Source organism: Novipirellula caenicola (assembly GCF_039545035.1).
Taxonomy (GTDB): domain Bacteria; phylum Planctomycetota; class Planctomycetia; order Pirellulales; family Pirellulaceae; genus Novipirellula; species Novipirellula caenicola.
Window position 1 is genome coordinate 1 of record NZ_BAABRO010000030.1, and the last position, 57,671, is coordinate 57,671.

Annotated in this window: 44 protein-coding genes, 2 tRNA genes and 1 pseudogene; 22 read left to right on the forward strand and 25 right to left on the reverse strand. The window is 55.3% G+C overall.

Features of this window, described 5'->3' with window-relative positions; genetic code table 11:
• Nucleotides 1-456: 456 nt before the first annotated feature.
• From ABEA92_RS29540 to ABEA92_RS29560, 5 genes are all read right to left on the reverse strand, one after another.
• Nucleotides 457-541 (reverse strand) — tRNA-Leu (locus ABEA92_RS29540).
• A 341-nt stretch (nucleotides 542-882) separates the two neighbouring features.
• Entirely contained in the window at nucleotides 883-1,356 is a 474-nt protein-coding gene (locus tag ABEA92_RS29545; protein WP_345689166.1) for a hemerythrin domain-containing protein, read from the reverse strand.
• Between the two features lie 422 nt (nucleotides 1,357-1,778).
• The gene (locus tag ABEA92_RS29550; protein ID WP_345689168.1) at nucleotides 1,779-2,231 is read right to left on the reverse strand and encodes a hypothetical protein; all 453 of its coding nucleotides are present in this window, start codon (nucleotides 2,229-2,231) and stop codon (nucleotides 1,779-1,781) included.
• A 152-nt stretch (nucleotides 2,232-2,383) separates the two neighbouring features.
• Entirely contained in the window at nucleotides 2,384-2,968 is a 585-nt protein-coding gene (cyaB, locus tag ABEA92_RS29555) for a class IV adenylate cyclase (RefSeq protein ID WP_345689170.1), read from the reverse strand.
• Between the two features lie 73 nt (nucleotides 2,969-3,041).
• Nucleotides 3,042-3,884, reverse strand: a complete 843-nt coding sequence (locus ABEA92_RS29560) for a hypothetical protein (protein ID WP_345689172.1) — start codon at nucleotides 3,882-3,884, stop codon at nucleotides 3,042-3,044.
• Nucleotides 3,885-4,128: 244 nt separating this feature from the next.
• Between ABEA92_RS29560 and ABEA92_RS29565 the strand changes: the two genes are divergently transcribed.
• Nucleotides 4,129-4,728 carry a TlpA family protein disulfide reductase gene (locus tag ABEA92_RS29565; protein WP_345689174.1) on the forward strand — a complete coding sequence of 200 codons (600 nt, stop codon included), beginning with the start codon at nucleotides 4,129-4,131 and terminating at the stop codon, nucleotides 4,726-4,728.
• 11 nt (nucleotides 4,729-4,739) lie between these two features.
• On the opposite strand, the gene ABEA92_RS29570 is transcribed toward ABEA92_RS29565, so the two are convergent.
• Nucleotides 4,740-5,822 (reverse strand): thiamine phosphate synthase, encoded by a 1,083-nt coding sequence (locus ABEA92_RS29570; protein WP_345689175.1) that lies wholly within the window; start codon nucleotides 5,820-5,822, stop codon nucleotides 4,740-4,742.
• Nucleotides 5,823-5,863: 41 nt separating this feature from the next.
• On the opposite strand from ABEA92_RS29570, the gene ABEA92_RS29575 reads away from it, so the two are divergent.
• From ABEA92_RS29575 to ABEA92_RS29585, 3 genes are all read left to right on the forward strand, one after another.
• Nucleotides 5,864-6,646 carry an SGNH/GDSL hydrolase family protein gene (locus ABEA92_RS29575; RefSeq protein ID WP_345689176.1) on the forward strand — a complete coding sequence of 261 codons (783 nt, stop codon included), beginning with the start codon at nucleotides 5,864-5,866 and terminating at the stop codon, nucleotides 6,644-6,646.
• A gap of 101 nt (nucleotides 6,647-6,747) precedes the next feature.
• A tRNA-Arg gene (locus ABEA92_RS29580) sits at nucleotides 6,748-6,821 on the forward strand.
• A 180-nt stretch (nucleotides 6,822-7,001) separates the two neighbouring features.
• On the forward strand, nucleotides 7,002-7,439 hold the full coding sequence (locus ABEA92_RS29585; RefSeq protein ID WP_345689177.1) for a Dps family protein: 438 nt from the start codon (nucleotides 7,002-7,004) through the stop codon (nucleotides 7,437-7,439).
• A 30-nt stretch (nucleotides 7,440-7,469) separates the two neighbouring features.
• Here ABEA92_RS29585 and ABEA92_RS29590 read toward each other — a convergent pair whose 3' ends face one another.
• The 7 genes from ABEA92_RS29590 to ABEA92_RS29620 all read right to left on the reverse strand — a co-directional run bounded on the left by ABEA92_RS29590 (nucleotide 7,470) and on the right by ABEA92_RS29620 (nucleotide 18,688).
• A complete protein-coding gene (locus tag ABEA92_RS29590; protein ID WP_345689178.1) occupies nucleotides 7,470-7,640 on the reverse strand; it encodes a hypothetical protein in 171 nt (56 codons plus the stop codon).
• On the reverse strand, nucleotides 7,637-8,155 hold the full coding sequence (locus ABEA92_RS29595) for a TspO/MBR family protein (protein ID WP_345689179.1): 519 nt from the start codon (nucleotides 8,153-8,155) through the stop codon (nucleotides 7,637-7,639). Before ABEA92_RS29595 ends, ABEA92_RS29590 begins: the two co-directional genes overlap by 4 nt.
• Before the next feature lie 712 nt (nucleotides 8,156-8,867).
• Nucleotides 8,868-9,614 (reverse strand): DUF72 domain-containing protein, encoded by a 747-nt coding sequence (locus ABEA92_RS29600; protein WP_345689181.1) that lies wholly within the window; start codon nucleotides 9,612-9,614, stop codon nucleotides 8,868-8,870.
• Nucleotides 9,615-10,588: 974 nt separating this feature from the next.
• The gene (locus ABEA92_RS29605; RefSeq protein WP_345689183.1) at nucleotides 10,589-12,814 is read right to left on the reverse strand and encodes a S1C family serine protease; all 2,226 of its coding nucleotides are present in this window, start codon (nucleotides 12,812-12,814) and stop codon (nucleotides 10,589-10,591) included.
• Between the two features lie 208 nt (nucleotides 12,815-13,022).
• Entirely contained in the window at nucleotides 13,023-14,528 is a 1,506-nt protein-coding gene (locus tag ABEA92_RS29610) for a sulfatase family protein (RefSeq protein ID WP_345689185.1), read from the reverse strand.
• A 368-nt stretch (nucleotides 14,529-14,896) separates the two neighbouring features.
• Complete coding sequence (locus ABEA92_RS29615; RefSeq protein ID WP_345689187.1) at nucleotides 14,897-16,321, reverse strand: DUF1501 domain-containing protein; 1,425 nt, start codon at nucleotides 16,319-16,321, stop codon at nucleotides 14,897-14,899.
• Between the two features lie 6 nt (nucleotides 16,322-16,327).
• A complete protein-coding gene (locus ABEA92_RS29620; protein ID WP_345689189.1) occupies nucleotides 16,328-18,688 on the reverse strand; it encodes a PSD1 and planctomycete cytochrome C domain-containing protein in 2,361 nt (786 codons plus the stop codon).
• A gap of 276 nt (nucleotides 18,689-18,964) precedes the next feature.
• On the opposite strand from ABEA92_RS29620, the gene ABEA92_RS29625 reads away from it, so the two are divergent.
• The 11 genes from ABEA92_RS29625 (at nucleotide 18,965) to ABEA92_RS29675 (ending at nucleotide 31,845) form a co-directional block, all read left to right on the forward strand.
• On the forward strand, nucleotides 18,965-20,269 hold the full coding sequence (locus tag ABEA92_RS29625) for an aldose 1-epimerase family protein (protein ID WP_345689191.1): 1,305 nt from the start codon (nucleotides 18,965-18,967) through the stop codon (nucleotides 20,267-20,269).
• Nucleotides 20,270-20,382: 113 nt separating this feature from the next.
• A complete protein-coding gene (locus ABEA92_RS29630) occupies nucleotides 20,383-21,072 on the forward strand; it encodes a (2Fe-2S)-binding protein (protein ID WP_345689192.1) in 690 nt (229 codons plus the stop codon).
• Nucleotides 21,069-22,118 carry an FAD binding domain-containing protein gene (locus tag ABEA92_RS29635; protein WP_345689194.1) on the forward strand — a complete coding sequence of 350 codons (1,050 nt, stop codon included), beginning with the start codon at nucleotides 21,069-21,071 and terminating at the stop codon, nucleotides 22,116-22,118. The genes ABEA92_RS29630 and ABEA92_RS29635 overlap by 4 nt, the downstream gene beginning before the upstream one ends.
• Nucleotides 22,115-24,352: a xanthine dehydrogenase family protein molybdopterin-binding subunit gene (locus ABEA92_RS29640; RefSeq protein WP_345689196.1), complete on the forward strand. Its 2,238-nt coding sequence runs from the start codon at nucleotides 22,115-22,117 to the stop codon at nucleotides 24,350-24,352. Before ABEA92_RS29635 ends, ABEA92_RS29640 begins: the two co-directional genes overlap by 4 nt.
• Nucleotides 24,349-25,503 carry an XdhC family protein gene (locus tag ABEA92_RS29645; protein WP_345689198.1) on the forward strand — a complete coding sequence of 385 codons (1,155 nt, stop codon included), beginning with the start codon at nucleotides 24,349-24,351 and terminating at the stop codon, nucleotides 25,501-25,503. The genes ABEA92_RS29640 and ABEA92_RS29645 overlap by 4 nt, the downstream gene beginning before the upstream one ends.
• On the forward strand, nucleotides 25,500-26,114 hold the full coding sequence (locus tag ABEA92_RS29650) for a nucleotidyltransferase family protein (protein ID WP_345689200.1): 615 nt from the start codon (nucleotides 25,500-25,502) through the stop codon (nucleotides 26,112-26,114). Before ABEA92_RS29645 ends, ABEA92_RS29650 begins: the two co-directional genes overlap by 4 nt.
• Before the next feature lie 427 nt (nucleotides 26,115-26,541).
• A complete protein-coding gene (locus tag ABEA92_RS29655) occupies nucleotides 26,542-28,176 on the forward strand; it encodes a peptide chain release factor 3 (protein WP_345689202.1) in 1,635 nt (544 codons plus the stop codon).
• Nucleotides 28,177-28,357: 181 nt separating this feature from the next.
• Nucleotides 28,358-29,005 carry a hypothetical protein gene (locus tag ABEA92_RS29660; RefSeq protein ID WP_345689204.1) on the forward strand — a complete coding sequence of 216 codons (648 nt, stop codon included), beginning with the start codon at nucleotides 28,358-28,360 and terminating at the stop codon, nucleotides 29,003-29,005.
• A gap of 349 nt (nucleotides 29,006-29,354) precedes the next feature.
• Nucleotides 29,355-30,449 (forward strand): DUF1559 family PulG-like putative transporter, encoded by a 1,095-nt coding sequence (locus tag ABEA92_RS29665; RefSeq protein ID WP_345689206.1) that lies wholly within the window; start codon nucleotides 29,355-29,357, stop codon nucleotides 30,447-30,449.
• 200 nt (nucleotides 30,450-30,649) lie between these two features.
• Complete coding sequence (locus tag ABEA92_RS29670) at nucleotides 30,650-31,459, forward strand: DUF4198 domain-containing protein (protein WP_345689208.1); 810 nt, start codon at nucleotides 30,650-30,652, stop codon at nucleotides 31,457-31,459.
• A gap of 50 nt (nucleotides 31,460-31,509) precedes the next feature.
• Nucleotides 31,510-31,845: a hypothetical protein gene (locus tag ABEA92_RS29675; protein ID WP_345689210.1), complete on the forward strand. Its 336-nt coding sequence runs from the start codon at nucleotides 31,510-31,512 to the stop codon at nucleotides 31,843-31,845.
• Between the two features lie 139 nt (nucleotides 31,846-31,984).
• Here ABEA92_RS29675 and ABEA92_RS29680 read toward each other — a convergent pair whose 3' ends face one another.
• Both ABEA92_RS29680 and ABEA92_RS29685 read right to left on the reverse strand, forming a co-directional pair.
• Nucleotides 31,985-33,991 carry a WD40 repeat domain-containing serine/threonine protein kinase gene (locus tag ABEA92_RS29680; protein WP_345689212.1) on the reverse strand — a complete coding sequence of 669 codons (2,007 nt, stop codon included), beginning with the start codon at nucleotides 33,989-33,991 and terminating at the stop codon, nucleotides 31,985-31,987.
• Nucleotides 33,992-34,263: 272 nt separating this feature from the next.
• Nucleotides 34,264-35,553: a GTPase gene (locus ABEA92_RS29685; protein ID WP_345689214.1), complete on the reverse strand. Its 1,290-nt coding sequence runs from the start codon at nucleotides 35,551-35,553 to the stop codon at nucleotides 34,264-34,266.
• A 124-nt stretch (nucleotides 35,554-35,677) separates the two neighbouring features.
• Between ABEA92_RS29685 and ABEA92_RS29690 the strand changes: the two genes are divergently transcribed.
• The gene (locus ABEA92_RS29690; RefSeq protein WP_345689216.1) at nucleotides 35,678-36,688 is read left to right on the forward strand and encodes a putative zinc-binding metallopeptidase; all 1,011 of its coding nucleotides are present in this window, start codon (nucleotides 35,678-35,680) and stop codon (nucleotides 36,686-36,688) included.
• Between the two features lie 63 nt (nucleotides 36,689-36,751).
• Nucleotides 36,752-37,780, forward strand: a complete 1,029-nt coding sequence (locus ABEA92_RS29695; protein WP_345689218.1) for a D-alanine--D-alanine ligase family protein — start codon at nucleotides 36,752-36,754, stop codon at nucleotides 37,778-37,780.
• A 49-nt stretch (nucleotides 37,781-37,829) separates the two neighbouring features.
• On the opposite strand, the gene ABEA92_RS29700 is transcribed toward ABEA92_RS29695, so the two are convergent.
• Complete coding sequence (locus tag ABEA92_RS29700) at nucleotides 37,830-39,911, reverse strand: prolyl oligopeptidase family serine peptidase (RefSeq protein WP_345689220.1); 2,082 nt, start codon at nucleotides 39,909-39,911, stop codon at nucleotides 37,830-37,832.
• Nucleotides 39,912-40,173: 262 nt separating this feature from the next.
• Between ABEA92_RS29700 and ABEA92_RS29705 the strand changes: the two genes are divergently transcribed.
• Nucleotides 40,174-42,660: a ComEC/Rec2 family competence protein gene (locus tag ABEA92_RS29705; RefSeq protein WP_345689222.1), complete on the forward strand. Its 2,487-nt coding sequence runs from the start codon at nucleotides 40,174-40,176 to the stop codon at nucleotides 42,658-42,660.
• Nucleotides 42,661-42,803: 143 nt separating this feature from the next.
• On the opposite strand, the gene ABEA92_RS29710 is transcribed toward ABEA92_RS29705, so the two are convergent.
• Nucleotides 42,804-44,009, reverse strand: a complete 1,206-nt coding sequence (locus tag ABEA92_RS29710) for a hypothetical protein (protein WP_345689224.1) — start codon at nucleotides 44,007-44,009, stop codon at nucleotides 42,804-42,806.
• Nucleotides 44,010-44,338: 329 nt separating this feature from the next.
• Between ABEA92_RS29710 and ABEA92_RS29715 the strand changes: the two genes are divergently transcribed.
• The gene (locus tag ABEA92_RS29715) at nucleotides 44,339-44,617 is read left to right on the forward strand and encodes a hypothetical protein (protein WP_345689226.1); all 279 of its coding nucleotides are present in this window, start codon (nucleotides 44,339-44,341) and stop codon (nucleotides 44,615-44,617) included.
• A gap of 246 nt (nucleotides 44,618-44,863) precedes the next feature.
• Here the strand turns inward: ABEA92_RS29715 and ABEA92_RS29720 are convergent, their stop codons facing one another.
• Nucleotides 44,864-45,112, reverse strand: coding sequence for a hypothetical protein (locus ABEA92_RS29720; protein WP_345689228.1), 249 nt, complete (start codon nucleotides 45,110-45,112; stop codon nucleotides 44,864-44,866).
• A 631-nt stretch (nucleotides 45,113-45,743) separates the two neighbouring features.
• Here ABEA92_RS29720 and ABEA92_RS29725 point away from each other — a divergent pair.
• Together ABEA92_RS29725 and ABEA92_RS29730 are read left to right on the forward strand one after the other, a co-directional pair.
• Nucleotides 45,744-46,094, forward strand: a complete 351-nt coding sequence (locus tag ABEA92_RS29725; RefSeq protein ID WP_345689230.1) for a hypothetical protein — start codon at nucleotides 45,744-45,746, stop codon at nucleotides 46,092-46,094.
• Between the two features lie 430 nt (nucleotides 46,095-46,524).
• Nucleotides 46,525-47,733: a DUF1559 family PulG-like putative transporter gene (locus ABEA92_RS29730; protein WP_345689232.1), complete on the forward strand. Its 1,209-nt coding sequence runs from the start codon at nucleotides 46,525-46,527 to the stop codon at nucleotides 47,731-47,733.
• 268 nt (nucleotides 47,734-48,001) lie between these two features.
• Here the strand turns inward: ABEA92_RS29730 and ABEA92_RS29735 are convergent, their stop codons facing one another.
• From ABEA92_RS29735 to ABEA92_RS29750, 4 genes are all read right to left on the reverse strand, one after another.
• Nucleotides 48,002-48,337 carry a hypothetical protein gene (locus ABEA92_RS29735; RefSeq protein ID WP_345689234.1) on the reverse strand — a complete coding sequence of 112 codons (336 nt, stop codon included), beginning with the start codon at nucleotides 48,335-48,337 and terminating at the stop codon, nucleotides 48,002-48,004.
• 371 nt (nucleotides 48,338-48,708) lie between these two features.
• On the reverse strand, nucleotides 48,709-49,731 hold the full coding sequence (locus ABEA92_RS29740; protein WP_345689236.1) for a hypothetical protein: 1,023 nt from the start codon (nucleotides 49,729-49,731) through the stop codon (nucleotides 48,709-48,711).
• A 328-nt stretch (nucleotides 49,732-50,059) separates the two neighbouring features.
• Nucleotides 50,060-50,206 (reverse strand): hypothetical protein, encoded by a 147-nt coding sequence (locus ABEA92_RS29745; protein ID WP_345689237.1) that lies wholly within the window; start codon nucleotides 50,204-50,206, stop codon nucleotides 50,060-50,062.
• A 998-nt stretch (nucleotides 50,207-51,204) separates the two neighbouring features.
• Nucleotides 51,205-51,699: a hypothetical protein gene (locus ABEA92_RS29750; protein ID WP_345689238.1), complete on the reverse strand. Its 495-nt coding sequence runs from the start codon at nucleotides 51,697-51,699 to the stop codon at nucleotides 51,205-51,207.
• A gap of 264 nt (nucleotides 51,700-51,963) precedes the next feature.
• Between ABEA92_RS29750 and ABEA92_RS29755 the strand changes: the two are divergent.
• Nucleotides 51,964-52,113 (forward strand): annotated as a pseudogene (locus ABEA92_RS29755) (IS91 family transposase); the annotation flags it as partial.
• Nucleotides 52,114-52,524: 411 nt separating this feature from the next.
• On the opposite strand, the gene ABEA92_RS29760 reads toward ABEA92_RS29755, so the two are convergent.
• The 3 genes from ABEA92_RS29760 to ABEA92_RS29770 all read right to left on the reverse strand — a co-directional run bounded on the left by ABEA92_RS29760 (nucleotide 52,525) and on the right by ABEA92_RS29770 (nucleotide 57,663).
• Nucleotides 52,525-53,283, reverse strand: coding sequence for a hypothetical protein (locus ABEA92_RS29760; RefSeq protein WP_345689241.1), 759 nt, complete (start codon nucleotides 53,281-53,283; stop codon nucleotides 52,525-52,527).
• A 3,233-nt stretch (nucleotides 53,284-56,516) separates the two neighbouring features.
• A complete protein-coding gene (locus tag ABEA92_RS29765) occupies nucleotides 56,517-57,080 on the reverse strand; it encodes a hypothetical protein (protein ID WP_345689243.1) in 564 nt (187 codons plus the stop codon).
• 109 nt (nucleotides 57,081-57,189) lie between these two features.
• Nucleotides 57,190-57,663 (reverse strand): hypothetical protein, encoded by a 474-nt coding sequence (locus tag ABEA92_RS29770; RefSeq protein ID WP_345689245.1) that lies wholly within the window; start codon nucleotides 57,661-57,663, stop codon nucleotides 57,190-57,192.
• Nucleotides 57,664-57,671: the final 8 nt, after the last annotated feature.

Here is a 57,671-nt window from a genome sequence, read left to right on the forward strand (position 1 = left end):
GCGAAGCCTCCGCACCCACCGCCGCTATCATTTGCGGCGACGAGCGAGAGAGTTGCTTGCTCGCGTGGATTAGCTTGAGAGCGTCCCTTCTTTTTGACTGCGGAGCTTGGCGACGAGTCGCCGATAACAGAACTGCGCAGTAGCGGCCGAGAATCATACGAATTTCGACTGAATCCCTTGCGTGTTGCCGCCGTTTCTGCCTTGCCATGGTCGAAACCGAGCCACATTTCCAGTGTTAACTCGCCCGCGTGAACTCAATCCTCCCCGACAACATGCTCTGTCCCTGTGCGACAACATGCTCTGTCCCTGTGTGAGAGGGGGGCGAAGCGGCCAACAAGATGCTCTGTCCCCGAGCTGGGAAGATGTGGGAAAGACGGGAGAGAGATCCCCGGTGTGTTCGTCGGAGGCGTTTTTGGCAGATATTGCGGAAAATCAAAAATGCTGTGTTTTCCGCAGTGCCCAGGGCGGGACTCGAACCCGCACAGCCATAACGGCCGAGGGATTTTAAGTCCCTTGTGTCTGCCAATTCCACCACCTGGGCGTGCCGACAAAATACGGCATTTCGCTCCTCCAGTCCACTCCAGATGCCGCTACTTTGGTCAAGACACGCCACATTTCGCCGCGGCAGTGACTCGCCGTCTCCTTCACTCGCACCGCGTTTCTTCATCGTCCGCCCCTCGTTCAGCCCCGCCCCCGATTTCGGCCCCGGTCTTCACCGGCCAGCGTGACCAAGTCATAGCCAAGCCCTTGACTCGGAACCGCGACGACTCAGCAGCCGGACAAGGTGAGATCGTCGATGCCAGGGAAAACCAAGCAATACTTGAAAGCACCAACGACTTAAGAGCAACAACGCACTTTTGATTGTGAGCGAAGTCGAATCCGCTACCGACTTGCTGTGGTGTCTTCGCGTGGGGCAAGCCACAGGATGTGCTCTGCCTCGCACTCTTCGTGCTCTTCAAAGCGGTCGATGAACAACGTCACTTCGTGAACCGCGTCAGGCCATGATTCGAAGGGCGGCTCGACTTGATCCAACCGGTCAGCTAGATCGTCAAGCTCCGAAAGCAGTTCTTCGTGATCCTGGCACGCTTGCCGATAACTCGCCTCGACCTCGATAGATCCCTTCGGGTAATGCGAACGCAACTCTCTGCCAATCTGATCCTCCCGAACGAAATGATCCACAAGTCGGTCGCGAATTTCACGCAGTCGGTTTGCAGACTCAATAAACTCCGGCGTCTGCTGCTCCGCCACATGGCTGGTCCAGTCGCGGAAGGCATCTAACTCCTGCTGCAAACTGGAATGCTCTTGTTTCCAATGTCCAAAAAGCACGGAAACACTGTGCTTCGATTCGGGTTTCATGGATCTGGCTCATTTTAGTTGTGTTCGGTGTTGAGTATCCCTCTTTCCTGAAAATCCGTGTTGATAAGACAATGCAGCAACGATAGTGCCGCTGATCGCCCAAAGCCTCTAGCGGCGGAGGAAGTGACGGCTATATACGAAGCCGAATTATCCGCAATTCTATCGCAAGTCGATGAAAAAGTTGTGCCTCAAAAAAACTGCCTGCAGTGTACGCCAGTGCACGTCCTAGGCGAATTGATGGTTGATGCTCTCTCAATGCTCGCATCGAAGATGGACGATTTTCGCTCAAAATCCCCGTCGAGCCGACTCAGCAGCCTTCGAAATCCCGCGAATAAAAAAAGCCGAACGGATCACCCGCTCGGCTTTTTTTGATGGTGTAGCAGTGAAAAGATGGCAACCTTTTTCGCTTGCCAATCGGACACTTACTCGGTTTCGTCGGCCGCTTTGGCGAATGCTTTGGCAAACGACTTCTCGCCAAAGACCATTTTCACTTTGGCATCGTCCTCAGCCTTTTCCACTTTGCCTTTGCATCCATTACAGCAGAACGTCACTTTGACGCCGGAAACTTCGGTTGCAGTGTCCGGGTTCAAATCTTTGCCACTAAAAGGGCAAGCTTTTTGCTCGTACTGCTTGGTCGCCACCAGTTGACGATTAGCACTGCTGGCAAACTTCTCTTTATCCTTTGCGAACTTTCCAGCACATCCATTGCAGCAGAAATAGACTTTGCCGTCCTTGTAGTCCGCTGACTTGCTCGCATCAGCAGGCTTCGATGCGACAACGCATTTCACACCTTCTAAATCGATATCGCCAGCGAATACGGTCGCGGTAGCGACCAAGGCGATGGCCAAACCACTTGCAACTTTCTTCAGCAACATTCTTTTCTTCTCCAAAATTTGGTTTCAATAAACACGCTCGTCAGCCTACAAGCATAGGCGTTCTGGCGAGGGGAAGCAAATTGGCGAGATTAGATCAACTCGCCAGTGCCCCCTTCTCAAAAGATCGCACTCTAGCAACGCATCGACAGCCACTACGAGTCGACACGATTGACTGCCGAGACTTCCAACAGCATTCTCAAGTAGCTGCGTGGCTCGCTTCGCTGCAAGCCCAAACGGTCCGTCAGCAGCCCAATTCGGGCTCTCGCTTGCTCAACTGCAGACTCGCTTTCCGCAATCAGCTCGATTTCGGCAAATTGCCCAACGTGATCCACATCATCGATCACGACTGTGAAACCGTCCAAATCGTCCGCCGCAGTCGGCGCCGGCTCAAAAACCGCACGTGTCTTGCAAACCTCGGCAACCCGTCGAAACCCAAGCAACTGCAGTAGTTCTTCGGTCTTTTCGCCGTCGGCGTCCCCAGGCCCCAATTCCCACTCCAATTCACGCCGAGCCTTGATCTCGCCCGGCAACTTCGTTCCTTTGTAGGTGATCCTTGGGCTCCCATCGATCCGCCGCACTCGCAACGCCTCTTTCGACTCGGCAAAATCGCGGCACGGATGATTGTAATAGGTGTCGCGATGAGTTTGAGTTTCGACAGCCTGAAACCCCGCGTCGATCAAACTCGCCTCGATCGCATTGACGTCGTCCAAATGAAACTTTTGTTCGATTTCAAACATGTTAGCCTTCACAGCAAAAGAGGACCGGCGGAGCGAGCAGGAGACCTGACAACCACCGTGCTCAATCGTTGACTCACTGGGAATCGACGTCACTTTGGTCGACATCGCGTTGGCCTGCCTTATGTTGGCCTGCCTCACCTTGGGCAGACCGTACCGGTGTCGCCACCCGGCTCAGTGGTGCGGGAGTTCCTTCGCTGGTCACCCAAACGTCACCGCTATCATCGATACAGAGGGCTTCGATTTGTCGCAAACGAGGCAGATCACTGGCTTCGGCAAGCTGTTTTATTTGTTCGGCAACCGGCATGTCCCGCGGTGAGCAGCGAAAGCAGAAAACTTGAAAGTAATTCGCAATCCATAAGTCGCCTGTGCGGGCATCAAGATCGGCAGCCGAAACCATCGGCAACGCCAACACGCCTTCGACTTTCGCCGCCACTCGGACCGCAGCGGGGGTCGAAGTCGGCGGGTTCGTGCGGAGGCCGTTGAGTCGCTTCAACAATCCAGCCAAGTCTACAGAGTACATGTTCACATAGGGGATCGCCGACTTGGCAATCATCAGGATTTTGCCGCGTACCGGATCCACAGCGACCGCCTCACAATCGTGGGGGCCATCGGGATAGGTAAGCTGAATCGCCAGGTAATTTCTTAATTTTGTGGCACGCGTCGGGTCGGGTTCTTCGAACAAATACAAAAAACAGGCATCCCGTTTGCTGTCGTTATCTCCGCAATCGGCGACCACTAGGTACTTTCGATCACCCAGTTCAAACGAGGCCATGTCTTCCCAATCCAACGACGACGCCGCAACCAAGTCGCAGCTGCCAGTGGCTTTGCCTTTGGCATTAAAGGCGAACAACCGTGCGGTATCGCCCGAATCGTTGTGAGACCAAAAGTGCCCAGGCTGCCGATTTGAAGCAGCCAAACCACTGCTCTCGCGTAATTGGGGTACACCCAGATAGACTGGAGAGAAGTTGGCGGTTGAGTCCGCATTTTGCCCATTTAAATCCTGGGCGGATGTCCACGGAACCGTCGCTACACCCGATAATAGAGTGAGCAAAACGAGAGCGAACGAGATCGCAACATGAAAAGCTCGCAGGTGACCCATTTGATTTATTGCTTTTTGATAAACGACCCAAAGATTGTCATACCATCCTGAAACAACTGATATGAATGAAGTTCCCGTACAGCCTCGAGCGAGCCGGTCGTGGTGGCCGATGCTGGTGTTAATCTTAGCGTTTGGGCTGTTCGCTGTCAGTCGAAACCAACCCTCCGGCGATTCGCAAGACAGCGTTGCGATCGGCAAGTCCGCTCCGCAATTGGAATTGGTTCGGCTTTCTCAAGACCCGTCCGAGATGTCCATCGAAGGATTGCCCACCGGCAAGGTGACCCTGATCCATCTGTGGGGCACTTGGTGTGGCCCCTGTACGATGGAGTACCCTCACCTGTCTGAAATGGTGCAAGAGTTTGATGGCAACGAAAACTTTGCTTTCATCTCGATTTCATGTGAGTCTGGTTCCTCGGAAACGATCGAAAATCTGGCACAGCGGACCCGCAACTTTCTCGCTTCGATTGACGCCGATACCGATGTGTTCGCCGATCCGCGTGGCATGTCGCGTGAGAACGTCGCCAAGTCGCTCGGTAAGCCTCACATGTATTTCCCAACTTCCGTGTTGGTGGACCAACAGGGGACGATCCGAGGCGTTTGGGAAGGTTTTTCGCCCAATGGCGTCGATCAGATGAAAGCCAAAATCGAGGAACTGCTGTAGTAGCGAGTCGTTCACGTCGACTCGCGAGCTTCGCTTTGGCAGAGCAGATGCTGCTTCAATGATTCAGCGGCTTGCACCGGGTGCTCCGCATCGCGAATTGCACCGGTGACCGCGATCCGGTCACAACCCGCTGCCATCACCTCGCTGAGATTGGATTGATCGATGCCTCCGATCGCAAACGCCGGAATCGAAATCGATTGGGCAACTTGCTGCAAGAACGCCGGTCCTACGTATGCATCAAACTGTTTGGTGCGACCTGCGAAAACGGGACCGCAGCCGATGTAGTCGGCACCATCGTCGATTGCCTCTTTCGCTTGCTCGATCGAGTGCGTGGAAATGCCTAACAAGCGGCGGTCTCCGATGATCGCACGAACGGCGGCCGCGGGCAGCTCGTCTTGTCCGACATGAACGCCGTCGGCATCCGCCGCCACCGCGATATCGGCACGATCGTTGACGATAAACAACCGACCGAGACGTCGCGCCACCGCGGCTCCGACACGGGCCCGAAGATAAAGCGTGCGGTCGTCGAGCGAGTGATCACGAAGCTGAAAGATATCCACACCTGCCTTGGCAAGCCGCTCGATCGAAGCGGTATATTCTTGCTCGGATTCCCCTCCATCGATTAACAGATACAGTTTTGCCTCCGCAAGTTGCGTGGTGCGTTCGCTGGTAAACGCTGCGAGCTCGAGCGACGCACACGCTTGATAGGCTCGGTAGCGAATCTGTTCCACCTCGGCCGCAAAACGACCATCAATCGTCTTGCCATACTCTTCGATCACACGCAGCGATTGAGCGATACGTGCGGAAGCAGCCGCGATCACTTTTTGCGATGACGACCGCACGTATTCGGTCGGTTCACGAATTTCGGTTCCCACATCGCCAGGCGTATCACGCGATTCGATCAATCGCTGGCGATCGATCCCTCGGCCTACGGCGGTAGTCAAATCGTGACGAAGTGATTTGAAGCAAGCATTAGCGGCAGCATCATCCTGGACGAACCGAGCATACTCTTCCAAAGTACGAAGTCCCTCGGTTGCTCGATTTATCGAGGCATCCAGAATACGATAGGTTGCTTGGCGTGGTAGGATTGGCATCGGTTTGAATCGCTACAAGAAACGTGTTGAGGAACGAAAACATGAAGACAACCGCAGCTTTGGCAAGCATCGTTGCTTCGGTATTGATGATTACGATCGCATTTTCGCCGCTGGCGACCGCAGCGGACGAGGCCGAGAACCGTGCTAAGAAAACGCAAACCAAACCAGCTCCGAATCGTAATGCAAAGCCCAAAAAGGTGAACCCGGCATTCCAGCCGCCGGTGGCCGTCACAGGACTTCCCAACGTGCTGCTCATCGGCGATTCAATCTCGATCGGCTACACAGTCGATGTCCGTAAGCAGCTTGACGGGGTCGCTAATGTCTATCGCCCGGCGGCCAATTGCGGGCCGACGACTCGCGGGCTACAGTCGCTTGAGGAATGGATTGGCGATCGCAAATGGGATGTCATTCACTTCAATTTTGGTTTGCATGATTTAAAGTTCATGGGCCCCAAGGGTCAAAATTTAGCGGATCCCCACGCCGCGACGAGTCATCGCCAAGTCCCAATGGATCAATACGAAGCGAATTTGCGAAAGATTGCCGAGCGGCTCAAGGCGACCGGAGCGACGGTGATTTGGCGAGAAACCACGCCGGTTCCCGAGGGAGCGGCCGGACGCCTCGCGGGTGACGCCAAGCGTTACAATGACACCGCTGCCAAGGTGATGGCCGAGGTGGGTGGGATTCAAATCGACCCCATGTACGACTTTGCCCAACAGCACGCCGATTTACAATTGAAGGCAAACGTGCACTACACTGCCGCCGGATCAAAAAAGTTGGCCGAGCAAGTGGCGAAGTCAGTACGAACGGCGTTGGAAAAAAAGTAGTTCGATCCCCCTTCCCACTCGGCCATCGGGGCTACAAAATTTCACTTCAGCCCGCTCGCCGCCCTGAAGTGTTTGTCTTTTGCAAACGCCCCCTTCAACACGCCCTCGTAGCTCAGCTGGATAGAGCAGCTCATTCCTAACGAGCAGGTCGCAGGTTCGAATCCTGCCGAGGGTGCTTTTTGCAGCGTCGATTCTTGGTTGACGCCGATCACGGTTGCTCCGGATCGCTGATGACTCGAGTCGCTAAATTTTTTCGTTGCAAGACGACGAACGAAGCAGTCCGGTCCGGCGACCCCCTTCCCACTGCTTTATAATCGGGCATCCTTTCTCTCCTAGACTCCCGAGGACTACTGCAGTGAGCGATCCTGTTACCGAAGCGTTGAGACAAGTGGTTGCGGACACCTATGCGTTGATTGGCCAGACGCATGTCTGCCACTGGAACGTGCGTGGACCGTCGTTCTTCTCGTTGCACACGGCGTTTGAAGAGCAGTACAACGAACTGTTCCTCGCCGTCGACGAGATCGCCGAGCGAATCCGAGCCAAAGGCGCCCTCGCGCCGGGAGGTTTGTCGAATCTGGCGAAAATGGCAGGGATCGACGAGATCGCCGAAGATGCCTCGGCCAAGGAAATGGTCGCACACTTGGTCAAGTCCAATGAGAAACTGCTGGACGATCTAAAAATCGGGCGTGACAAGGCGGGTGAAGCTGGCGACTCGGAGTCCGAAGACATCATGATCGCGCGGATCCAAGTGCACGAGAAAACCGTCTGGATGCTGAAGAGCTACTTAGAGTAGCCCTCGCCTAAATTGAAAAATGCAGGAAGCCTAGTCGACGAGCGGTGTGACACCACACCTCTCGTCGCTACGAACTCGCCATCCGATGATTCCTCCATAGGCCCCGATCGCAAGACGAGCTCTCGCAATCTTCTCGGCTTGTTTGGTGTCTTTGATTTCACCAATTAGCTCGTAGGCCACATCGTATAGGTTTTCGGTCAATTTAACCGCCAGATCGCGAAGTTCAGCACACTGGCGAAACTGACCCACAACAAGTACGGGACCATCAACCAGCCAGCGAGCTTCGAGTGGCTGAAGAATGCGATGGTGGTCGCTGCGATAGCCAGCCATAGAATCACGATCTCCACGAACGCCCAGCCCGGTTGATGAAAACGAAAGAAGATCCACGACCAAGCCACGTTCAGCGCAAGCTGTAATGCGAACCACGCCAGTGGAATCTTGGCCGCCTTCACTCCAGCAGGCTTCCACACCAACCACGCTGCAACCGCCATCATCACGTACAGTGTCGTCCAGACGGGACCAAAGACGTTTGCCGGAGGATTCCACGACGGCTTTTCAATGGTCTTGTACCATCCATCGATTTCAGAGGTTGTCGCCATCGCTCCAACCCCAGCCGCCCCCAGGCAAACACCGATAAAGGCAATCAGCATGATCCACACTGCCCATCGACTTGGGAAGAAGTCTCGTTGTTGAGGAATCGACGCATCATCCGTCATCACCATATCTCCGTCTGCATGTCTCAGTGAAAATCGTGTACTGAAGCCCTTAAAGCAAAATCGTCCGCCAATTCGCCTCGCCTGAAACGGCCAACTTCAACATCAACGAGCAAGTCGATTGTATCGCTGCGTCCAGTATCGTTACGAACGGCTACCCCTCGCTGAATGGCAAACCTCGAGATTTGCAACACTGTGATGGTTCTAAGCTCCAGCAAATCGCCGAGTGTTCATCGGATGCGAACCGATTACGACAAAGCGGATGTCCCGCAAAATGAATCGCCCGCGAATAACGCGAATCGACGCGAATGTTTGTATCTAGCTGTTCTATTTGCGTTCATTCGCGTGATTCGCGGGCCAATTGGCTTTAAATTCGATGAAGCCCGAATCGTGCGAGTTACTGCATTGGCAGTCAGTTTGTCGGTCTCCTGTCGTCGCTTCGCGACTTGATGGGCAGGGGCGGCGATTGTCCCCGGACTAACGTCCGGGGCTATCGTTTGTCGTCGCGTTGCGACTGGTAGATTGGAAAATCGCAAAGCGATGGCAGGCATTAGCCACGGACGCGAGTCCGTGATTTGCGGTCGCCCCCCGCGTTGGAAAAGTCGCGAAGCGACGACAGGTGCCATTTGCCGAATCCCACCGCATCAATGAACGCAATACGCTGAGCAGGAGAGTCACGTCGGCGCGTGAAAACAGTTCCTCTGTCACGGTTCAATCAAACGTCGCCGCCGAGTTCCGAGATGAGCCGCTTCAGCTGCAACGCGTTGAAGGTGGCGTGGCCCTCCGCCGTGTTGTCGAAGATGCACCAAACTTCGTCCGCCGGACAATCGTGAATTCGGTTTTGCAGGTCTTCGAGGTATGCATCCGAATAATTCGAATAGTAAATCTTGGGGTGGCCGTGAAGCCGGAAGTAGGCAAAGCGAGTGTCGCCCGCTGGTTCAAGCGTCGGCAACCCACAGGGGTGCGGATCGACCGCCACGCGACTGATGCGATACTCACGAAGCAACTCGTTTGGTTTCGGCGTGAACCAACTGGGATGTCGCGGTTCCAGTGCAACGGGTCCGTCGTAAGACTCACGGACGCTTGAAAGGAATTGCTTTGCAACTTGTTGATCAAAGGCCAGCGACGGAGGCAGTTGAAACAAAACGACTCGCAATTTTTCACCCAACTGACTGACTTCGCTCCAAAACGGCTCCCACAAATCGCGGACGTCTTTCAATCGCCGATGATGCGTGATTTGGCGGGGCGCTTTGACGCTAAAACGAAACGTCTCATCCGTACTTTCACTCCATTTCGCCCAGGTCTGTGCACGATGCGAGCGATAGAAAGACGAGTTCACTTCGACTGCATTCAGGACGTTGCTGTAACGCTGCAAGTGCGTCCCAGTTCCGGGAAAGTGGGTTTTGTGCTCGGCTCGCAAGCTCCATCCTGCGGTTCCTAAACGTACTATCGAAGCGGCCATTTCGTCTAACACCCGAACGTCCACGGAAGATTGTGTGCATCGAAGAAACGCGTGCACATTCCGGGCCGCTTGGGCACTGTTCGGAGATAACTTCGTCAATCGAGTTTTGTTACATATCACGTCGTTGTGTATTCTCTGTAGTGGACGAGGCTACGAGTCCCGTCGTGTCACTAAGACGCTGGGACTCGTAGCCTCGTCCACTACCTCCACGCGCGGACTCGTCGCCTCGTCTACTACCTTCAAAGCTGGCAGTTGACCTACGCCAATTCAATTAAAACTCAAGCGGAGGGTTCATATCATTCGGGAAACATTTTGAATTGACGAAGTTATTTCTGAACGTTTGCTTAGCGAATCGACTCCTCGGGTAAGCCGGACTTGATGCCTTCGTCGATCGGCATGATGTCGGGTTTTCCTCTCCGATGAACCGCGTTAGCATCGTGTCGTCGATGGCCGGGCAACTGCGTTTCGATTTGTTTCGCATCCGCTACAAGGCCGCAACCCAATAGATCGAAGCAGTGAGGCAGGAATCATTGGGTGAAATCCCGGTAGTCGCTTAAGCGAGCGCTGTGAAGCCACTACTCGTAGCTGCCTTCGCCAGAAGGTGGTGATTCGTATTTCCGCGACAACCATCCACGCTCTGGCGAGCGTAGCTACGGAACGCAAATGCCGTAATTTGCCGTCTCTAAATTTGTTACAGCGATGCGTTTTAACACGGAGACACGGAGTATTGTTAGACCGGAATGCTCTTGGTCTACCTCTGTTTTCTCATTTTTTACCTGCCATCTTTTGATCCCGCAGGACGCTGCAGCGAAAGCGGCTGACTGCTGGATGCGACTGGGGATCCTGCCGCTGCGACGCAGCTAATTTTTCATCATGCCTGTCCGGCGGCCGATTCCGCTGACGATGACCTACGTGTGCTAACCGATCGCTTTGTTTTGTTCAGCAAAGGATGCTGTACCGAAAACTTGACGCGATCAATATCGTGGAAGCTGCACGACGAAGAGGTGCGGAGCGGCAAAGACAATCACGTTGTAACCGCTGGGATGAACCAGAAAATCAGTCGTTCCACTGCTGCGAGGTGCGAGATCGTAGTTTTTCAACAACTGGCCACCACTGGTCATCGTTTTCAACTCAGTCGCATGATCCTGTGCGTAGATCATGCGGGCTTGTTTATCGAGCGACAGTGCGCGTGGATACGCCCCGCTGTCGACCTCGAGAATCGGATTGGTGATGTCCGAAACGCGGTACAAATAGGTTGAGTACCCCTTTCCATTGCCGCCGCCCGAGGGCATGGCCACGTACTTTGAATCGTCACTAATTTCGATACGTTGTGCATTTGAACCGATTCGCGGTCCACCTTGCAGGTACGTCAGCGTCTTGCCACGAATTCGCAGCTTGTGCAGACACTCCGACGATTCGCAAAAAAGATACTCGCCATCTGGGGAAACGGTCGGCATATTGACATCTCCAATGCGTCGAATCGGCCGATTGAACGCGGCCAGCGGATATTGATTGACGACTTTACCGTCACTCAAATCGGCCACACTTAGGACGTAGTCCTTTCCGTAGAAATAGGCATAAGACAACTGCGGCGACGCACCAAATGTCTCCGCGTCGCCGACTGCAAGCTTTTTCTTTCGCTTGAGCGTTTTTTCGTCCAGCACGATCAAATCCTGTGTCGCTTTGACTAAAACACAAAGTCCCTCTTTGGACATCTCGATCCAACTGCAGGGCGATGCCAAATCGAGTCTTAAAACCTCTACCAGTCCCGGAAACGAAATTTTGCTCAAGACACCGGACTGCTTTAACACAAAGAAGTGTTGATGGTCGGTTGACCAAACCATATTGTTGACCATCTCGCTGGCGTCAAACTTCAGCAGACGACAGGTCGCATCGACGCAAGTAAACGGCTCGTCGGCAAGAGGCGTGTTGGTCGCTTGGGCTTGATTGTTAGGTCCTGCGGCGATGTTGCCGATGTCGGCGGAAATCCAATCATCCGCGTCGTCTTGCTGCATTTCCGCCGCTCCGAGTTTGTCTTGCGGAGCGTCATCGTTCTTTTCGGCACCCCCGATCCAATCGTCCGCATCCCTGTCGCCTTGGACGATTTTTCGGTCGGATTTCTTATCGGCCTTCTCAGCGAACGTGATCTGGAACTTGCCGGGCGAAGTATAAAACGTTTTGCCTTTGCCGTTTGTGAATCGGATTTGCTGATAGTACTCGACGGTCGCCCCATCGTCGCCTCGCACGACGTGCGATCCCGTGGCAGACTGGTCGCTGATCTTCAGTTTTACTTCCACCATGTTCGAAGCGATGCTGGACCATGTCCCGTCTTCGTTGGATTCCAACCGTTTGACCTTCTCAGCTTCGATGTAGAACACCGAAACTCGTTTAAGTTTTCCTAGCGGATCAATCAGGTTGGCTTTGAAGTTGAGTTCGACTCGATCATCTTCTTTGGCTTTCCGCTCGATGGACATCGCCCCAACACGACCGTCTAACATGGCGAGGACACTTTCGCACGGGATGCCAATACCGATTTGAGTTCCTAAAACCGTGGCCACAGAAACTCCCATCAACGATCCATCGGCAAAGACGATGGGACCACCGGAGTTTCCCGGATTGATGTCACCATCGACTTGGACCTGTCCGATCACGCCAAAGTCGTCGGTATGGATACTCGATATCGAACCTTTGCCGATGGTCACACTGGGTCCGCGTTGGTTCGTTGATAACGCATTGCCAAAGGGATAACCAAGGATGAAGACCGGAACGGTTTCGCGGATTTGGTTCGTAGAGATCAGCTTGATCGGATCGGGAAGATTGTCGTTCTTGATCCGCAATACGGCCAAATCACGCGAACGATCTTCGCTGAGAACTTCGGCGGGCATGGTGATCCGATTAGCCGAACCACTGTTGAAATCGACTTCGACCGTTCGAGGACTGGTTCCATGCTGCTGGACAACGTGCTGATTGGTCACGATGTAACCCCACTGCCCGACCTTTCCCATCAGAAACCCAGAACCCGTTCTGCCAAAACGCCCTGTTTCAACTCGAACGTAAACGGTTGCTTTTTTGAGTGCATCAAGTCGATCGGCGGGAATGGCTTCTTGCGCGATTCCGCTGCTGCCTGCAAGAACACAGCAAAGACAAATGATTAAAAGAGCCGCTTTCGCAATCCAATCCTTCCAAACCACGCGTGTCATACCAAATCGATCTTCAAAAGAGGCAACGGACTGGAAAAACAGTGGCAAACCTAAAGGCTAAGTGCCCGCTCTGGGACTGTCAATCGAAAGCCCCTTGACCGCGATGAAGCCACCAAGCCCTGAATCCTGCGTCGCAGTGTTGATAGGCCTGAAAAGATACGATCGAGGCATCATCCGACACGATGGTGCGCCGACGATGCTCGAACGCTTAGCGAATCGACTCTTCGGGCAACCCCGACTGGATGCCTTCGTCAATCGGCATGCTGTCAGGCTCGCCATCGCCGCTGGCGGCGATCAAACGATCCAGCTCTGCACGAAGCCTTTTGACTGTACCCGCATATTCCGCGACGTTGATCAGATTCGTGTCTTCTTCGGGGTCGACCGATAAATCGTACAGTTCCGCCATGTGACGATCAGGCGATCCGTCACCGTGCGGGTAGCGAATGTATTTCCAGCGGTCGGTTCGCAGCGCCCGAACATTCGGTGTGTAAGGAAACTGGCTTTCATAGTTGTATTCATAATACAAACTGGTTCGCCAATCCGACGTGTCGCCTTGTGCCAAACGCTTCCAGCTTGCCCCGTGCACCTTTTCCAGCGGCTCAGCGTGGCAGATATCCAAAATCGTGGGCGCAAAATCAATCGTCGCGGTTAACTGCGGAATCACGCGAGGCTGTTTGGTTAGCCCTGGGTAACGGACCACCAACGGAATCCGGATCGAAGGTTCATGTCCGGTCCGTTTGTCGACCATCCCATGTTCGCCCTCCAATAGCCCATTGTCCGAGGTAAAGATCACCAGCGTGTTGTCGAGTTCGCCACGCTCTTCGAGAAACTGATACAAACGTCCGACGCTGTCGTCGACCGACAATAGCGTTCCCCAATAAGCACGGACCATGCGAGCAAAATCCTTCACTGCCTCGGGACTTTTGTCGGGAAACTGTTTTCGCCAATCGAACAGCGGTCCATAGATTCCATGCCAAGTATCGAGTCGCTTTTGAAACCACGCCGGCTTGTCACTCAAATTGAATGCACTTTTGGGATACTGCACATCCACATCGTCGAACGTTTTTTGATACTTCTCTTCGGGAAAGTAGAAGCTGTGCGGTGCCTTGTGCCCGACCATCATCAACCACGGCTTGTCCGAGTCGCGGTCTCCGATCCAGTCCAGTGCCATGTCGGTCACGACGGTGGTGTAGTAACCTTTGACGACGCGGCGGTCGTTGCCATTGAAATTGAACTCGGTGTCAAAGTAACTGCCTTGACCTTTATGCGTTACGAAATGGTCAAACCCGGGCCGCGGCATGTCATTGCCTTCGCCCATATGCCATTTGCCGACGTAGGCGGTCTCGTAGCCCGTGTCCTGCAAACGCAGCGGAAAGCTGGTCATGTCCGACGGGTATTCGGTGAAGTTATTCGTAACTCCATGGGTGTGAGCGTAAAGCCCACTCAGGATCGAAGCACGACTGGGCGAACAGAGGCTGGTGGTGCAAAAATGGTTTTTGAACAGCAATCCCTCGTCGGCCAAGCGGTCGATATTTGGCGTTTTCAGATGAGGGTGCCCCATACAACTGAGTGCGTCATAGCGTTGATCGTCGGTCAAGATGAAAAGCACGTTGGGTCGTTTGGGTTCCGCCGCGTCTTTCGCATCGCTGCGGACGGCGGTCAGTAGGGTCAGTGCAATAACGGGAACGGCGACGAGAATACGAAGCAAGGTCACGATAAGCTTTCGCTGAAAAGGGGAATCGGGGGAGTGTGTTGGGGAGGCGTCTATTGTAGTCGCACGGGATGGATGCATCATCCGGGCGAATTACACGGGCCAAAACTTGAGTTCGCGAGCTAGGGGAACCGTCGCTCGAGCGTCTTGCTGTCTTCGAGGTGCCGGGGTTTTTCGTGGTGGGATCTTTAGCAAGATCCACTACCGGGGAACAACGTAGATGCTGCTTTTGCACAAGGATCTTTAGCAAGATCCACTACGGGAGGACAACGCAGGCAACACACTCGCACAGGGATCTTTAGCAAGATCCACTACGAGAGAGTGAGTTTGACGCGGATATGGCGGCGGAGCGGAAACCGATTTTCAGCGATTTAGGCGATAATGTCCTTCACCACTTTTCCGTGCACGTCGGTCAAACGGTAGTCACGCCCGCTGTAGCGGTACGTCAACCGCTCATGGTCTAGTCCCATCAAGTGCAAGACCGTCGCGTGCAAGTCGTGGACGTGCACACGATCTTCGATGGCGGTCAGCCCAAATTCGTCGGTCGATCCGTAGCTGATTCCGCCTTTCACACCGCCGCCTGCCATCCAGGTGGTAAAGCCATAGTGATCGTGGTCGCGTCCCTTTTGGCCTTCGGAGGTCGGGGCACGGCCAAATTCGCCTCCCCAAATCAGCAAGGTCTCTTCAAAGAGCCCGCGTTGCTTCAAATCCTTGATCAGCGCCGCGATCCCTTGATCACATGCCACCGCCAACTTTCGATGGCCGTCGACGATATTGCCGTGCCCGGTGTCCCATGCGATATCGTAGCCGTCGATCGAATGAGAGAGCTGGACGGTGCGAACGCCACGTTCGATCAACCGCCGCGCCAACAGGCAACCTTTCGCATATTCGCTGTCGCCGTACATCTCGAGCGTTTGCTTCGACTCCTGGCTTGTATCAAACGCATCCGGAACGGCGAACTGCATGCGAAACGCCATCTCCATCGTCTGGATGCTCGCTTCGAGCTGCTGGTCTTGTCGCTGACGCTCCAAATCGATTTGGTTCAGCCGTGTCAGCAAATCGGCCTGCTGACGCTGGCCCGCCTTGGGCAACCAACCGTTTTTCAGATCGTCCAAAATTCGATCGGGCTGCATTTCGTGAATGTTGACGTAGGTGCCGGTGTAGGCGCCTGGCAAAAACGCATTGCCCCAATTCGCTAGTTTGTTGCGTGGTTGAGCTCGAGGACTCATCGCCACAAATCCCGGCAAGTCTTGATTCTCAGTCCCCAAGCCATAGACCAACCATGATCCCATGCTGGGACGACTCGGCTGCAGATGACCGGCGTTCATCATCATCATCGCACCGGCATGCTCGGGAATGTCGGTATGCATCGAATGGATGAAACAAATATCGTCAACACACTCGGCGACGTGCGGAAAAATCTCGCTAACATGTTTGCCGCATTGACCGTACTGTTTGAACGAGTACGGCGACGGCATCAGCCCCATCTTGGTATTCCGCAGTGATTTTCGATCGACCATGGCCGGCCGCTGCCCCGCGAACTTCGCGAGCTGCGGCTTGTAATCAAACGTGTCCACCTGAGACGGGCCACCCGGCATGAACAACTGAATCACATGCTTGGCCTTAGGGGCAAAGTGCGGCAATTTCGGTGATAGCGGCGAAGCGGATACGGCCGATCCCGATGCCGCTTCCGCCTGGGCGACCACACTTGCCAACGCCATCGAGCCAAACCCCGCGCCCATTTTGCGAAGCGCATCGCGGCGGCTCAGCACCGGCATCGGATCATAGTGAAACATCTTCAATTACCTCACAAACATGAATTCATTGGAACTCAGCAGGACCTGAGCGTAGCGATCCCAACGCGACAGCGGATTCGCATCCTCGGGACTGGAAAGAAACTGAAGCCCGAGCCGTAATTCCATCGGCTCGGGACTGCGACAGTACAACAAATCGTAAGCATGCTCGATCCGCGCCGCGTCGGATTCACTTGCAGTCGCCAGCAACGCCACCAGCGATTTCGCTCGCTCGACCATAAAGCGGCTATTCATCAAAAACAGATACTGCTGTGGCACAATGCTGCTGGGTCGCTGCGCCACGGTCGCTCGCATCAGCGGAAAATCAAATCGACGCAAGAAACGATCCGACTCAAAGACGTCGCCGTTGCGGCTGACTTTCGCGTACAGCGTCCGGCGTTTGTTCTGGGTGACATCCGCAATCGAGGGCCCCCCCAGCGACGTATCGAGTTCACCGGTCACCGCCAATAGCGAATCACGCCACGCTTCGACGTCCATTCGCCGAGGACTCATTCGCCACAGCAATCGATTGTCGCCGTCGGCTACAAATGACTGTTCATCAAACCTGCTGCTGAGCTGGTAGGTGGCCGAAGTCATGATTTGGCGATGCAGCGATTTCAGTGACCAACCGCCCGAGATAAACTCACTAGCCATCCAATCCAATAACTCAGGATGCGTCGGAGATTCACCGAGCGTGCCAAAGTTACTGGGTGTGCGGACCAACCCCGCACCAAAATGATGCATCCACACGCGATTGACAAACACGCGAACCGTTAAAGGGTTTTCGGGATCAACGATCGCATCGGCAAGGCCCGCGCGTCCGCTGCCGCTGGTAAATCGATCCTGTTCTTTGCCCGACAACAGCCGCAAAAAACGACGCGGTGCGACGTCACCGGTTCGGCGAAGATTGCCTCGCAATGCGACTTTCATATCGCCGTCACCCGTGTCATGTAACGTATGCGCGATTTCGTAGCCGGGGGGAGCGTTCTGTTTTAAATCCGTTAATTCCGCCTGCCACTCGTCCAACTGCGATTGCTCTTCGGAGGTCGCATCACGTTTATCATCTTCGATTTTTTTATTGAGCTGGTTGAGCTGTTTTTGCAGCTCGTTGACTTTGCGTTGGTGAGCGTCAAAACGCTTGACCACGTCGCCGGATGCGAGCGGCATGTCCCGCACCGCCGTGTTATTAAAAACCCCGGCGAGCGAATAGTAATCCTGTTGCGGGATCGGATCGAATTTGTGGTCATGACAACGGGCACAGGCTCCGGTGATTCCCAGTAAGCCTCGCGTGAGCGTATCGATGCGGTCGTCCAGCGTTTCGCCTTTGGCCTGAGCGACGCTGTCGGGATCGCCACCGTCGGATCGATAGGTTGGGCCAAGTGCGAAGAAACCCGTCGCGATTGCTTCGGAATAGTCGCCGTTTTGATCGCCCGCAATTTGCAAACGAATGAATTCGTTGATTGGCATATCTTGATTCAGCGCATCAACAACCCAGTCGCGATAACGCCATGCGGCGTCAAGCGGTTTGTTGTCCAGAAAACCACCCTGCCCATCGCTGTATCGAGCGACGTCCAACCAATGGCGACTCCAACGTTGGCCATACATCGGCGAAGCGAGCAGTTCGTCGACCAGCGACTCGACCGCGTCTTGCCGATCCATCGCCGATGACGCAACAAACGACTGCACTTGTTCTGGCGTAGGCGGAACGCCAATCAGATCGATGTAAATGCGGCGGACTAGAATCTCGGGTTCTGCGATCGCCACCGCATCGAGCCCCGCCGCGGCCCGACGTGCGACAACAAAGTTGTCAATCGGATTGACCACGAGGCTCGGGTCCACCGCAGGAATTTCCGGCCGCTGCACAGGCTGCCACGCCCAATGGCTCTGCCGAGCGGAATCCCAATCGAACGAGGACCAATCGGTCCCGGTCGCGATCGGGACTCCCGGCGACGAGGTGACTTGAGGCCAAGGAGCTCCCATTTCGACCCATCGCGTCAACGCATCAATCTGACGCTGGTCCAATTTGCGGTCCGGCGGCATCTCGCTCGCTTCGTAGTTCACCGATTGGATCAGCAAACTTTCGGAGGGCTTGCCCGGCACCACTGCGGCTCCCGATTCGCCGCCTCGCAAAATTGCTTCACGGCTATCGACGTACAGACCGGCCTCCACCTCGAGTGCATCGGTGCTGTGACAATCGAAACAGTGCTGGACCAATAGCGGTCGGATCTGCGTTTCGAAAAATTCGATCTGTTCGGGTGCAAACGATGGAGGACCGTCGACAATCTCGGCCGCATCGAGCGGGACAACCAGCGACAGCCCGCTGAATAGCAAGCCATGCAATAGCGCAAGAATTGACGGTAAAAAACGCATCAGACAGGTTCAAAGGTGGGAAGGGAGGGCGAGCGAGGGTGGGCGTGAGGCGGCGATGCGACCAAGCGTGCATATTTGCTTGCAGAGGGTCGTTGTCCGCCAAAGGCCTGTCCCTCATCATAACCGAGCGACACGGGATCGGCGTGGATTTTCGCAGCATCAACAGTATTGTCGCAAACTTGCCAATGTCCCGCAACGTTTTGCCGACCGTGGAGGCGAATTCGATTACGCTGGACCCCAAAATACTCCATAGACTGCACAAAGGCGAGCTGACCCATGTTCTATCGTTTCCATTTCCTCCTAGCCGTGATCGCATGCAGTGGTGTGGCCACGGTGGGATTGGCCCAAGACAACAGCGGCGGTGATCACGTGATCGTTCTAACTGACACTGAAACGAACACGCGAACCGAGAGTTTGCGAATCACATCCAAAGACTTCGCTGACGTGTTGCCGCAGAATTCACCTGCATGGTCCGTTGAAAAAACGACACTGCACGGAGGCAAACAGGAGGGCTGCGAACTGGTCACGATCGATAACGGTGTCCTGGAAATCGTCGTGGTTCCGACGCGAGGCATGAGTGTGTTGCGAGTCACCAAAAAAGCGAACTCGAATGAACCTGATTCCACAGCCGCACGGTTCGGTTGGGACTCGCCCGTCAAAGAGGTGATTCATCCGCAATACATCAATCTCGAAAGCCGAGGCGGCCTTGGATGGTTGGAAGGATTCAACGAGTGGATGGTTCGCTGCGGATTGGAGTACGCCGGACATCCCGGCAAGGACGTGTTCACCAACAACGTGGGCGACAAGGTCGAGATGGATCTGACGCTGCACGGCAAGATCGGAAACATTCCCGCGTCAAAGGTCACCGTCACGGTCGATCGCGAAGCTCCTCATCGCATCCGGCTGCAAGGCATCGTCAACGAACGAATGTTCTACGGTCCGAAACTCGAGTTGATCACCGAGATTTCGGTAGTTCCGGGCGAGCCGTCCTTGCGGATCACCGACACGTTGGTCAATCACGGTGCTGACGAGCAAGAATTCCAGCTGATCTATCACACCAATTTTGGCACGCCGCTGTTAGAGAAAAACGCTCGCACCGTGGTCGCAGCCGAGAAGGTCGAACCGATGAACGAGAACGCCGCGAAATCGATCGATCAATATGCAAGCTACCAAGCTCCGACCAAAGGGTTCATCGAAGAGGTCTATTTGGTGTATCCGATCGCGGACGCGAGCGGACGCACCCAAACAATGCTGGTCAACGCCGCCGGCGACCAAGCAGCCTCGGTCGCATGGAATACGTCACAGTTGCCTTACTTGACGATTTGGAAGAACACCGCCGCCGAAGCGGATGGTTACGTGACCGGAATCGAACCGGGCACCGGATTCCCATTTAATCGCAACATCGAACGCCATTTTGGCCGCGTGCCCAAACTTGCCCCCGGCCAATCACGCCGTTTTGAATTGGAGTACGGTTTCCACAGCGGGGCCGAAGCGGTGAACAAAATGGAAGCCGAAATCCGAACATTGCAAACGGCCTCGGTGGTGCTGGAAGAGAAATCGCCCACGCTGCCGTCGCCGTAGCCAGCAATCCGCGGGAACGCCGAGAGAGACCGCCAATTAAGACATTGGCGCGTAACTTGCTTCGCTGGGGACGCCACTTGAAGCTCTTATCTCAATCGGCACCGGATCCTGCTATGCCCGATCGCACTGAAGTCAAACGCCGCGAATTTCTCAAGAATGTTGGAGTGGCGTCGGCTACTTCGGTGGTCCTCAGCGAAGCGAACGCGGCGGTGGCCGCTGAGACGACAACCGATGTCGATGTGACCGCCAATCGACCAACTGTCACCATTCAGTTCAAGCTGAACGGTAAATCCAAAAAAGTGACGATCGACGCTCGCACCACGCTGGTGGACCTGCTTCGCGAGGATCTGCAGCACTTCGGAACAAAGAAGGGCTGCGATCATGGAGCTTGTGGCGCGTGCACGGTTCACATCAATGGTCGACGCGTGCTGTCCTGCCTAACCTTGGCTGCCACGGTCGACCAAACCGAGATCAAGACGATCGAAGGAGTGGCCAGCGGCGAAAATCTGCATCCAATGCAACAAGCGTTCTTACGCTGCGATGCCTATCAGTGCGGTTATTGCACGCCGGGACAAATCATGTCGGGCATCGCTTGTGTCGACGAAGGCCATGCGACTGGATCGAGCGAGGAGACCCGCGAATGGATGAGCGGAAACTTGTGCCGCTGCAGTGCTTATCCCAACATCCTAGCGGCCGTCCGCCAAGTCGCCGGCAGTGAACCGGAAAGCGATCCCGCCTCCGGCGTTGTCGTGATTTCGGATGCATCCTCATCGGACTCTTCCACATCGAAGGAGCAGTCATGATTCCATTCCAGTTCGAGCGTCCTGCGTCCATTGCTGAAGCGGGACGACAACTGCAAGCCGAAGGAACGATGCTGCTCGGTGGCGGCACGACGTTGCTAGACTTGATGAAACTCAACGTGCTGACGCCTTCTCGGCTTAGCTTCGTCAAGCCGCTGTTAGACGACAGCGTCTCGGTGCAACAATCGAAACTTGTGATCGGGGCCGGTTGCACGATGAGCCAACTTGCCGACGACGAGGCTGTCAAAGACTCGCTCGCGGCAGTGCGTCAATCGCTGATTTTGGCGGCGTCGCCCCAAATCCGAAACATGGCAACGCTCGGCGGCAATCTACTGCAGCGAACACGTTGCACCTACTTTCGCCATCCCGACATGCCGCTCAATCCCGAGGGAGACGCGGAATTGAAGTTTGACACGCCCGGGGTCGAAACCTCGATGATGGCGGTCCTCGGCAATAACGGCCGGCTTGTCGGCGTCTACCCCGGTGACTTTGCCGTCACCTTGGTCGCCTTCGCAGGACAAGTGCGGGTAACGGGTCGCGAGGGCGACCGAACAATCGATGCAAGGTCTTTCTACCATCTGCCAAACAAAACGGAATTCCAGTATTCAACGGCACTGGATCGCGGCGAAGTGATTACCGCGATTGAGCTGCCGATTTCGGCCACCCTGCGAAACAGCATCTACTTAAAAGTCCGCGAGCGTAGCAGCTATGCATTTGCGTTGGCTAGCGCGTCGGTCGGTATCGAACTTGACGGCGATGGAAGCTCGGCAACGATCAAAACGGCCAACGTTGGTCTTGGAGGACTGGGTTCGATTCCCTGGCATAGCCCCGAAGCGGAAAACGCGTTAATCGGTCAACCCGCCACGGACAACACCTTCGAGCGAGCGGCCGACGCCGCGCTGGCCAACGCGAACCCGCCACCAGGAACACAATACAAAGTCCGGCTCGCTAAAAGGACGCTTGTTCGAGCCTTAAAAATCCTCCGCGACCACGGACCACTTAACGATCAAGAACTTTGGGCAATGCAACACGGACGAGGTGTGCAGTGACGAATTATACGAGCTTAGATTTGCAGGGTCCGGTTGGAAAACCACTTGTCCGAGTCAGCGGCCGCGAGAAAGTCACGGGCACGGCCACGTTCACAGCCGAGTGGCCAATCGAAAACATGTTGCACGTCGTCGCGGTTCCGTCGACGATCCCGCACGGCACGGTTCGCGAGATTGACTCAAGCGACGCAGAAAAGATGTCCGGAGTGCGGCTGGTCATCACGCCCGAAAATGTGCCTGAGTTTACGCGGGTCCAATCCGGCTCGGAAACCAATTTTGCCACCACGGTGGCTTCTTCGCTGTTTCCCGCCGCTGAGAAAGAGGTGTTTCACGCAGGGCAATACATGGCCGCCGTCGTGGCGGAATCATTCACCGCAGCGCGTGATGCGGCGCTACAAGTGAAATTAAAATACGAAACCAAACCGCACGTCACGGATATCGATCAAGCGCAAGCGGACGAACGTCCAGAAAAACTGATGGGGGCGCCGGCGGTGATCACCATCGGTGACGCGGAACAGGCATTGCAAGAAAGTGAGGTGGTGGTTGATCACGAATACCCATTGATTGGCAACCATCACAATCCAATCGAAATGCATGCGGCGATCGCGCACTGGACCACCCAAAACAACAAACCGTTCTTGACCGTTTACGAAACCTCGCAAAGTTTGTCGGCGGCACAAACGAGTTACGCCAAAGTATTTGGCATCGATCCAAAGCAAGTTCGCGTGATCTGCAAATACGTCGGCGGTGCGTTTGGATCCAAGGGCTTGATGTGGCCCCACGCGTTGCTCGCATGTTTCGCAGCGAAACTGACGGACCAGCCCTGCAAGTGCGTCGTCACGCGAAGTCAACTGTATGGCGGAACAGGTCATCGCACGCCAATCCGCCAGCGTGTAGCGATCGGGGCCAACAAGGATGGAAAAATTCATTCGATCATTCACGACGGCTATGCCTCCACTGCGATCAAAGACACGTACAGCGAAGCCTTCACGATGGTGACGCGGATGATGTACGACACGGACCATTTGCGACTGGACCAGAAACAATGTCGCCTGAACTCGCAAATGCCGACATTCATGCGAGCGCCCGCGGAGACGCCTGGAATGTTTGCCTTGGAATCGGCGATCGACGAACTGGCCCAAGAACTGAAAATCGATCCGATTGAACTGCGTCGCCGCAACGAACCCGAAAAGGATATCCACTCGGGCAAACCATTTAGCAGTCGCTTGCTTCTGCAGTGCTTGGATGCGGGGGCGAAGCGTTTCGGATGGAATGATCGCGATCCTGCCCCTCGCAGCCAAAGCGAGGGCAACTGGTTGATCGGACAAGGAGTCGCAGCGGCCACTTATCCTTACTTTACCTTTCCAACCAAAGTTCGCGTGACCGTGCATGCGGACGGTCGTGTCAGAATTGACTGCTGCTCGCAAGAGATCGGAACGGGAACCCGAACCGCCCAGAGCCAGTTGCTTGCCGATATGTTGGACGTGCCTGCATCGCGAGTTTCGATGGAGCTTGGCGATACCGTGTTACCCAAAGGCGGCATCTCGGGCGGCAGCGCGACCACGGCAAGCGTCGGCGGTGCGATTCGTGATGCGGTCGAAAAGCTGAAAAGTCGATTGATAGGACTCGCCCCATCGGATTCGGCGTTGTCCGGCGTCAAAGTCGACGAGGTTCGTTTTAAAAATGGAGCGTTGGTCAGCCCAAAGGGATCAATCGCAATCGAAGATTTGCTCTCTGACGCGATGAAGGAGTCGGTCAGCGCGATGGGAGAACTGAAAGCGTCAAAGGACTCCGCTTTCTCGAAGCATTCGTTCGGGGCAACGTTTGTCGAAGTCGCTGTCGATGAAGAGCTTGGCTTGGTACGAATGCGGCGAATGTTGGGGTGTTACTCCTGCGGTACCATTTTGAATAAGAAAACGGGACGCAGCCAGTTTATCGGTGGGATGATTATGGGAATTGGTCATGCGCTGCAGGAAGCGACTCACTGGGACCATCGCTTGGGACGGATCACGAACGACAATCTGGCCGAGTACCATATCCCGGTCAACGCCGACATTCCCGAAATTGACATCATGTGGATTGATACTGCCGATTACGATGCCTCGCCCATCGGAGCGAAAGGAATCGGCGAAATCTCGATCACCGGTGTTGCCGCTGCGGTCGCGAACGCCGTGCACCACGCCACGGGCAAACGAATCCGCAGTCTTCCCATTACCCCCGAAAAGGTGATGGTTTGAATACACGTCATCTCATTCAACTTGCCCGTGATGCGATCGCGGAAGGGCAATCGTGCGTTCTATGCACCGTGGTTCGACTTGACGGCAGCGGGTATGGACGGCCCGGTGCGAGACTGCTGTTGACGGAATCGGGCCAGCGATGTGGATTTGTCAGCGGAGGATGCCTCGAGAAAGATCTCTGTCGACGCGTCTGGTCAGCGACCCAATCTGGGCCGCGATTACTCGCGTTTGACACCCGTGGCAATTCGGTCACTGCGACGCGCTACAACACTGGATGCGAGGGTGTCGTGTACGTGTTGTGCCAACGCGTGACAGCGGATGACACCATCGCCATCGACGTGCTTGATTGTGTTGAAGAAGACGGATTGATCGCAAGGCTGTTGACGGTTTACCGCAGCAATAGTGCCGAGCACGACGTGGGTGACATGTGGGTCGAAATGGCGGACCAACGTTTTGTTTCACGTCCTGGATTGACAATCGATAGCGAATGCGAGCGAGAATGGCTCGGATCGCACCGCAACCGAGTACTGATGTATCGAGATCGCAACGGCAACGAAGTCGAAACCGCCGTCGAAATCCTGCGTCCACCTCGTGAATTGGTGGTGTTTGGCGCCGGCGACGACGCCATTCCGTTGGTCCGCGCCGCGGCCCAGCTCGGTTGGCGAGTTACCGTGATCGGCAAACGTGCGGAACTCGCCCACCGAGACCGCTTTGCAAACCTTGTCCCCGATGGCCGGATCGACGTGCGTTGCAATGACCCCGCAAAGGAGTGCGAGCGATTAAGCATTCACGTGCGAACGGATATCGTCGTGATGACTCACGATTTCGAAGGCGATGTCAAACTGTTGCCAAAACTGCTTGATTCTCAAAGTCGATACATTGGTTTACTTGGCCCCAAACGTCGACTTGCGGGCTTGGTCCAACGGCTTCACGAACAAGGACGCGTACTCAGCGAAACCGAGATTGATCGCATCCGCAGCCCCATCGGTTTGGACATCGGTGCGGTCTCACCCGAAGAGATCTCGATCTCGATCGTGGCTGAATTGATCGCAATCGAAAGTGAACGTGACGGCGGCATTTTGCATCGTCGCAACCAACCGCTGCACGAACCGGCTGAACTCGTGCGACTCGCCACAGTGACGTCGCCGTGAAGCATGCAATCATTCTTGCCGCAGGCGGCTCAACACGCTTGGGCCACCCGAAACAGCTCATCCGCTGGGGTGATGGTAACCTGCTAACGCATGTGATCCAAACAATCGCCGCGGCCGGAGTCGAGCAAATCGCCGTGGTCGTCGGTGCTCATCAAGATGCCATTATCGCCAGTGTGAACACGGATGAATATCCGCCGGTCCGCTGGCTGCGCAACGAAGATTGGCGCGACGGACAATCGACCAGCTTGCGTTTGGCGATTCACGAACTGCAGTCTCAATGGAGCGAACATGACGCGATTCTGATCGCGTTGTGCGACCAACCCGCGATTGACACCGAACACTACGCCGCCTTGATCGACACCGTCATAAGCGGCGACTTTGCCAGTTCCGCCACGCAGTATCCCTCGGGGGCTGGCGTGCCGGCATGCTTTAGCGCCGCCATCTTGCGTTTGCTGGAGCTTCACGGAGATCAAGGTGCCAAAAACTGGCTCCGCACTCAGCCACCGGACAAGGTGCATCTGCTGCAGTGCCCCGCCGCGGCTTGTGACATCGATTCGCCGCAAGATGAAATCCATTTGCGTCGGCGTTCCCTCCGTAGCGGACAAGGCTAACGGTCCCCCATGACGGACTTTTGATACGTTCCACGACGCTCGCTAGTGGCTTGACATCCCAAGTCCGGTTTGTGAACCGTCGCCCGCCCCGAGGCCTGAGCCCCCCCATTTTTTACGCCCCTGTGAATGTGAACCGGACGCTGCGAATCCGGAATGTCCCGTTGCCGCTAGGCCACTAAGAAGTTACCTTTTCTGCATGACCACTCCCCCTTAGCACGAATGCCGACGGCGAACCACTGCAATGCAGTGCGAACATCGCCGTCCGATTGTCACCTTACTCGACAGTCACTCTCGAACGCTGTGCTTCTTCTTCCGTGTCCTTTCACTTGATCGGACCTGCCTGCTTTACCGCTCGACCAGGAAGTGAGGGACGACGCCACAAGTGGCTCTCCACGCAACGCCTGTCTTCTACGACTTAAGTTCCATTATGAGCACTCTGCCCACCCGCCCCGCCACCGCCGACAAATCGCCTTCGTCGATTGCTGAAATTGAAACACAGCGTTTGCGGAGACGGACGTTTGCTATCATCTCGCACCCCGATGCGGGCAAGACGACATTGACCGAAAAGCTACTGCTGTTTGGCAACTCGATCGAGATCGCCGGCGCAGTTCGGGGACGGAAATCCGAGCGGACTGCAAAATCCGACTGGATGGAAATGGAGCAGGAGCGGGGAATCTCGGTAAGCTCGACCGCTTTGACGTTCGAGTTTGCCGGAGCCCAAATCAATCTGCTGGACACCCCCGGTCACCATGACTTTAGCGAAGACACCTATCGCACGCTGATGGCCGCCGATGCTGCCGTGATGGTGATCGACTTGGCCAAGGGGATCGAGGCTCAAACGGAAAAACTGTTCCGCGTTTGTGCGCTGCGAAAGATCCCCGTGTTGACGTTTGTTAACAAGGTCGACCGTCGCGGTCGTTCGCCTCTGGAAATCATCGACGAGATTGAACGAAAATTTTCGATCGAACCGGTGCCACAGAACTGGCCGCTGGGCAGCGGCGAAGACTTCCGCGGCTTCATCGACCTGCATGATGATTCGGTTCACCTGTTTGATGAACATCGTGCCAATCGTCGCATCTCGTCAAAAGTGGTCTCCTGGTCGGATTTGGAAACGGTTGAACCAGCGATCAGCTCGGATCTCATTGACGCCACCGGCGAAGAGGTGGAATTGGTGCGAATGGCCGGAGCCTCGCTAGAGCAGAGTCAATTTCTTAGCGGTGCGCAAACGCCGGTATTCTTTGGTAGTGCGTTGACCAATTTTGGGATCGAACACTTCTTGCATGGATTCCTCAAACTATGCCCACCGCCGGGATCTCGTAACGCGACCGAGCCTCCTTCGCCCAACTTCTCGGGATTCATTTTCAAGATCCAAGCGAACCTCGATCCACGGCATCGTGACCGCGTGGCGTTTTTGCGAGTTTGCAGTGGCATGTTCGAGCGCGACATGGAAGTGACAATCGCGAGATCGATGAAGAAGATTCGGCTGGCTCGCGCCTTTCGCATCTTCGGCCAAGACCGCCAAACGATCGACGAGGCTTACCCGGGAGACATCATTGGATTGGTTTGCCCCGGCGAATTCCGACTCGGCGACACGCTATGCCAAAATGAGATTGTCCACCAAGAGGGATTGCCCCAGTTCTCACCCGAGTTCTTTGCCGTGTTGGATTGCACCGATACCGCTCGGCGGAAACAATTCGACCGCGGGCTGAAACAGCTGATCGAAGAAGGGGCGATTCAAGTCTTTCATGACGCCCACACCAAACGTCGCGAAAACTTGTTGGCCGCCGTTGGTGAACTGCAGTTCGATGTCGTCCGCTATCGTCTGGAATCCGAGTACAACGCTCCCACGTCGCTGAGTTGGCGGCCGTACAAATTGGTCCGCTGGTTTAACGCCACGCCCGAGCAAAAAGCAAAAATCCGACTCCCCTACTCTGGCAAACTCGCACTGGACCAATTTGGTCATGACGCTGTATTGCTACAGTCCGAATGGGATGTCAAAGCACTGCATCGTGCCAATCCCGATATACAATTCCAGGAAATGCGTGTGGCAACGTCACACTGATCCGTCCACTGATCCACCCACGACCGAACCGTCCATTGGGACGAACTGATTGATGACTTCGCGATCGCGACACCTGACACTCCGGCGATGCGGCAGCAAGTCGCACAAATTCGCCGCCGGTTGCTGATTTACTTTGCCTCGGCGGCGTGTAGAATCTCAGGCGTGAGGAGCGAGCCGAACTTTGGCACGCCTTAGAGGCTTTGAGCCCGCTTTGTTTTTCTTTCATTCCCCTCAATCGAACACGCTCAAACGAATCATCAGCGTCACGCTGTTGATTGTGTTGGCCTGTGGAATGACGGGATTGCCCATCTCCGCTCCTCTTTCCGAGAAAACCGGGCGATTTCCTTGTGAAAATTGCCCCTGCGGTTGCTCGACGGCCGAGTATTGTTGGGACAAATGCTGCTGCCACAGTGACGCCGAAAAATTGCAATGGGCGGCCGAAAACAACGTCCAACCTCCTGCATTTTTGATCGCTCGGACTCGCAAATCCCTTGATCTTTCGCTGGTGAAAAGCGAAACCTCCCCGTCCAAATCCGCGACCGCGTGCGGCTGTTGCTCAGGTGCATCGGCGAAATGTGCGGCGAAGCCTGCCACTGCGGCGGACCAGGATCCTAGCCCCGAATTGCCGCCGAAAACACGGCTCGTTCGGCTCGAGGATGCTGCGGGCTGTCACGGTATCGATTTACTTTGGTCGATCTTTTCGAGTGCGGTGCCCCCAACCCGTCCGCCAACGCTCGCCTGCTGCACTCCGCTGCTGCTGTTCCGCTTCGTGATCGGCCATCAGCACGCGATTACGATCACACTTTCTCCGGAACCGCCGGTGCCCTAACGCCTGCGTCCCCAGTGCCTTCACGCAAAGTGCGGCTTTCCAGGCCCTGCGTGCGATAAAGGCCTCTTCCCCCCCTGTTCCGATTGCAATTCGACTCGTTGCTGCGCGTCCGATCGTTCCGCTGTGCGTGGAATTCTCGGAGTACGCAGAAATCACCGCTGCCGCGTTAGTGTTTGAAGGCTCGCTCCTCACACCAGTGTGGTCTTCGCCGCTGGCGCGACAGCGACTTACGACTCCCGAATGCAATGCCCGGATGCAAATACCATCGCCCTTCCTTCGCGACAACTGCCTGCCGCGTGCTGGCTAGCAGTCTGCGCCCACCCGAACCCCATCACAACGGACTTCCAAAATGCCCTCGATCCTCTCATTTCCCCCCATACCCAAACCGGCCCGACGTGGATTCACCCTGGTCGAACTACTCGTCGTGATTGCCATCATCGGTGTTCTTGTCGGGCTGCTGTTGCCCGCCGTGCAATCGGCTCGCGAAGCCGCCCGGCGGATGCAGTGCAGCAACAACCTGAAACAAATCACGCTGGCGATGCACAACTACGAAAGCTCGCACCGCAAATTGCCGACCAACTACACGAACGGCACCAGCACGGCAGGCAACTTTTCGGTGTTCGCTCAGATGGCACCGTTTTACGAACAAGGCAACATGTTGGACATGATCCATTTCGATCGGCCGCTGCATGTCGGATGCTGCCCCGGCCAATTGGTCGCCCCTCACGATACCGCAGCGGCCACCGCAATCCCCACGCTGACGTGCCCAAGCGAAGCCAATGACCAAACGTTTTACGTGACCTCGCTGTCAGGAAGTGGCCCCACCCAAGCCTATGCCGGTACCAACTACGCGATGAACACCGGCACCGGCGTCGGCACGCTGTACGACACGCGGCTTCCCACCGACGGCGTATCGTGGATCAATGCCAACGTTGGTTTTGAAGCGATTATTGACGGATTGAGTAACACCGCGGCATTTTCCGAACATCTGCTTGGCCAGCTCGAACAGTCCCCCAGCGAGCCGACGATTGACTCGATGCGGCGACGCACGATGTTCGACGTGACCTGTGCCTTTATCAGCCGGACAATGCCACCGTCGGAACCAGGAATGACAGGCTACGTTTTGCCTGAGGATCCCAATTTGATGGAAGCCTACACGCGCGCCAGCAGTCTGCATCGCGGATGGTCCGGACAACGCGGCGCGGGCTGGATCAATGGCCGTGAGTACTGGACGGGTTACACGCACTATCACCCGCCGCAAAGTGGGATTCCGGATATGCAGAGCTGCGGTTGGGGCGTGTTTGGCGTTCGCAGCAACCACCCCGGTGGCGTTCATGCTGCTCGCTGCGACGGCAGCGTCGGCTTTGTTACCGAGAGCATCCACTTGGATGTTTGGCGTGCCCTGGGTACCCGCAACGGCCACGAAGTCATGGTGGAGCTTTAATCATGCTATTTGGTGAATTCGCAAACGTTCGCGAATCCTCACCCCACTTTGCAGACCGCGATCGCAAACGCAATTTGGGATTCATTCCCTCCGGAACATGCATTTCACGCGATCCTGCTCGAAATCGGCCCCGACTGGAGACGCCGACACCATTCCTCTTAACTCCCTCCCCTCTCCCTTTCCACTCGAAGGAATTTTTGATGATTCGCTCACTACAAAGTTTGTCGTTGATCGGTTTGCTCGTGATCACCTCCACGGCGTCGGCGCACGACGTTTGGGTCAACACCCACACACCGATCGTGCGGACCGGTGAAAACGTTTACGTTGACCTTCGGCTTGGCAATCACGGCAACCACCACCGTGATTTTAAACTTGCCGGCCGAATTACCCTGGATTGGGTTTCACTTGACCACATCGCGCCCGGTGGGCAGCGAACCGACATCAAGGGTAAAATGTTTGCAACGGCATCGGCTGAAAAAGAAGGTTACTGGACCACCCCGTTGGCGGTTCACGAGCCAGGCGTTCACTGTGTCGTCGAGTCACTTGATCGCGTGATGAACCACGGCAAATCGATCCGCAGCATTCGCACCGCCAAGACCTATTTTCTCGTTTCCGACTCGCTCGACTCAGCGACAGTGGATCGCCATGTCCATCAAAAACCACTCGGATTGCCGCTTGAATTGGTTATGCAAACGTGTCCGTTTAGCGAAACCGTCGCCGGCAGCCCGATCACGGTTCAGGTACTGCACCAAGGCGAACCGCTCGCTGATGCGGTGGTCGCGTTCATCCCCGAGGGGACTGAATTGGCCGGCGAATTTGATTCCGAGTACGAATTTCGCAGCGACAGTGACGGCATGGTGACGTTTGTTCCCAAGACCGGCAATCGTCATTTGATCGTCGCCCACTACACCGCGATGGACGAGCGGAGCGACGACTATGAATTCACAAGCTATGCATCGACGATCACCATCGATGTTCCCAATTCACACCGCGTTGCCAATCACAAGTGAAACGACGCGACGCATAGTAAAACTCCATTTTTTGACTCAAGGAAAAAACGATGAAACGAGTTTTCTTTCTCGCGGCATTGACGCTTTCGATCGCAGTCCTAGGCTGTGGCGAGAACACCGACCCCGCGACCACCCCAGAGCCACTGACGACGACCGAGCCCGCCAGCGAAGCGACGCTCGTTGCCCTGCAAAAAGCCGACCTGCTTGATGGCACCGAAGATCATGTGATCGAAAAGTGCTACGTCTGCAAACTTGGCATGGACGGTAGCGACCAGCTCACTTCGGAAGTGCACGGATACACCGCACATCTATGCAGCGAAGCGTGCCGCAACCACTTCGATGCGTCCTCGGACGAAGTCATCGCCAACACCGAGATCCCCGAGTGATCTCGATGCACCCGAGTGATCTCGATGTCACTGCACGCCGGATCAAGTGACGCCGATCCGGCGGACGCGAACATGGTGTTGAATTCAATACCGTCGCTATGCCGGAGCTTCGCTCCACTGCGATCCGGCCTACTGGCGGTTACGGTAATTCGTACAGATGGACGCCGCCGTGATAGACGCCTGCGGCCGCCAATCGCCCGTCGCTGCGAATCGAAAAACCACGCAGCGTGTTCTTCGCCAATTGGCGAGAACCGATGGTGCCGCGGTCAAGTGGGGTGATCCATAACGACGGAAGCCCGTGATTGGACAAGATTAGGTTGTGTTGCGGGAAAACTTGAACCGCTTGCGGCGGTTCCGGCGAATCGGGCCAAAGATCGCGCTGCGAGAGCTCTCGCTGGCTTTCGATGTCCCAAACTCGCAGACTCTTGTCATAGCTCCATGTGATCACGGTTCCAGGTACATTGCCGAATTCACAACCGGCAAGCCGGCCTTGATGCCCCACAAATTCATGAGTGGCCTCGCCCGTTTCAGCATCCCACAGCCGAGCCGTGCCATCGTGACTGAACGACAACACCTGTGTGCTATCGCTGCTGAATTGACCTCCGCACACTCGCGAATGCCCTCGCAGTACCGAGACCAATTCACCAGAACTCCGGTCCCAAACGCGAAGCGTATGGTCATCGCTGGCCGACAGTAAATAACGCCCGTCCTCCGATGCATCCACTCGCGTGACTCCTCCGCTGTGGCCCGATAAACGAAGCAATTCCTGGTGCGTCTGAGAATCCCAGACAACGACGGTTTTGTCGTGCCAACCGCCTGAGAGAATGATCTTTCCATCTGGGCTGAATGCCGCCGCATTCACATAGCCGTCATGACCACGGTACTCGTGAATGAGTTTTCGTGAATCAATATCCCACACCCGCATTCCCGCATCGCCGGCTCCTAAGATGGATCGACCATCAGGGGAAAAATCGGTGACGTATACATTGGCGCCAGGCCACGCGATCACGGGTTCTCGAGCATCGGATGCGTTTTCGAAATCCGAAGAGGCCGCCGCGTGCGTGGCTTCACCGCCGCGATTGAACAAAAACACGATGACCAACAGAAGGCCGATCGTGCACGCCAGTCCAGCGGCACCACCAATTCGTCGCCGAGTTAGCATGGATTCTGGAGCATGCAGTTGATTCAATGCGGCAATGAACTCCGCAGCCGAGCAATAACGCTCACTCGGATCGGTGGCCAACGTTTTTCGCAGGATGATGGCGGCGGACTTGGCCACGCCCATTTCATCCATCGCGGTATCGCCGTGGCCGGTCGCAAACGCCGCTCGCAACATCCGACTCGCCTCTCGTCCTAACAACAGGTACGAATAAACGGCGCCCAAGCCATAGAGATCCGAACGAAGGTCGACGGCAGCCCCCGCGGTTTGTTCGGGCGAGCGAAACTCGGGTGTGCCGATACAGCTACCGGGACTCGTCAATGTTGACGTTTCGTGGACGTCTGTTTCGTCTTTGTAAGTCTCTGAATCGCACAATGTCCCATCGGAAAGGTCGTCTTCGTCATCACCGAAGGAACACATCTGAGACAATCCAAAGTCGAGGACTTTCACCTTCCCATCGGTGCCCCGAATGATGTTCTGCGGCTTGACGTCGCGATGAATCAAGCCTCGTTGATGTGCGTGACCCAACGCAGAAGCCACTTGTTTTATCATGGCGTTTGCTTCCGACAGAGAACAACCGCCCGCTCGACCAAGATACTCGGATAACGTTTCTCCCTCGAGATACTCCATCACAAGCACGGTCATTTCCCCCATCGGCTCCGCGTCATAGGCGGTGACAATGTTGGGGTGCGACAAGCGTGCTATCGCCTGCATCTCACGCCGAAAGCGTCGCTCGCCCTGAGGTTGACCGCGCCCATTGCGACGGATCACCTTCAGCGCGACGGTCCGATTCAAAACCAGATGCATCGCCAAGTAAACGTCCCCCATGCCGCCCGCACCGATCTTTCGCAGCACTCGATAGCGTGGGTGCCCGGTCAACCACTGCGGCAGATCGCTCCCAGAGGTATGTTTCACCGATAGCCCCGAGTCCTCCGAGAAATCACCAGCCACTTCATCCAAGTCACAGGAGGGATGCTGAGGATTCATTATGACAAACGCCCTAGGGTGCAGTGGTTCACTGCGGAGCAGCGGATGGGTAGTACGCGCAATGGCAATGCTTTGAACAAAAGGTGCAGCCGGTGTCCATTTCGTGAGCCACACTTTCGCTCTTTGACGCGACCAATTGAAGTGGGGGTTTGCCGAAAACACCCGTTTTTCCAGGCGTTCACCAGCTCGAGAGGGGGTGAGGAACAGGAAGTCCATCATCCCCCCTTGCTGCAGGAATCTTCACTAAATCAACAAGCCGATAACCGCTTTCGCTACGATGGCCCGTCGAGCAGTTCTTTCAGCGTGGCGGCTAACCGCATTGGCTCGGACGTATCCAGCAGCGACTCAAGGCACCGCACCTGACGCTCGTTCAGCGGGACCGGAGATTTCGCAGGCGGAAACGTACCAGCAAGTCGATTGGCAATCTCGCTGAGCAACCGATCGATCCCCTCGCCCGTCGTCGCAATGGTTTGAATCCAATCGGTCTCGGGCGGCGGTGTCGTTAGCAAATCGCTTTTGTTGAGCACGTCGATTCGTGGCACCTGCGATGTCGGATCGGCAATCGCAGGGGTGTCAGGCGTTTGGATGGCGAGCACCAGATCCGCAGCGCTAGCTTCTCGCATCGCTCGGCTGATCCCTTCACGTTCGATCGACTCGCCGCTGTCGTGGATCCCGGCGGTATCGGTCAGCCGAATCGGCAGCCCGTCAATCACGGTCTCGGCGTGCAAGACGTCACGCGTCGTGCCAGCCATTGCGGTCGCGATGCTGCGGTCGTACCCCAAAATCGCGTTGATCAGACTGCTTTTCCCGACGTTCGGACGGCCTGACAGCACGACACGAAACGGAGCCGTCAACCGCACCCCGATCGCCGCGTAAGCCAAAATCGCTTGAACCTCGCGATGCAGGTCGTCGATGTCCAGTGGCGTCCCCTCGTCTTGCGTCCCATCATCGCCAGCCGACTTGTCAGCCGCCCGCAAGATCGCGGAGCGATCAGCGACATTGAGCCATCGGGACGCCCAATCGTGCATCGCCCCACGGACTTGATCCATCGCCACGGCGGCGGTTCGCACCGTTTGGCAGTGGGTCAACACCTCCGTCGCTTCACGGACCAACCGCGATTCTGGCTTACTGTCCGCTGTCGCCGCGAACCAAGGGTACGGCCAATCCTGGTGATCGACCGACGTGATCCCGACCTCATTCAGATCGAGCATGATGCGGTCGATCGCGGCGGAACCGCCGTGACAATGGATTTCCCACAGCGCTTCGTGACGCAGGATCACGACGATCGATTCGCTGGCGATCGATGCCGTAGCGGACGGGTTGCCGCTGCGGTTTTTGGGTCCATGCCAATCGCCATAACGGATCTCATGAGGTTTCATTTCACGAGACGATGCCGCCGTGAAACACTGCATCACGCCGCAGCGTGCGTCTGGTCCCGCCACCCCAATCACCGCGATCGCTGACCGTCCGCTGCCCGTAAACTGCGTGCACACGGTCGAGTCCGACGCTAACGTCTTGCGCGAATTAGCCTTGTCCTCGTTGCTGTTTTTTTTAGAAGACATCTTTTTAGGGGTAACAAATCTGACGAGTTGAATAAACTGACGCAAACTCTTCGTTTCGATTCTTTTTCATTTGCTTCATTGCATACACGGTGAAATGGCAAAACCAGAGCCAAAACTCTCGACGATGCCAAACCTATCCAAGCTAAGCGATAAACGGCTGCTGGATATGCGGATATGCGACTTGAAACTCTCGATTCGAGACACGCCTCTACAGAAACGAATTGAGCAGCTGAACCAAGAATTGGCGAGTCGGGGGTTAAATTTTCGGCCTCACTGCTGGCTCAGCGACGATTGGTATTCGCCCGACGGGATTCCCGGGATCGCCATTCCGTTCTATTTGGCCCACCCCCGATTGGCCCGGCTCGAACGAAAACAGCTGTTGGAAGTCGAAGGAGGCACGCACGCCTGGTGCATGAAAATACTGCGTCACGAGGCGGGGCACGCGATTGATACCGCGTTTCGCATCCGCCGAAAAGCACGTTATCGCGAACTTTTTGGCAGCCCCGCGGAACCCTACCCCGATTACTACCAACCGACGCCGTCGAGTCGCGATTACGTCCTGCACCTGGATATGTGGTACGCTCAGGCCCATCCGCTTGAGGATTTTGCCGAGACGTTCGCGGTTTGGTTGCGACCGGGCTCCCGCTGGCGGACACAATATCGCAACTGGCCCGCAATCGAAAAACTGGAATTTGTCGACGAGTTCATGAAGTCAATTCGTGGAAAACGACCGTTGGTGTACAACCGCAAAACGATCGATCCGGTCAGCCGGCTGCGAAAAACACTGCGCACCCATTATCAGCGAAAACGGGAACACTACGGCGTCGATTACCCAAGTATCTATGATGCGGACCTTCGCAAACTGTTTTCGTCGGACGAAGAACATCGACGCAATGTGACCGCCGCCGCGTTCCTGAGCCGAATTCGCAACGAACTCCGCACAATCGTGGCCCACTGGACCGGCGAATACACCTACACGATCGATCAAGTGATCCAAGAAATGATCGAACGATGTCGTGAATTGAATCTACGACTTGGCGGGGCCATCGAACAAGTCAAACGGGACGCCATGATCTTGGTCGCAGTGCGAACCACCAACTTTTTACACGAAGGACGGCATCGTGTTGCGATGTAGCAATCATTCCCGCGAATTATCCCCGCGTCCCCATTGCGGAGCCTCAGCAAACGGAGCGAGATCATGAGCTCGCTACGGATCTTGGTGCTTGTTCGTGACGGTCACGTTCCGCCGCTGACGCTTGACGGCGTGGGCGAAAAAGAACTGGATGACTGGAAAGCCGAATTTGACGTCTGTGATACGCTGCGTCACCTTGGCCACGAGGTGCTTCCGATCGGAGTGTACGATGATCTGACGCCGATCCGCGAAGCGTTGAAAGAGTTCAAGCCCGACATCACCTTCATGATGCTGGAAGAATTCCACGGAGTCGTCACCTATGACTTTGCCGTGATCAGCTATCTGGAACTGATGCAGCAGCCCTATACCGGATGCAATCCACGCGGCTTGCTGCTCAGCAAGGACAAGGCGTTATCGAAAAAGGTGTTGACGTATCATCGCATTCCAACGCCTCGATTTGCCGTTTTTCCGGCGGGCCGCACAATTCATCGTCCTAAAAAGTTGTCGTTTCCACTGTTTGTGAAATCGGCGATCGAGGACGCCTCGTTTGGGATCGCCCAGGCTTCGATTGTCCATAACGACGAAGCGCTGGTGGAACGCGTCAAATTCATCCATGACAAGACGAACGACGATGCAATGGCCGAACAGTACATCGAAGGCCGTGAGCTGTACGTCGGCGTGATCGGCAACAACCGCTTGCAAACCTTTCCCCCCTGGGAAATGCTGTTCACCAAGATGCCTGATGACATCGCCAAAATCGCGACTCGGCAGGTCAAGTGGAATCATAAATACCAAGAGAAACATGGCATCACCACCGAGGAAGCCAAGAATCTTGACGACGCCACGAAACAGAAGATCTCTCGTCTGTGCAAACGAGTCTATCGAGCGCTAAACATGAGCGGCTACGCGCGAATGGATTTGCGAATGACCGACAAAGGCGAAATCTTTGTGATCGAAGCCAACGCGAACCCGAACATCGAATACGGCGAAGATTTCTCGGAATCCGCCGAGACGATGGGAATGACGTACGAGATGTTGCTGCAAAAAATCTTGAACCTAGGGCTGCGGTACAAGGCCGCGTGGATGACGGTTTGACCCGCCCCATGCGATCGACGCATGGGAACGGATCACGTCGCTACAAGGTCTACTGCAAATTCTCGAGCAAAAACGCCCATAAATCGGCGTACTCGTCGATCCGCTTGCTGACCGGCGTGCCCGCACCGTGCCCCGCTCGCGTTTCGATCCGAATCAGCGTGGGATTCTCACAGGCCTGCGCCGCTTGCAGCGCGGCGGCGAATTTGAAACTGTGTCCCGGCACCACGCGGTCGTCGCGATCAGCCGTTGTGATCAGTGTGGCGGGATAACAAGTGCCCGGTTTCAAATTATGGAGCGGCGAATACGAAAGCAGGTTTTCGATCTGGTCCGCTTCGTCACTGCTGCCATACTCGGTCGCCCAAGCCCATCCGATCGTGAACTTGTGAAATCGCAACATGTCCATCACACCGACCGCCGGTAAACAAGCCCCGAACAGATCGGGACGCTGCGTCATCACGGCACCGACCAACAGTCCACCGTTACTGCCGCCACGCACCGCCAATCGGCTCGATCGTGTGTAGCCTTTGTCGATCAAATGTTCCGCCGCAGCGATAAAGTCATCAAACACATTTTGCTTGTTCAGCCGCATGCCGGCTTCGTGCCACTCGCGACCATATTCGCCTCCGCCGCGGAGGTTTGCCACCGCATAAATCCCTCCGTTTTCGATCCACGCGGCATTGGCAGGAGAAAACGCGGGAGTCAGCGAGATATTGAAACCGCCGTAGGCATACAGCAGCGTACGATTGGAACCGTCCAATTTGGTATCGCGATGTCGGGTAACAATCACGGGCACCTGCGTCCCATCCTTGCTGGTCGCAAACAACTGTTCGGTGACGTAATCATCGACTTGAATTGGCGTTTCAGGACGTCGCCACAACGAGGTTGCTCCGGTGGCCAGATCGACGCGATAAATTTCACCGGGCGTCACGTAATTGGTAAAATCAAAGAACGTCTCGGTTGCATCTTGGCGACCGCCGAAACCGCTGACGCTGCCCACTCCGGGAAGTGGCAAATCGTCCACAAAGTCGCCTTCGATCGAATAGCGAGCCACACGGCTACGAGCGTCTTTTAGATAACTCAGATAAAACGTTTCACCGAACAAACTCGCCGATTCCAGCACATCGTCGGACTCCGGAATCACCTCTTTCCAGTGCTCGCGATCCGCCTTGCCAACGTTGACTGCAATCAAACGGCGTTTCGGAGCGTCGTTATCGGTCACAAAATAGTGCGTCGCATCAACGGATGCGATCCAATCATACTCGGCATCAAAACCGGTGATAAACGGTTCGACGGTGGCATCGGGATCAGTCAAATCTTTGATGAAGACTTGTGATTTCGGCTCGCTGCCCTTCCAGTTGTGGATGACCAGATAGCGGCCATCATCGGTAACCACCGGCGAAAATCCCCATTTCGGTTCATCGGGCCGCTCGAGGATCAACGTGTCTTTGGATTGGTCGTCACCTAGGCGGTGAAAATACAACCGTTGATTCTCGTTAGTGCCGGTCAATTCTTGGCCTTCGACCGGAGCGGTGTAGCGAGCGTAAAAGAATCCACTGCTGTCCGGCATCCAAGCGATACCGCTAAACTTGCTCCAGCGAACGATGTCGTCCAGATCGTTCCCGGTCGCCACGTCTCGGACTTTCCAAGTTCGCCAGTCGCTACCGCCGTCGGCCAAGGAATACGCGAGAAGTTTCCCATCTTTGCTGGTGATGGTGGACCCGAGAGCAACGGTGCCATCTTCGCTGAGCTTGTTGGGATCGATCAGCACTTGACGCTCGGCTTCGAGCGAATCGGCCTTGTAGAGGACGCTTTGGTTCTGCAACCCGTTGTTGTGCGAGTAGATGTAGTAGTCGCCTTTGTGACTGGGCAGACCGAATCGTTCGTAATTCCACAGTTTTTCCAGCCTTGCTCGCATCGACTCACGCTCGGGTAGCGATTGCAGGTACGCCTGAGTGACTTTGTTTTGAGCTTCCACCCACGCGGCGGTCTCCTCGCTCTCGGTGTCCTCTAACCATCGATAAGGGTCGGCGACACGATGCCCGTGGTAGTCATCGGTGACATCGACCGTCTTGGTTTCGGGGTACTGCATCGTGCGTTGAGATGTCGTCAGCGTGGTTGATTCTTGTGCCATGGCAAAGTCGGTAGTGAGCCCTGAGAGGAACAGTGAGCTGATCAGCGTGAATGTGGCCGTGGATGCTGCCAGTGTTAACACCGGAAACCGTGGCCATTTGAAGGGGTGTAACATTGGATGTGATAGACTGAGGGGATTGAGAAATCGAAAATCGGACGCTTCGGCTTGGCTATCGTACTCGATTTTTCGTGCCGAAAGAAAAGGGGGACCAGCTTTGGATGCGGTATCGGGTGCGACACATGATCGCAAACCCCGCCATCCGATGGCGGACTTCTGGCCGCGACACCCCCTGTTGCTACTGGCCATCGCCGCGGCAATCGGGATCGCAATGGACGCAGGGCTGTCGCTCGAGTTCCAGCTACGCTCCATGCTGTGGGGGGGCGTTGCGATCGCCGCATGCCTGCTGTTTGCGTTTCCCACTGCGGTCACCAAACGGGTCGCCGTGGTGTTGGCCATCGCCTCGCTTGCAGGGCTGTGGCATGGTTACAACGACTTTGCCTATCAAACCGCATCCATCGGGCACTACGCATCGGAGTATCCCGAACCGGCGATTGTCGAAGGCATGATCGATCGGCCTGTGGTCGTTCGCCGCAATCCGCTAGCCGATTCTGCGCGTGGACGCGATCAATCGCCCTGGCAATCGGTGTTGGAATTGACAACCACACGGATTCGCATCGGAGACGACTTTGTTCCGTGTAGTGGCCGCGCGATGGCCGTGTGCAGCGGTCGCCTCGATCATCGGCTGCCCGGCGACGTGATTCGAGCCCATGGCGCACTGGCAAAGATCGTCGCTCCTACCAATCCCGGCGAAAACGACCTGCGGCCGGTGTACCGTCGCCGCGGCATCCACGCCCGCATCGACGTTGCTCGCGAAACGCAGATCGAAGCGATCGGACGACGGTGGGATTTTGATCGCGGGATTGCCATCATCGCCACCGAGAGCCGCGAGCTTCTGTTGCAGCACACCGGCGAGGCTTCGGGTCCATTGGCGGTCGCGCTAGTGATCGGACAACGTGATTTTGTCGATCCCGAAACCCGTGATCGGTTGCTGGTCACCGGGACCGCTCATTTGTTGAGCGTCAGCGGATTGCACCTTGCGATCGTGATCGTGTTGGCTAGCTGGGTGGCGATGTTGCTGCGGTTTCCCTTCGGTGCCAAGATCGTTTGGGTGTTGTTGGTATGCTGCTTGTACACTGCGATCACCGGAGGCCGTCCACCCGTGATGCGTGCGGCAGTGTTGGTCGGAATGCTGATGTGCTCGCTGTGGTTCCGGCGTCCGGCGCAGCCGATCAACACCTTGTCACTCGCAGCACTGATGTTGTTGGCGATCAACCCTGAAAATTTATTTCATGTTGGCGTCCAATTGTCGTTTCTTGCCGTCGCGACGCTGTTCCTGTGTGGCGCCCGCACGATCACCGAGTCTCATGCGGTGGATCAAGCGATCGAAAACGAGCAGCAACTCGATGCACTGCTGCAGTCGTCGAAACCAACTTGGGTTCGCTACGGGCGGATCGCATGGCAATGGCTTGCAAGGATGGTTTGGTACAGCGGCTGTGTGACCGCGATCAGCATCCCACTGGTGTGGCACCAATTTCATGTAGTCTCGTTCGTCAGCGTCGTGACCAATGTGATTTTGAGTCCATTTCTATTTTGGTCATTGGCCTGTGGTGTCGCCACGGTGGTGGTGGGGTGGGTCTGGGCCGCCGCAGCAGGTTTGCCTGGTTATTTGTGTGGCGTCGGGCTGCAATGCATGCGGCAAATCATTGGGATTGCGGCTGAAATTCCCTACGGACATTTTTGGTTGCCGTCGCCGCCGGCATGGAGTGTGGCCGTGTTCTATCTGGTCATGGTCGGCTCACTTTTCCGGCCACCAAGCCGCGCCAGCTCGCGATTTCGTTATAGCTGGATCCTCATTTGGATGGTGGCCGCGTGGATGATGGCGACCACCGCGGCGCCAATCGAAAATGGAACGCTTGAAGCGACGTTTGTCGATGTCGGTCACGGCACAAGCGTAGTCATGCGAGACGACGCAGGGCGTGTGTATCTATACGACTGCGGCCGAATGGCGAACCAGACCGGCAGCAGTCGTGATATTGATGCGACGCTGTGGTCGATCGGAGTGACACGATTGGATGCGATCTTTTTGTCGCATGCCGATTCGGATCACTACAACGCGATCCCCGGAGTATTGCGACGCTTCGCGGTCGATCGCATCATCACGCCTCCCGGGATGCTTGCACAAAACGAAGTCGGGCTGGTACCCACGCGATTGGCCATCGCAAAAGCGAACGTGCCGGTGATCGAAGCGTTCGAGTCACTGCAAATCCCCGCACTCGCGCTGCCAATGTCGATCCTGCATCCGCCGCCACAGCGAATCGGTGGCAACGACAACGCGAACAGCTTGGTATTACGAATCGATGGTGGCGGAAAGACGTTGTTGCTTCCCGGCGATCTCGAGCCGCCAGGGACCGAAACGCTAATCAATCAACAGCGACCGCCGCCGGGCGGCGTGTTGATGGCGCCGCATCACGGCAGTTTGACAATGAATGCCGAATCAATCCTGCAGTGGTCGCGTCCCGCCGAAGTGATCGTCAGCGGCGGGAAACGAGCAAGAAAGCCGGCGGTACGAGCCATGCTAGATACGACCGGCGCCGGAGTTCACGTGACGGCCGAAGTCGGTGCCGTACGAGTCCGCATCCACGAAGACGGCAAGATCGAAGTGCGGTCTTGGAAGCAATCACCATGGTAAAGCGTTATCTCCTAGCTACCTTCGCCAGAAGGTGGTGATTCGTATTGGGCGGCAACCAACCACGCTCGGGCGAGCGTAGCTACGAGACGTGAATGCCGTAATTTGCCGATGGGCCATGATCCTGTCTGGCCATCACCGCCGCGTTACGGGGTCAGATTGGGCACGCCCATCCGTCGTCCAAAGTCGGCGGCGAAGGCTTCCGGGGTCGCCCCATAATTTGCCATCAGTGCGGCGTCCCACTTGTGACCCAATTTCAAGTCTTCAAAGAATTGGCTGAACGCTTTTGGATCGGCTTCGACGAGGTGGATCACCAGTAGTTTTGCCAAAATTTCACGCTCGTCATCAAGTTCCGTCGCCTGCAAGATGCCAAGCAGACTTCCGGTGCGTCTCAGCCGAGTGGCTGCCGTGTTTCTCGCGGCGGCATCTCTTTTCGGATCAGGGAACATGACACGATGCAACATGTCTTGCAGACCGGAGTGGACCCAACGCGGAAGCTTGACATCGGAACGGTAGCGATCGATGTACCCGGCCGCCATGCTCCACGAGATGGTCGACGCAACCGAAGCATCAAGTTTCTCACGGTACGTCGCAACCAAAAAACGCTGGCGATTGTGATGATAGATCGTCGTACTCGTTCCAAAGTTCGGATTGTTCAAGACATCCGACTCGAACTTGCCAAACAGCTCCCGTCGGCTAAACACCGCCACCATCATCTTGCCTTGCCAAATGTTTGCACTTTTGGGCAGCCCAAAGACACTATTCATTTGTTGGCACATCACATCGACTTGCTCGGCAACCTGATCCGCTGCCTGTTGAGGAAAATCGGTCAACAGCAGACAAAAGTCGGTTTCCGCGAAACTCAAGTTGACCGGTGCCAACGATTTGCGAGCGTCGTTGAAAATGACAATCTGATCGCCAACCGCCTCTCTGATTTCTTCGTCCGTTTGCGGGTCGCGAAGCGTCTTGTTGCTATCGGTAATGCGGGCCTCGGCATCCGTCTGCGCCTTGCCCAGGTCAATCAGGTGAACGCCGCCCGAGGGTCGATGGTAGCGAAACGAGTAGGGTCGTCCGCCGATCAACAGACGATACACGTCCGTGGCCTTGATCTTCGGCTTGCGTTTGCCGTCCTGGTACTGAAAAAACCGGATCGCGTCGGATCGAGGGTCTTTGATGAAGCCCACGACCTCGACGTCACCCACGACCGTTCCGCTGATCAATTGAATGACAGCCGGCTTGCCGATCAACCATTGTCGCCCCGTGTCATCCACAAGTCCGTCAAACTGCAACTCCGCCGCAGACGCTGCACTTACAAAAACGAACGCCAACACGAACGCAATCGGTCGAAACAACACAGCTACTCTCCAACAATTCGTTCCGCGGCACTTCAGATGACTCAAAAAACACAAGCTGCAATATAGAGAATCTGGCCGCACCAATGCGACTGGCATCGACAATAAAATTCAGGAAAAAACCGATAGCCGGCAAAATGGCCGCAGGATATAGATTTGGGCGTCAAGTCGCTCAAGACCAATCGGCCGCAACTCGAGTGCGCACTTCAGTCGCACTCCATGACCGCCCGCTGGATCACCGAATGACCTCCGATCCGACGAAGGTGCTTGTCCGACGCGACGTCAACCCATCTTGAGATCCCTGCAAATTCGTCTGATTCGCCGGCCAAGTGTCACTTCGCGAAATTCACCCGCGAATCACGCCAATCGACGCGAATGGGCAACGCACAAAAGCCGCGGTAGCGGCGGCAGCACTTAGCCCCACGCGGCAGCGTGGGGTTTCGGGCACCAACGACACCAACCTAGCCGCGGTAGCGGCGACAGCAATCGAAGTATGCAAAACCGACGACGCGAATTGGCAACCACGTGTCCAACAAATCGCAGCGTCCCCTGAGGACCAAAACTCCGGCAAAAAAATGATTGACAAAAAGATGAAGGCAGAAGAATGAAGCACGCGTTACCTCGTCTTGAAAATCTTTCTGTCGCACTAATCTTTCTGCCGTACCGATCTTTCTGCCTTTCGCGAACCTCGATCCGTTAAGGTCGCAATCGGTAATGCAAAACATCACATCGTTGGCTCCCCACTGCCCGAATCGGCTACCAGCGGGCGTATCGACGGCGTCGGAGCAAGACCAACACCGCAAATCGATTAGCGTCTATGAGTGGCGATTAGTGTTTCACCTAGGACGGGAACACTAATCTTCGCTGATCGCATTCTGCGATATCCAATAGATCTGCTTGTGCTTGCGTGACTCCAACTCATGTTGCCAGCATCTCGCATCAAGAAACGACGTCGGTTCGCCAATGGCCATTTCATTACCATCGTCCCCCATTCGCCACAGTTGATAGGAATGCGGCTCGAGAAGCTCTGCGTAGCGGTCCGCGTAGTGCTGAATCGTCGCTTTGTCTAAATCGGTAAAGGTACCGATTGGATACGGTTCCATTTTTGCTTGCCAGTGCCGGAGGTGCCTCTGAACATGCGAGGCGTTTGGCTCGGACGCTCTAACAGAGCCACCGGTCTGGAAGTGCAAGAACTCGAAACCAACTCGAAGCCCACAATCAAACTCCAATGCCCAAATGTCGGCATTGCCCAGTCCGTCAACGAATTCAACAAATGGCTTGCAGCCGAACCATTCTTTGGCAGCGCCGCGATCAATAGACAATCGAAACAGTTGAAACCAAGGACGAGGCGGTTTCTCCATTTCTGATTTGATCTCAAGAAGCTTCATTCAACAGACAAAATGGAAGGAGTCACCGACGACGGGAGAGATGTTCCATATGTAAAACCCAAAGCCTTTCTTCGAGCGAGCAGAATGGCATCTCACGGATGTCAGGATACGCCTTGCGCTCACAGTTTACCACTGACTTCACCTGCGGTGCCACATATCTTGCTCCTCGCCTAATAAAACACAGTCCAATTGTACGCAGTCCCAAGGATCACTGCGCTCTCTCAGCCCCGAACTGGCGCCGCCCACGCATCCGGCCTCCGTGGACACCTCTTTCCAGGCATGACTTCACATTGCCCACCCCAAATCAAATCGGCGGCCAGAGGATTGGAGATTCGCGGAAATTCGCATGATTCGCGGGCCAATCCAGCATGTACAAATCCGCCCGCGAATCACGCCAATCGACGCAAATGGGCAACGCACAAAAGCCGCGGCAGCGGCGGCAGCACTTAGCCCCACGCGGCAGCGTGGGGTTTCGGGCACCAACGACACCAACCTAGCCGCGGTAGCGGCGACAGCAATCGAAGTATGCAAAACCGACGACGCGAATTGGCAACCACGTGCCCAACAAATCGCTACGTCTCCCGATGAGCAGTTAACAAACAGGAAAATGGCTGACAAAATGATGAAGTCAGATGAATCGGGGGCTACCGCTTCTCCGTCGTTCCAATCGTTCGGTCGCATCAATCCTTGCGTCTGATAGATGCCTGGGCTCACCACGGAAAGCGAATACCCCCAGACTCAATTGCAACACCATGTCCGCATCGTGTTCCCTGGTCGACGCGTTTGTGTTCTGGATGAGCTCGCCGAAACCACGCGGCGCCGATACTACAGACGAGTCCTGTCCCTGTTTCGTTCCGTTTCAGTTTCGTTCCTGGACTTCCAATCGCCACAGCGTGGACGAAGAACTTCGGCTTTCGCCGCCTTAGGCTTCGGTTGTGCGAATGCAATCAAGCCCGAAAGAGGGTTCGTCATGGCGGCACCTCATGGCCTGAGCCCTCAATTGAATCAATTACCTAAAACCTTCGCGAAAAGCCCAGATTGCAGGTTAAGGAATCTGCGATCCGCATCATTGTCTAATGGGACGATATTAATCGCCTCTTCCTTGGCAATACTTTTGGAGTCGTACATTGAGAAATTTAGCTCGTCAACGTTTTGGTTTCACCCTCGTGGAATTGCTCGTCGTGATCGCGATCATTGGGGTGCTCGTAGGCCTGTTGTTGCCGGCCGTGCAAGCGGCTCGCGAGGCGGCCCGCCGGATGAATTGCAGCAACAACTTCAAACAGATCGGATTGGCGGTGCACAATTATCATGCCGCCTACAACCAATTGCCTGTATCCCAGGGCGGCACTTCAAACCCATCAACCGTCGACGCGGACACGCTTTTGGTCGGTACTGGAATCAATCGTCTCGAGCTAAATTGGCTCGTAGGTTTGACCCCGTTCATGGAGCAACAAGCGATTTGGGAACAGATTAGCAATCCGCTTACCGTTACCGCCGGCACGTTCCAGGCGATGGGCCCTAACCCCAAAATGACGCAGGCAGACCATAGCACCAACCGCTACGCTCCTTGGCTCACCGAGATCCCGGCACTTCGCTGCCCAAGCGATCCAGGCGCTGGATTGCCTTCGTCCGGACGTACCAACTACGCCTACTGCGGCGGTGACTCTGTTCACATGGGCGACTGGGGAGCACTTGATAACAATGAAATGACCGACAATACACGTGCAATTGCCGTCAGGCACTCACAGCGAGGTGTCTTTGTTCCTCGACAAAAGATGCGTTTCCGAGACATCCTTGACGGACTTGCCAACACCATAGCCGCCGGCGAAATCACCACCGACTTGGGTGATCGCGACAAACGGACCACGTTCGGAGTTTCAGGCAGCAGTACAAACGATGACGGACGAGACCTGGTCCCCGCCGGCGGTGCGGTTAGCTGCAACGGCGTTGACGCAACTCGACCGCAGTTTTGGGGTGCCCAGGCAATCATCACGAACTCGGAACATCGTCGTGGCTATGCATGGGCCTATGGACGGATTGGCTACAGCGGCATGAACACAATTCTGCCTCCAAATCGAGAGATCTGTATGGCGACAACAAGCCGTGGTGCCTCCGCTGTCGCTCCACCAAGCAGTCGTCATCAAGGAGGTTGCCACATTTTGATGGGAGACGGAGCGGTGAAGTTCATCACCGATTCAATTGAAGCTGGCAACAGCAGCTCGGCTCAAGTATCCAATGCAACCGGAGGTTTAGCCGCAGGTCGCACCAGTCCATTCGGGCTTTGGGGAGCCCTGGGCACGCGAGCTTCAAAGGAAGTGATCGGATCCGACTGGTAAGCGAACCCAAAATTGACAAGGACGATACCACCAGCGGGACCTGCTGTTTCGCTGGTGTTTTCGCTTGTCACCACAGGTCGACCTCCACATCTCCTTCGCCGGCGTCGCAAAACATGTCCGCTCTCCCTACGCAGCACCCATCTTTTTGTCCCACATCTTTTTGCCATTAACGCAGTGGAGCAAGAATCTCGAACGCGACGTTCGATCCACGACCTACGCGGTGCCCAAACATGTCGAGCGTTGACGATACCAACGCTAGTCACGCCAATCATCGCGATTGAACAATGCAAACTTGCCGCGGCAGCAGCGATGGCGACCATAATCTCTGGTTGGGCGTTCGCGGGATATCGACACCGCGGTCGCAGCAAACTCGCAAAGCGATGGCAGTGACTGCCTTTGCCCATACACGCATCGTAGCCGAGACACAGAGAAAGGTTAAAAGATGATCGGTTAAAAGATGGAAACAACGCGAGTCCTTCATGCCTAATCGCGAATCGGCATGGCCATCCCATTTTTCTGTCGCACCAATTAGCCCGCGAATCACGCGAATGAACGCCAATTGGTAACGCACAACAGCCGTCGTAGCGTTCGACGCAGTGCTCATCGGACGAGCTCAATTAACGACCACGATCCCATTAACACGCTACGTCCCCTGAGGACCAAAACCCAGGCAAAAAAATGGGTGACAAAAAGGTGAAGACCGAAATACAGGGCAGCCGCTACTGCGTCTAGAACATTTTTCTGTCGCACCAATCTTTCTGTCTACCACCCGCTAAGCCTCAAGGCGTGCGAACACAACGAATCAATCTGCACCAGCTCCCAGCTCCCAGCTCCCAGCTCCCAGCTCCCAGCTCCCAGCTCCCAGCCCTCACTCCTCACTCCTCACTCCCCACTCCCCACTCCCCACTCCGTGTCTCCGTGTCTCCGTGTCTCCGTGTCTCCGTGTCTCCCTCCCAATCCGCAGCTCGCACCAAATCACCACCCGCCGTCTTGAGCCTGGCCGGAAAAAGATACGCGAATTCGCGAAAGCTGCCTTAGGTCGGGTGCACCGCCTGAGTCAATGGTGATCGCGAACATGCCGTCAGGCTGGACCGTGATGGGTTTGCGGAGTTCCATCACGAGTTGATGACAAGCGTCCTTGCCGACAAAGTCAGGCACAGTCCAGCCGGTATCGGACAAAGAGTCGATGCAATTCGCTGCAGTTTCGTCATCCTCGTTTCCTAAAAACCGACAACTTCGAAACTCTAATGGCATCGCCCCATTCTCAACGCTTTCGAGATGCGGATTGACCTCAAACAGCACCATTCTTTGATTATCGTTGGCGTCCGTTGCCGCTGACGGCAGCACCTCCAGCAGAATATGCTCGATTTGCATCAGCTTCGGTGGCTGAAAATAAAGCGTGAATTCTTGCCAATCGTTGGATGATCCTCGGAGCTCTATTGAATGGTCATCCAGCACGTTGTCAGAACCTTTCGACGACCAAACAACCTCTTCCGGGCTTGCCTGCACCCAGCGAGTCCGCTTGTTGGCACCGCCTTGTTCATCAGCACGAGATTTGGTTCGGTATTCCAGCAACGACTCGATACTGGCTCGCAATGGAGACTGGTCGACCCAAGCACGAATCTCACCGAGCGTCACATCCGAGTCAGCTCGATGATAGCGACCATCGGTGATGGCATGAAGCTGAGCATCATTTGGAAGGTCGATTACCCCGTCGCCAAAAGTGATGTAGGCGGGAGGAGTGACGTCGTCGACCTTGCTGCTCAAAAAGACTTCCGTTTTGAACAGGTGATGCTGTGACGTTTGAATGACGATGAATTCGAGCTTCACCGCGTCGGCATTCGCTGCGGAGCGTTTGTATCCATAGGTAACTTCCGCGAATCCCGTTGAGCAGCTTAAGCGAGTTGACGTTACCGTCGGTTTTGCCAGCGGGCTTTCTTGGCTACGAGCACTCGATATTGCAATAGCCACAACAAATAGTGCAATCATCAAACGCATTTGAATTCTTGTATCGTTCAAGTGCCGAGTCGGCGAAAGAATCCATGCAAATCCGAGATTTGATGGGTGGGAGTCATTCGCTCAAAATAACTGGCGACTCGGACCCGTGATCTCGGCAGCGTGCGGCTGCCGGTCACATTCACTCCACCCACCAAACACATGGATCAAAGTACACATGAAGATTCACGCACTAGACCTCGGCAAATTCAACTCCGTCGCCTGCTTCTTCAACTCCAAAACCAGAAAATCCAAGTTCCTCACCACGCCCACCCACCAGGAACGCTTCGCTCCGAAAGAATGTGTCGCACTAACGGAAGACGCTTGCTGCTCACTTGGAAATCTCAAGACAAGCGAACCCCAAGACACGCTGCCAACCGCGGACTTCATCGTCGATCGCGTTCTGCGGGCGACGGCGAAAGGATTCGGCCAGTTCCGAAACGGCAACCAGCACCGCTCGGGTGCTTACGACAGTCACTCCCGTTCGATAAGCAACTTCCGACTCGCTACGACTCAACCTTGTCCTTACGATGACCTGATTGCCGTAGAATTCAAGCGAAGCAAGTCACTCGCAAGCAGGTACACGAACGGAATGCCAAACATAAGCTTGCCGAGCGTTGACCCAATATGCTTTGCCAATATCGCATCCGGCAGATCTAACAGAGGAATCTGAACAACCGCGATTAGGCCAACCACGACAACATAGCCCCAACAAACCAACGAGAACTGATAGCCTCGTTTTGTTCCCTGCCACAGCAATATCGCACCAACGGCACCACAGACGCCTCGCGCAGTGAAAGTCACGATTGCGAGCGTGACCATCAAAACACTCACGGTAGGAATGATTTTAAGCAGGATCATTGCAACGAGCCCCGCTCCGCCAAGCAATCCGACAATACCGTGCAGAGCCGTGAAGACAGCGATCAACCTGCGCGGCTTGAGACCTTCTCTGCGACTGACATAGAGAGTCGAGTGCCCCGCCTGCCTTGCTCCCTGATTTGCCTGTGGTTCGCCCCCAATCGGATTCGATGCAACGAGCGGATCAGGAAAGGACTCTCCGCACAGCAAACAATTCGTCGCATCTTCGGAGTGCGTTGTCATCCCGCACTTCGCACACTTCCTCGGAGTTGGACGCATTGCGAGGGCGGCTGATTGGCCAATTTGCGGACCACGATCTGCGCTGGAAAATGGCGTTCCACACAGCAGACACTTCGTTGCATCGACAGTGTGCGTCGTCAACCCGCACTGCGAACATTTATTCGTCATTGGAGAAGTCAAACTTTGGTGCAGAACGGACGCAACAATTGCGTCGCGGCGATTAATTTTCAATTTTCAAAAGAACGACTCCGCCACCTCGTTTCGCCGCATTCTAATCCTATCGAGCGAATCGTGAAGAATGGCGAGATTCGTCGGCAAACGCCCATGCCCTCCTCCGCTGCACAAATTCGTGATCCACGATCGTGAGCTCGACTGCATCTACTTGCGTTTCATCATAGCGTAACCGCACATCGAGTCCTTCGAATACGGAAATCCCGTCGGCCGATCCCCTCCAGCATTACCTTGCAGATGCTCAATTTTATTGCCAACCCACCGGATGATCCCAAGATGCACATTGTCTGAATCGTCTCCAGCGTCGCTGTATTCGTCAAATGTCGCGTGGTCACCGTCTGTTGAAATCACAAGACGTCCTGAATCAATCGTCCGGTCACCCATCAATTTGATAAACCGGTCTCCTTCGACGACAAGTCGTGCTTTCACAAGCCAAGGTATAAAGAACGGTGCTTTCCCACCATTCTGGCCAAACGAAACGACTTTCCATTGGCCTTGAAGGTCCGCAATCGTAGGAGCGATTCGCTTCCTGTTTTCTATCGGCTTGGACTTTTGATTTTTTCCCCGTAGAACTTGCCAGTAAACAAGCAACGCAGTGAAAGCCGCGCCCAACAGGTAGTTAACAATAGGTGGATAATCCATGGAAGCTGATTCGCCTTCTCTTGCTCAATTTGATTGCCGGCATCGGGATAGCGATCGCCATCACCGATGAGCAGCCAATACGGTTTCCATTTGCACACTCGCCACGCCGTCCTTCGGTGGATAGCATGGCTCATGTAAGCCGCTGTCGCGGCGAGGTGGGGGTGTTTTTCGTTTGCTTTGTTTCGCCGATTCTCGCGGCGCTGGAACGCTTTCTTGCTGTTCTCTATACTCTCTCAACAAAGATCTGTCATCGTCAGCCACGAACACCTTGGCTGGATGAATCCGAACTCGAAGATCAAACTCGATCAGGTGCATTGGTTGGTGTGGCTGATTTTAGGCTGGACGCTCTGGCTGGCAAGCGGACATGCGCCGCAAGAGAAACCGCCGCCCCAACCGCTGTACTACTCGGATTGCAGCGACCGCTAGTCAGTGGTCGAGGTGAAATAACGGCACGCGTATCGGAGAACGCGTGGGAAAGTCGCTAACGAACCGTTCGAAAATAACTTCGCCATTTCAAAATGTTTCCCAAATGACATGAACCCTCCCGTGGCGTTAGAGCCGTGCCGCTAGAGCTTTACTCGGATGAGCGTAGCTCGGCCAGCTTCAAGGGTAGTGGACGAGGCTACGAGCCCCAGCGTTGGATGTAGTGGACGAGGCTACGAGTCCCAGCGACTCATCGGCATGACGGGACTCGTTGCCTCGTCCACTACAGAGAAGGCACTTCACCCGCGTGATTTGTTAACAAAAATCGCATGATGATGTGGTTTCCGAACAGTACTCAACGACCAAATCGCTCCGTTGACATTCTCCGCATCCACGCGATGTTTACGTATCGTCTTCGAGGTGCTGTTTATCATAACCCCGCCGACGGACCGTCGAAGTAGTGACAAATTCTTTTTGCTGAGGTTCCGTGACTGTATCAGGAGTGCCAGCAGGTGCCACAGCGATCATCGTGGAGTTGATGACGCGCCGTTTTGATTCATTGGGAGTTAGAATGGTGGCCGTATGGAGTGTGCCCTGCCACATCGGTTGGTCTTGGGAAAACGGTGCGGATGAATTGTTGACGCAAATGATTTGGTAATCGTTTCGCGAGAAGCATGGAATGCGTGTGGAATACGGCCGCAGCAATTCGTAGCCGGATTGAAACATTGGATTGTGCTTGGCCATGAATTCCTTGGGCGACAGGCTGAGATCGAACGCGCATTTCGCGTAGTCCGAGATTTCGAGTTCAGAGTCCACCTCGCTGGGCTCGTAGCCCAACATGAGGAAGCATTCGTCCGGGCCACCATCAAGATGAGGGCGAGTTGTTTCTTGTTGATCGAATCGCGAGGCTGACAGGTAGATCAGCGTGCTGTCGGTTCTGGATTCGTGAATTCCAGCCATTGCACGCTTGAGATCGACCATCAGTTGACGAAAAGCAACGGAATCGATGGAGTTGCCAAGGTTGACGACGCAGAAGCCCGGTGCATCGAAGTCAGTACGACACGTGCGATCGTAGATGTCGGTGGCGATTGACAGCACCTCCAAGGACGACGGACGCATGCAAATCGATTTGCGGAGCCATGGGAGCGTGTCGGCGTTCATCGGATTTCATACACACAACGGCGGGGACGGCGGTCCGGAACAGTTGACGTTCCATTCGTAAAACCTTGCAAGCCCGACTCCGGGCGAGTAGACCGAGGTCTCTTTGCTTTAGGTTAAGCTTTGTGCCCCCTGCTTTCCACCCGTTTCCCGTTGTGGTGTCACAGGATTCTAACCATGCCGCATTGCCCCGCGGCCCCGCTCCGATTCGGACGCGCCGCGTTACAGCATCCGGCTCCCAGCCGACACTTCTCACTTGCCGTTCCCTTGCACTCTTCAATCGCAATCAAGCGGGCGGCATGATGCACGTTGGCCCCGTGGAGATCCATCTGATTCGCAGCGAATACCGCTCGCCAACATTTCCCCGCGGATCACGCCAATGATTGCGAATGAACGCCGCATACCGAAAAGGCGATGAACATATCAATGAATGATTGACGATCGGTTGCGGCGACAGCGATCGTAATCTCTGGCTTGGAACTGGCTCAAAAGCCTCACTTCCCGCTGACACGAATCAACTGCCAACCGCGGATGCCCATGCGTCCGAGACACCGAGAAAGGTTAGAAGATGATAGGTTAAAAAACAGGAACAACGCGAGCGATCGACCCCAATCGCGAACCACCATGGCAAACTCATTTTTCTGTCGCACCAATAATTCTGTCGATCGATCGTCCGAGCAAGGACCGAACGAAATGCTCCGAGAGTCTCGTACACGGTATCGATCCGCAAATTCCGCGACCGACCTGCCCTAGCGCGGCCAAACTGCTCACACCGCAAGTGAGGACAGAAAGATTGGTGCGACAGAAAAATTCAAAGGCAGGAAGATAGAACATGCTATCTCGCGGTCGCCCAAACCTGCCGCTTCAACCTGTTGTCCATCCAGTCGCAACGCGACGAAATGCGATAGTGACGGACGCGAGTCCGTGGAACGTCAACGCAATAGACAAGCAGTAGTCGCAACGCGACGGTAGGAGCTCCCTCTCAACGCCAGTTAGCCCGCGAATCACGCGAATCAACGCCAATGGGCAACCGACGCACTCAATTGACGACCGCAAACGCAATAAATCGTTACGCCCCCCGATGACCAAAACCCAGGCAAAAAAATGGGTGACAAAAACATGAAGGCAGAACGATGAAGGCGATTAATGCGCCGCCGTTTCAATCTTTCTGTCTACCAGTTATGTCGATCCGCGATAGCATCTCTCTGTAACGATCAACGTCGCACCGCCAGGTGCCGCCGGAGAGAATCAATCTCCCGCTTGCGGCCATCATGTTACGACCGAGCACCGCCGAGGAAAGGTTAAAAAATCACTGGTTAGAAAATATGAAGCGATTGCTTAAGCAATCTAGGATCCGAGAGACGATCCGTTCTTGCTGGGTCGCATGAAGTATCCAGCATGACGAGAACACCGATCATCGCGAACCCGGGACGAGCTCGAACGAGCTCTAGCGACCTAAACCAACTTTTCCACAGTCCGCCAGTCATGGGCTAACGCACTCCTCACTCCTCACTCCTTGTCTCCCTCCCGCCCGCTCGTCTTCAAGCCATTTCCAGTCCGCAACTTCCATGCGATGGCTACCCTCCGGCAGCATGGTCGAAAGTCGTGTTCTGGAGTGAGTGAAAAAGGTGGCGCATCGCGTTGGAACAATCACCCTCAAACGGCCCAGAGGAGTGAGTGAGAGCAGGGTCGGTTGTCGCGGCGAGACATTCCAATACAAACTCGGAGAGTCCAGGCTTGAGAGAGCCGTTAGCAGTATAGAGGTCATAGACTTGCGGTCCCCCGAGACCAGATTGTCGTAGCTTTTCTTCAAACTCGTTGAGCGTGGTTACCTCGATGCGTCGCAGTGTCTCGTAGCCAATCCATCGCAGCGCTGCAGCATCAATACGGCTAGCATCTCCAATTGGACCGTACGTTCGCTCAAATAGTCTACGGTTCCTGAACAATTGCAGGTACTCTCCAAATAGCAAGTCCGGGACATTTCTGAGGTAAGGCTGAGGGGAGTCGCAGAATTGATGGAGTTGGTTCACCTTCGCAAGTGTTGCCGCCAGTCGAGCGTGATCAGCAAGTCGGTCTTCGTACGAAGGAACGCGATGAGTGTAGCGATCCACGCTCCACCCAATTGCCAAAGCAATGCAAGTCGTCGTCAATAACAGTGTGGATAGGCGATAACGCATGGATTTAGTCGGGGAACGACCGGCGTAACCCGGTTGTGGCGAGTCACTTCAATTCCAGGAAACGGCCCGACCACAACTCGGGTTCACGCAATTGCTATCCGCAGGGGGGGGGGGGGGGTAAGAGAAGGTGTTGTCATTGCGTCCCACCAGGGCCTAGGTTCGCTATCGCTGCCCAGACGTGGAATTGCACCACCAGCACTGCAAGGGACGAAACGAGGGCGAGTGCTCGGTATCTCACAACGATCGGAGCAGAGACCGATGCCGCCAAGACGCTCCCGACCGCGTAAACCAGAACCCAGAGAAGCAGAAGTCCCGGCATCGCGAAAGAAGTAATCGTTTCGACCAGCATAAAACCTGACAGCGAGAAAGTCCCCAGACTCCACGCAACCACGTACGGACGAAGCCTGCGTGCACCGTGCTTTTGCGGCGAATTTTCGATCGTCAATGGCGTCCGGTAGGGATTCATGTGGATTTAAGCCGGATAACGGCGGTGGTCAACTGGCGGCGACCCAAGATTTTGTGCTCACGAAAACACGTCGACGTCGCTCGGGTGCACCACGCTGGTTCTTGCGTGGGGCCTGCGTGGCGGACGAATCGCCAATCGGACGGCGCTCAACGAACCTCAGGATAGCGACCGAAGGAAGCACGAGCAACAAACGACAATGAAGATTCGGAAACGCAGCGATCTAGCGGCGTGGCATTCCAGACGTTATTAACAACCACAGATACACGCAGATGCACACAGATACGATTCTCGATCAACCACATCTGTGTCCATTTGTGTAAATCTGCGGTTAAGACCAACCTCGCATCGATCCGATGCGAAGGCCTGCACTACCAGGAAGTTCCAATGAAAGTGACCTTCGCCCGACACGATGTCGCTGCTGACGTGAACTGGGAAAAAACGTTCGAGACCTGGACAACGATTGCGACCCCAATAGGCTGCACACCATCGCCGCAAGAACGTCCAAAATCACCCGGTCACGACGAGAGATTCACTATTGACAAAACGCCCGACTTCGTGACGCGGGTGCATCTTCTGTTATCCCGCAGCGAGAATTACTCAAATGCCTTCATTGTCTCAGCCCAACGCTTTTTGTACCGCTTCAGGTTCTCGCCGCCGGCCGCATGGAAGTTAGTGACCCCAAAAGTGAGCAAGCGTTGAGAAATAGGGTTTTGCATGTCGTCGGTAACCACCCATAGCTGCACGTTTTTGACACCGTTATCGTTTGCGATCTTTTTCCATTTCAGGAGTTGGGATTCAGCATCATCGACAGAGAAAACGGTTTGACCAAGCCTGATCCCATGAGTTGTGGGAATTGGAAAAAACGCAATGTCCATCGGCAACACAGATTCGCGTGTCATACCGTCAGCCGGAAAGATCCGAACAATTGCGCCATCTGCTTGCAGTTCTTTGAACTTGGCGTACCGGACAATATTGGCCGGCTGTTCTGCCGCTTGCTTCTCTAGCGTAAGTTTTGCAACAAGAGCTTCAAGTTCCCTGACGCGATTCTGAAGGATCGCAATACGATCTTCGGTCGTTTTCTCACTTTGCTGAGCGAACACCGACGTAGATGTCAGCGAAGCAACAACGAACGCAAACAGTGTTGTTGGTAGTTTCATAAGGACTCCAAAGGTTTTAGCAGGCCTGAGCGGGATAACGTCCGAAATCACGAGGATCGCGCGATGGACCTTCCATCGCCCAAGATCAGCTCACGATCTCCAGTGCATTTCATGGTTCGTCGGCTTTATTGGCGCGGTAGCGACGGCCCAATCGAACACCGGCTTCCGCCGCCGCAAATACGCCCAGCGGCAGTAGCGTGAAGTTCCATGCGACAAATCGCATTATTCCTGGGTTGCCTCCGGTTGAAAGATTTCCAAAGATTGGACCCTCCAACGCCATGAAGGTCAAACCGAATATGCCAAACGCAACTGTGCACATCAACACCGGGCGAAGGGCAAATCGCGAGTGGGCAACGAATCCCGCGCAAATAGTGGCTGAGCCCCACAAGGTCCCCGCCCACATTACCTTGTAGCGTAGAAATGGGCTGTCGAGTAACATCACGAGCGCAGCCCATACGACGACTGTTAGCCCGACACTCGAAGCGGCGGTTGCCATCATTCTCGCGATCCGCGAGACCGGTCCCCCCGGAGTGTCAGTGTGTTGGCTTTGGCTGTGTGATGGTGCGTACGGATTCGTCTGCATAGGCATTC

Bases quoted from the DNA above. Each gene is read 5' to 3' on its own strand.
- ABEA92_RS29545 (WP_345689166.1), bottom strand. From the start codon at position 1,356: ATGAAACCCGAATCGAAGCACAGTGTTTCCGTGCTTTTTGGACATTGG.
- ABEA92_RS29550 (WP_345689168.1), bottom strand. From the start codon at position 2,231: ATGTTGCTGAAGAAAGTTGCAAGTGGTTTGGCCATCGCCTTGGTCGCT.
- cyaB (WP_345689170.1), bottom strand. From the start codon at position 2,968: ATGTTTGAAATCGAACAAAAGTTTCATTTGGACGACGTCAATGCGATC.
- ABEA92_RS29565 (WP_345689174.1), top strand. From the start codon at position 4,129: ATGAATGAAGTTCCCGTACAGCCTCGAGCGAGCCGGTCGTGGTGGCCG.
- ABEA92_RS29570 (WP_345689175.1), bottom strand. From the start codon at position 5,822: ATGCCAATCCTACCACGCCAAGCAACCTATCGTATTCTGGATGCCTCG.
- ABEA92_RS29575 (WP_345689176.1), top strand. From the start codon at position 5,864: ATGAAGACAACCGCAGCTTTGGCAAGCATCGTTGCTTCGGTATTGATG.
- ABEA92_RS29595 (WP_345689179.1), bottom strand. From the start codon at position 8,155: ATGACGGATGATGCGTCGATTCCTCAACAACGAGACTTCTTCCCAAGT.
- ABEA92_RS29600 (WP_345689181.1), bottom strand. From the start codon at position 9,614: ATGGCCGCTTCGATAGTACGTTTAGGAACCGCAGGATGGAGCTTGCGA.
- ABEA92_RS29605 (WP_345689183.1), bottom strand. From the start codon at position 12,814: ATGACACGCGTGGTTTGGAAGGATTGGATTGCGAAAGCGGCTCTTTTA.
- ABEA92_RS29615 (WP_345689187.1), bottom strand. From the start codon at position 16,321: ATGTTTCACTATGATCCGATGCCGGTGCTGAGCCGCCGCGATGCGCTT.
- ABEA92_RS29620 (WP_345689189.1), bottom strand. From the start codon at position 18,688: ATGCGTTTTTTACCGTCAATTCTTGCGCTATTGCATGGCTTGCTATTC.
- ABEA92_RS29625 (WP_345689191.1), top strand. From the start codon at position 18,965: ATGTTCTATCGTTTCCATTTCCTCCTAGCCGTGATCGCATGCAGTGGT.
- ABEA92_RS29630 (WP_345689192.1), top strand. From the start codon at position 20,383: ATGCCCGATCGCACTGAAGTCAAACGCCGCGAATTTCTCAAGAATGTT.
- ABEA92_RS29635 (WP_345689194.1), top strand. From the start codon at position 21,069: ATGATTCCATTCCAGTTCGAGCGTCCTGCGTCCATTGCTGAAGCGGGA.
- ABEA92_RS29655 (WP_345689202.1), top strand. From the start codon at position 26,542: ATGAGCACTCTGCCCACCCGCCCCGCCACCGCCGACAAATCGCCTTCG.
- ABEA92_RS29665 (WP_345689206.1), top strand. From the start codon at position 29,355: ATGCCCTCGATCCTCTCATTTCCCCCCATACCCAAACCGGCCCGACGT.
- ABEA92_RS29670 (WP_345689208.1), top strand. From the start codon at position 30,650: ATGATTCGCTCACTACAAAGTTTGTCGTTGATCGGTTTGCTCGTGATC.
- ABEA92_RS29675 (WP_345689210.1), top strand. From the start codon at position 31,510: ATGAAACGAGTTTTCTTTCTCGCGGCATTGACGCTTTCGATCGCAGTC.
- ABEA92_RS29680 (WP_345689212.1), bottom strand. From the start codon at position 33,991: ATGAATCCTCAGCATCCCTCCTGTGACTTGGATGAAGTGGCTGGTGAT.
- ABEA92_RS29685 (WP_345689214.1), bottom strand. From the start codon at position 35,553: ATGTCTTCTAAAAAAAACAGCAACGAGGACAAGGCTAATTCGCGCAAG.
- ABEA92_RS29690 (WP_345689216.1), top strand. From the start codon at position 35,678: ATGCCAAACCTATCCAAGCTAAGCGATAAACGGCTGCTGGATATGCGG.
- ABEA92_RS29695 (WP_345689218.1), top strand. From the start codon at position 36,752: ATGAGCTCGCTACGGATCTTGGTGCTTGTTCGTGACGGTCACGTTCCG.
- ABEA92_RS29700 (WP_345689220.1), bottom strand. From the start codon at position 39,911: ATGGCACAAGAATCAACCACGCTGACGACATCTCAACGCACGATGCAG.
- ABEA92_RS29705 (WP_345689222.1), top strand. From the start codon at position 40,174: ATGGCGGACTTCTGGCCGCGACACCCCCTGTTGCTACTGGCCATCGCC.
- ABEA92_RS29720 (WP_345689228.1), bottom strand. From the start codon at position 45,112: ATGGAACCGTATCCAATCGGTACCTTTACCGATTTAGACAAAGCGACG.
- ABEA92_RS29725 (WP_345689230.1), top strand. From the start codon at position 45,744: ATGATTCGCGGGCCAATCCAGCATGTACAAATCCGCCCGCGAATCACG.
- ABEA92_RS29735 (WP_345689234.1), bottom strand. From the start codon at position 48,337: ATGAGCACTGCGTCGAACGCTACGACGGCTGTTGTGCGTTACCAATTG.
- ABEA92_RS29740 (WP_345689236.1), bottom strand. From the start codon at position 49,731: ATGCGTTTGATGATTGCACTATTTGTTGTGGCTATTGCAATATCGAGT.
- ABEA92_RS29750 (WP_345689238.1), bottom strand. From the start codon at position 51,699: ATGGATTATCCACCTATTGTTAACTACCTGTTGGGCGCGGCTTTCACT.
- ABEA92_RS29760 (WP_345689241.1), bottom strand. From the start codon at position 53,283: ATGAACGCCGACACGCTCCCATGGCTCCGCAAATCGATTTGCATGCGT.
- ABEA92_RS29765 (WP_345689243.1), bottom strand. From the start codon at position 57,080: ATGAAACTACCAACAACACTGTTTGCGTTCGTTGTTGCTTCGCTGACA.
- ABEA92_RS29770 (WP_345689245.1), bottom strand. From the start codon at position 57,663: ATGCAGACGAATCCGTACGCACCATCACACAGCCAAAGCCAACACACT.